The sequence below is a fragment of the Companilactobacillus keshanensis genome, assembly GCF_003946205.1.
Taxonomy (GTDB): domain Bacteria; phylum Bacillota; class Bacilli; order Lactobacillales; family Lactobacillaceae; genus Companilactobacillus; species Companilactobacillus keshanensis.
Map to the genome: position 1 here is coordinate 115,344 of NZ_RHOS01000002.1, position 57,671 is coordinate 173,014.

Annotated in this window: 52 protein-coding genes, 1 tRNA gene and 1 other annotated feature (2 of these 54 cut by a window edge); of the genes, 15 read left to right on the forward strand and 38 right to left on the reverse strand. The window is 35.9% G+C overall.

Annotation, left to right across the window (positions count from 1 at the left end):
• The 6 genes from EKM64_RS01870 to EKM64_RS01895 form a co-directional block, all read right to left on the reverse strand.
• A protein-coding gene (locus EKM64_RS01870; protein WP_125675006.1) for a Ppx/GppA phosphatase family protein crosses the window boundary here: on the reverse strand, positions 1 to 869 show its 5' portion. Its footprint begins 49 nt before the window's first position; only the first 869 of its 918 coding nucleotides appear in the window; it begins with the start codon at positions 867 to 869; its stop codon lies off the left edge, out of view.
• 81 nt (positions 870 to 950) lie between these two features.
• Complete coding sequence (locus EKM64_RS11700) at positions 951 to 1,937, reverse strand: glycoside hydrolase family 73 protein (RefSeq protein ID WP_125675008.1); 987 nt, start codon at positions 1,935 to 1,937, stop codon at positions 951 to 953.
• A gap of 145 nt (positions 1,938 to 2,082) precedes the next feature.
• Positions 2,083 to 2,859: an ABC transporter permease gene (locus tag EKM64_RS01880; protein ID WP_125675009.1), complete on the reverse strand. Its 777-nt coding sequence runs from the start codon at positions 2,857 to 2,859 to the stop codon at positions 2,083 to 2,085.
• Complete coding sequence (locus EKM64_RS01885) at positions 2,859 to 3,500, reverse strand: ABC transporter ATP-binding protein (RefSeq protein ID WP_125675011.1); 642 nt, start codon at positions 3,498 to 3,500, stop codon at positions 2,859 to 2,861. The genes EKM64_RS01880 and EKM64_RS01885 overlap by 1 nt, the downstream gene beginning before the upstream one ends.
• A 146-nt stretch (positions 3,501 to 3,646) precedes the next feature.
• Complete coding sequence (locus EKM64_RS01890; RefSeq protein ID WP_125675013.1) at positions 3,647 to 5,149, reverse strand: peptidoglycan-binding protein; 1,503 nt, start codon at positions 5,147 to 5,149, stop codon at positions 3,647 to 3,649.
• Positions 5,150 to 5,190: 41 nt separating this feature from the next.
• The gene (locus EKM64_RS01895; RefSeq protein WP_125675015.1) at positions 5,191 to 6,360 is read right to left on the reverse strand and encodes a C39 family peptidase; all 1,170 of its coding nucleotides are present in this window, start codon (positions 6,358 to 6,360) and stop codon (positions 5,191 to 5,193) included.
• A 592-nt stretch (positions 6,361 to 6,952) separates the two neighbouring features.
• Between EKM64_RS01895 and EKM64_RS01900 the strand changes: the two genes are divergently transcribed.
• Positions 6,953 to 7,780, forward strand: coding sequence for a 2-keto-4-pentenoate hydratase (locus EKM64_RS01900; RefSeq protein WP_125675017.1), 828 nt, complete (start codon positions 6,953 to 6,955; stop codon positions 7,778 to 7,780).
• A gap of 161 nt (positions 7,781 to 7,941) precedes the next feature.
• On the opposite strand, the gene EKM64_RS01905 is transcribed toward EKM64_RS01900, so the two are convergent.
• The 7 genes from EKM64_RS01905 to trpS form a co-directional block, all read right to left on the reverse strand.
• A complete protein-coding gene (locus tag EKM64_RS01905) occupies positions 7,942 to 8,670 on the reverse strand; it encodes a DUF4811 domain-containing protein (protein WP_125675019.1) in 729 nt (242 codons plus the stop codon).
• The gene (locus EKM64_RS01910; RefSeq protein ID WP_125675021.1) at positions 8,670 to 10,166 is read right to left on the reverse strand and encodes an MDR family MFS transporter; all 1,497 of its coding nucleotides are present in this window, start codon (positions 10,164 to 10,166) and stop codon (positions 8,670 to 8,672) included. Before EKM64_RS01910 ends, EKM64_RS01905 begins: the two co-directional genes overlap by 1 nt.
• A gap of 36 nt (positions 10,167 to 10,202) precedes the next feature.
• Entirely contained in the window at positions 10,203 to 10,598 is a 396-nt protein-coding gene (locus EKM64_RS01915) for a MarR family winged helix-turn-helix transcriptional regulator (RefSeq protein WP_225420927.1), read from the reverse strand.
• Between the two features lie 167 nt (positions 10,599 to 10,765).
• Positions 10,766 to 11,113 carry a cupin domain-containing protein gene (locus EKM64_RS01920; protein ID WP_125675025.1) on the reverse strand — a complete coding sequence of 116 codons (348 nt, stop codon included), beginning with the start codon at positions 11,111 to 11,113 and terminating at the stop codon, positions 10,766 to 10,768.
• Positions 11,114 to 11,155: 42 nt separating this feature from the next.
• Positions 11,156 to 12,406, reverse strand: a complete 1,251-nt coding sequence (locus tag EKM64_RS01925; protein WP_125675027.1) for a PTS ascorbate transporter subunit IIC — start codon at positions 12,404 to 12,406, stop codon at positions 11,156 to 11,158.
• Positions 12,407 to 12,612: 206 nt separating this feature from the next.
• Positions 12,613 to 13,629 carry a LacI family DNA-binding transcriptional regulator gene (locus EKM64_RS01930; RefSeq protein ID WP_125675029.1) on the reverse strand — a complete coding sequence of 339 codons (1,017 nt, stop codon included), beginning with the start codon at positions 13,627 to 13,629 and terminating at the stop codon, positions 12,613 to 12,615.
• Positions 13,630 to 13,715: 86 nt separating this feature from the next.
• Positions 13,716 to 14,732: a tryptophan--tRNA ligase gene (gene trpS, locus EKM64_RS01935; protein ID WP_125675031.1), complete on the reverse strand. Its 1,017-nt coding sequence runs from the start codon at positions 14,730 to 14,732 to the stop codon at positions 13,716 to 13,718.
• A gap of 284 nt (positions 14,733 to 15,016) precedes the next feature.
• On the opposite strand from trpS, the gene helD reads away from it, so the two are divergent.
• Together helD and EKM64_RS01945 are read left to right on the forward strand one after the other, a co-directional pair.
• Positions 15,017 to 17,281 (forward strand): RNA polymerase recycling motor HelD, encoded by a 2,265-nt coding sequence (gene helD / locus EKM64_RS01940; RefSeq protein ID WP_125675033.1) that lies wholly within the window; start codon positions 15,017 to 15,019, stop codon positions 17,279 to 17,281.
• An 88-nt stretch (positions 17,282 to 17,369) separates the two neighbouring features.
• Entirely contained in the window at positions 17,370 to 17,873 is a 504-nt protein-coding gene (locus EKM64_RS01945) for a GtrA family protein (protein WP_125675034.1), read from the forward strand.
• A gap of 218 nt (positions 17,874 to 18,091) precedes the next feature.
• On the opposite strand, the gene EKM64_RS01950 is transcribed toward EKM64_RS01945, so the two are convergent.
• Complete coding sequence (locus EKM64_RS01950; protein WP_125675036.1) at positions 18,092 to 18,757, reverse strand: CPBP family glutamic-type intramembrane protease; 666 nt, start codon at positions 18,755 to 18,757, stop codon at positions 18,092 to 18,094.
• Positions 18,758 to 18,876: 119 nt separating this feature from the next.
• Entirely contained in the window at positions 18,877 to 20,724 is a 1,848-nt protein-coding gene (locus tag EKM64_RS01955; protein WP_125675038.1) for a collagen-binding domain-containing protein, read from the reverse strand.
• A gap of 232 nt (positions 20,725 to 20,956) precedes the next feature.
• Here EKM64_RS01955 and EKM64_RS01960 point away from each other — a divergent pair, with 232 nt between their 5' ends.
• Entirely contained in the window at positions 20,957 to 21,676 is a 720-nt protein-coding gene (locus tag EKM64_RS01960) for a VIT1/CCC1 transporter family protein (RefSeq protein WP_225420928.1), read from the forward strand.
• A 189-nt stretch (positions 21,677 to 21,865) separates the two neighbouring features.
• Here EKM64_RS01960 and EKM64_RS01965 read toward each other — a convergent pair.
• A tRNA-Thr gene (locus EKM64_RS01965) sits at positions 21,866 to 21,939 on the reverse strand.
• Positions 21,940 to 21,990: 51 nt separating this feature from the next.
• Complete coding sequence (locus tag EKM64_RS01970; RefSeq protein ID WP_125675040.1) at positions 21,991 to 22,512, reverse strand: DUF308 domain-containing protein; 522 nt, start codon at positions 22,510 to 22,512, stop codon at positions 21,991 to 21,993.
• A 116-nt stretch (positions 22,513 to 22,628) separates the two neighbouring features.
• On the opposite strand from EKM64_RS01970, the gene EKM64_RS01975 reads away from it, so the two are divergent.
• Positions 22,629 to 23,282, forward strand: coding sequence for a metal-dependent transcriptional regulator (locus EKM64_RS01975; RefSeq protein ID WP_125675042.1), 654 nt, complete (start codon positions 22,629 to 22,631; stop codon positions 23,280 to 23,282).
• 121 nt (positions 23,283 to 23,403) lie between these two features.
• On the opposite strand, the gene EKM64_RS01980 is transcribed toward EKM64_RS01975, so the two are convergent.
• A complete protein-coding gene (locus EKM64_RS01980) occupies positions 23,404 to 23,742 on the reverse strand; it encodes a carboxymuconolactone decarboxylase family protein (RefSeq protein WP_125675044.1) in 339 nt (112 codons plus the stop codon).
• Positions 23,743 to 23,872: 130 nt separating this feature from the next.
• Here EKM64_RS01980 and EKM64_RS01985 point away from each other — a divergent pair, with 130 nt between their 5' ends.
• Positions 23,873 to 24,400: a GNAT family N-acetyltransferase gene (locus tag EKM64_RS01985; protein ID WP_125675046.1), complete on the forward strand. Its 528-nt coding sequence runs from the start codon at positions 23,873 to 23,875 to the stop codon at positions 24,398 to 24,400.
• Between the two features lie 764 nt (positions 24,401 to 25,164).
• Here EKM64_RS01985 and EKM64_RS01990 read toward each other — a convergent pair.
• From EKM64_RS01990 to EKM64_RS02005, 4 genes are read right to left on the reverse strand one after another with little or no spacing between them, the layout of a single operon-like run.
• Positions 25,165 to 25,953 carry a DUF975 family protein gene (locus EKM64_RS01990; protein WP_125675048.1) on the reverse strand — a complete coding sequence of 263 codons (789 nt, stop codon included), beginning with the start codon at positions 25,951 to 25,953 and terminating at the stop codon, positions 25,165 to 25,167.
• Between the two features lie 53 nt (positions 25,954 to 26,006).
• Positions 26,007 to 26,936, reverse strand: a complete 930-nt coding sequence (locus EKM64_RS01995; RefSeq protein WP_125675050.1) for a DUF4097 family beta strand repeat-containing protein — start codon at positions 26,934 to 26,936, stop codon at positions 26,007 to 26,009.
• The gene (locus EKM64_RS02000) at positions 26,936 to 27,592 is read right to left on the reverse strand and encodes a DUF1700 domain-containing protein (RefSeq protein ID WP_125675052.1); all 657 of its coding nucleotides are present in this window, start codon (positions 27,590 to 27,592) and stop codon (positions 26,936 to 26,938) included. The genes EKM64_RS01995 and EKM64_RS02000 overlap by 1 nt, the downstream gene beginning before the upstream one ends.
• Positions 27,582 to 27,899 carry a PadR family transcriptional regulator gene (locus tag EKM64_RS02005; protein WP_125675054.1) on the reverse strand — a complete coding sequence of 106 codons (318 nt, stop codon included), beginning with the start codon at positions 27,897 to 27,899 and terminating at the stop codon, positions 27,582 to 27,584. Before EKM64_RS02005 ends, EKM64_RS02000 begins: the two co-directional genes overlap by 11 nt.
• 150 nt (positions 27,900 to 28,049) lie before the next feature.
• Positions 28,050 to 28,272: a binding site (T-box leader), on the forward strand.
• Positions 28,273 to 28,417: 145 nt separating this feature from the next.
• Between EKM64_RS02005 and EKM64_RS02010 the strand changes: the two genes are divergently transcribed.
• The 4 genes from EKM64_RS02010 (at position 28,418) to arsB (ending at position 32,241) form a co-directional block, all read left to right on the forward strand.
• Positions 28,418 to 29,068: an amino acid ABC transporter permease gene (locus EKM64_RS02010; RefSeq protein ID WP_125675056.1), complete on the forward strand. Its 651-nt coding sequence runs from the start codon at positions 28,418 to 28,420 to the stop codon at positions 29,066 to 29,068.
• Between the two features lie 18 nt (positions 29,069 to 29,086).
• Positions 29,087 to 29,725: an amino acid ABC transporter ATP-binding protein gene (locus EKM64_RS02015; RefSeq protein ID WP_125675058.1), complete on the forward strand. Its 639-nt coding sequence runs from the start codon at positions 29,087 to 29,089 to the stop codon at positions 29,723 to 29,725.
• A 19-nt stretch (positions 29,726 to 29,744) separates the two neighbouring features.
• A complete protein-coding gene (locus tag EKM64_RS02020; RefSeq protein ID WP_125675060.1) occupies positions 29,745 to 30,605 on the forward strand; it encodes an amino acid ABC transporter substrate-binding protein in 861 nt (286 codons plus the stop codon).
• A 595-nt stretch (positions 30,606 to 31,200) separates the two neighbouring features.
• Positions 31,201 to 32,241: an ACR3 family arsenite efflux transporter gene (gene arsB / locus EKM64_RS02025; RefSeq protein WP_125675062.1), complete on the forward strand. Its 1,041-nt coding sequence runs from the start codon at positions 31,201 to 31,203 to the stop codon at positions 32,239 to 32,241.
• A gap of 54 nt (positions 32,242 to 32,295) precedes the next feature.
• On the opposite strand, the gene EKM64_RS02030 is transcribed toward arsB, so the two are convergent.
• Both EKM64_RS02030 and EKM64_RS02035 read right to left on the reverse strand, forming a co-directional pair.
• Positions 32,296 to 32,652, reverse strand: coding sequence for a hypothetical protein (locus EKM64_RS02030; RefSeq protein ID WP_125675064.1), 357 nt, complete (start codon positions 32,650 to 32,652; stop codon positions 32,296 to 32,298).
• A gap of 95 nt (positions 32,653 to 32,747) precedes the next feature.
• Positions 32,748 to 33,101 (reverse strand): hypothetical protein, encoded by a 354-nt coding sequence (locus tag EKM64_RS02035; protein ID WP_125675066.1) that lies wholly within the window; start codon positions 33,099 to 33,101, stop codon positions 32,748 to 32,750.
• 448 nt (positions 33,102 to 33,549) lie between these two features.
• Between EKM64_RS02035 and EKM64_RS02040 the strand changes: the two genes are divergently transcribed.
• The 3 genes from EKM64_RS02040 to EKM64_RS02050 all read left to right on the forward strand — a co-directional run bounded on the left by EKM64_RS02040 (position 33,550) and on the right by EKM64_RS02050 (position 37,415).
• Complete coding sequence (locus EKM64_RS02040; RefSeq protein WP_125675068.1) at positions 33,550 to 34,023, forward strand: nucleoside 2-deoxyribosyltransferase; 474 nt, start codon at positions 33,550 to 33,552, stop codon at positions 34,021 to 34,023.
• A gap of 10 nt (positions 34,024 to 34,033) precedes the next feature.
• Positions 34,034 to 34,588, forward strand: a complete 555-nt coding sequence (locus EKM64_RS02045; RefSeq protein ID WP_125675070.1) for a TetR/AcrR family transcriptional regulator — start codon at positions 34,034 to 34,036, stop codon at positions 34,586 to 34,588.
• 130 nt (positions 34,589 to 34,718) lie between these two features.
• Positions 34,719 to 37,415: an efflux RND transporter permease subunit gene (locus EKM64_RS02050; RefSeq protein WP_125675072.1), complete on the forward strand. Its 2,697-nt coding sequence runs from the start codon at positions 34,719 to 34,721 to the stop codon at positions 37,413 to 37,415.
• A gap of 88 nt (positions 37,416 to 37,503) precedes the next feature.
• Here EKM64_RS02050 and EKM64_RS02055 read toward each other — a convergent pair whose 3' ends face one another.
• Positions 37,504 to 38,388, reverse strand: coding sequence for an aldo/keto reductase (locus EKM64_RS02055; RefSeq protein WP_125675074.1), 885 nt, complete (start codon positions 38,386 to 38,388; stop codon positions 37,504 to 37,506).
• Between the two features lie 261 nt (positions 38,389 to 38,649).
• Here EKM64_RS02055 and EKM64_RS02060 point away from each other — a divergent pair, with 261 nt between their 5' ends.
• Together EKM64_RS02060 and EKM64_RS02065 are read left to right on the forward strand one after the other, a co-directional pair.
• Positions 38,650 to 39,837, forward strand: coding sequence for an MFS transporter (locus EKM64_RS02060; protein WP_225420929.1), 1,188 nt, complete (start codon positions 38,650 to 38,652; stop codon positions 39,835 to 39,837).
• Positions 39,838 to 39,982: 145 nt separating this feature from the next.
• Positions 39,983 to 41,197, forward strand: coding sequence for an MFS transporter (locus EKM64_RS02065; RefSeq protein WP_125675076.1), 1,215 nt, complete (start codon positions 39,983 to 39,985; stop codon positions 41,195 to 41,197).
• Between the two features lie 88 nt (positions 41,198 to 41,285).
• Here EKM64_RS02065 and EKM64_RS02070 read toward each other — a convergent pair whose 3' ends face one another.
• From EKM64_RS02070 to EKM64_RS02130, 13 genes are all read right to left on the reverse strand, one after another.
• Complete coding sequence (locus tag EKM64_RS02070; RefSeq protein ID WP_125675078.1) at positions 41,286 to 41,657, reverse strand: hypothetical protein; 372 nt, start codon at positions 41,655 to 41,657, stop codon at positions 41,286 to 41,288.
• Complete coding sequence (locus tag EKM64_RS02075; RefSeq protein WP_191988510.1) at positions 41,650 to 42,954, reverse strand: Y-family DNA polymerase; 1,305 nt, start codon at positions 42,952 to 42,954, stop codon at positions 41,650 to 41,652. The genes EKM64_RS02070 and EKM64_RS02075 overlap by 8 nt, the downstream gene beginning before the upstream one ends.
• Before the next feature lie 179 nt (positions 42,955 to 43,133).
• Positions 43,134 to 43,949 carry an SDR family oxidoreductase gene (locus tag EKM64_RS02080; protein WP_125675080.1) on the reverse strand — a complete coding sequence of 272 codons (816 nt, stop codon included), beginning with the start codon at positions 43,947 to 43,949 and terminating at the stop codon, positions 43,134 to 43,136.
• A 55-nt stretch (positions 43,950 to 44,004) separates the two neighbouring features.
• Positions 44,005 to 44,553, reverse strand: coding sequence for a TetR/AcrR family transcriptional regulator (locus EKM64_RS02085; protein WP_164505267.1), 549 nt, complete (start codon positions 44,551 to 44,553; stop codon positions 44,005 to 44,007).
• 87 nt (positions 44,554 to 44,640) lie between these two features.
• Entirely contained in the window at positions 44,641 to 45,063 is a 423-nt protein-coding gene (locus tag EKM64_RS02090) for a CopY/TcrY family copper transport repressor (protein ID WP_125675084.1), read from the reverse strand.
• 63 nt (positions 45,064 to 45,126) lie between these two features.
• Complete coding sequence (locus EKM64_RS02095) at positions 45,127 to 46,419, reverse strand: MFS transporter (protein WP_125675086.1); 1,293 nt, start codon at positions 46,417 to 46,419, stop codon at positions 45,127 to 45,129.
• Between the two features lie 17 nt (positions 46,420 to 46,436).
• Positions 46,437 to 47,021, reverse strand: coding sequence for a 3-isopropylmalate dehydratase small subunit (gene leuD / locus EKM64_RS02100; RefSeq protein ID WP_125675088.1), 585 nt, complete (start codon positions 47,019 to 47,021; stop codon positions 46,437 to 46,439).
• Positions 47,022 to 48,395, reverse strand: coding sequence for a 3-isopropylmalate dehydratase large subunit (gene leuC / locus EKM64_RS02105; RefSeq protein WP_125675090.1), 1,374 nt, complete (start codon positions 48,393 to 48,395; stop codon positions 47,022 to 47,024).
• A 1-nt stretch (position 48,396) separates the two neighbouring features.
• Positions 48,397 to 49,449, reverse strand: coding sequence for a 3-isopropylmalate dehydrogenase (gene leuB / locus EKM64_RS02110; RefSeq protein ID WP_125675092.1), 1,053 nt, complete (start codon positions 49,447 to 49,449; stop codon positions 48,397 to 48,399).
• 351 nt (positions 49,450 to 49,800) lie between these two features.
• Entirely contained in the window at positions 49,801 to 52,017 is a 2,217-nt protein-coding gene (locus EKM64_RS02115; protein ID WP_125675094.1) for a hypothetical protein, read from the reverse strand.
• A gap of 321 nt (positions 52,018 to 52,338) precedes the next feature.
• The gene (locus tag EKM64_RS02120) at positions 52,339 to 54,495 is read right to left on the reverse strand and encodes a hypothetical protein (RefSeq protein ID WP_125675096.1); all 2,157 of its coding nucleotides are present in this window, start codon (positions 54,493 to 54,495) and stop codon (positions 52,339 to 52,341) included.
• 366 nt (positions 54,496 to 54,861) lie between these two features.
• Positions 54,862 to 57,105: an ATP-binding cassette domain-containing protein gene (locus tag EKM64_RS02125; RefSeq protein WP_125675098.1), complete on the reverse strand. Its 2,244-nt coding sequence runs from the start codon at positions 57,103 to 57,105 to the stop codon at positions 54,862 to 54,864.
• Positions 57,106 to 57,271: 166 nt separating this feature from the next.
• Positions 57,272 to 57,671: the end of a helix-turn-helix domain-containing protein gene (locus EKM64_RS02130; RefSeq protein WP_125675100.1), read on the reverse strand. It continues 464 nt past the right edge of the window; 400 of the gene's 864 nt are visible here — the last part of the coding sequence; its start codon lies beyond the right edge, outside the window; its stop codon occupies positions 57,272 to 57,274.

Below are 57,671 nucleotides of genomic sequence, written 5' to 3' on the forward strand. Positions count from 1 at the left end.
CGCACACCGAAATTCGAAAAGCGAATTTCCTTAGCGGGGGTTTTTTTAATTATCTCAGAAATAATTAAGATACCACCTAAGATAACTTCATAACGTCCATCACTCAATTCTTTGATATGACTACGTTCCTCTACTGTCGCATGAGCTAATTTATCAAACAAATCATCTAATTGCTCACAAGTAATAACTGAATTGTGAAGATTCTTTTTCCGTTTACCTTCACGATTAAGAATACTTGTAACCGCTCTTAGTGTACCACCTAAGCCCACAAATGTGGCACTTGTGTTCATCCCCCTCAAGCTCTCTAAACGTCTGCTGATATCTTTACGAGCTGTTTCCAACTCATGTTCTTTGATCGGATTACTCTTTAAATGAACATCAGAAATAGAAATAGCACCGATCGGAATACTTAGACCATATTTTAGACGGCCTTTTTTAGCCAAACTGATCTCTGAACTTCCGCCACCAACGTCAACTATCAAAGCATCTTTGATTCTCATCGTGTTGCGAACGGCAACATAATCATAAAATGCTTCTTCCTTTTCGTCGATGATATCTAGTTGCAGACCAGTTTCCTTAAGTACAGCAAAGACCAACTGATTTTGGTTTTTTGCCAATCTGACAGCAGCTGTAGCTATCAGACTGATCCGATCTACATCATATCTTCTAATTCTATCTTGAAATTCTTTTAAAACATCAATGGTCTCTTCAATTTGATCATTAGTTAATAGTCGACTCTGGGCAATTGATTTACCTAGTCGTACTGGTTCACGCCAACGATCCAGCGTTTTGAAACGATTACGCTTTGATGAACGATACACCGATGTCCTAATGGAGTTAGATCCTATTTCGATTACTGCTAACTTCACATTGCATCACATCCCATTGAAACAATTATATAAAAAAAAAGGCCTACATAGTAGGTCTTTTCTTCACAAAGTTTTAATTTTCTAAATTACGTATGTATCTTCAACCCATTCGTTAGTTGAAACTCTGTAATAGACGTGTCCATTATAAGTTTTAACTTGGTCTGTTTGCCATGGAGTATTGTTTTGTAAACCACGTGTAGCTTTACCCATTGTATCACCATTGAAAGTTACCATTGGTACATAAATTGCATTAGGGTTTTTGACACTAATAACATTTACATCTCCAGGTGCTTGTGTTGATGAGTCATCACCTGAATTAGTATCATACTTAGTTAAACCGTATGTTTCGATAACATTATTTAAGCTGCTTGCATAAGTTGGGGCTGTTGCGTATCTACCTTGTAACCATGCAGTAGCGTCTTTATAAGAAGATGCATTTTCTTTCCATGTACCCTTATAGTAAGAAGAATCCCATGAAACACCATTACGAAGCTTATCACCATTATCAGCAAATGATTCGTAATAACTAGGATACTTACGGAAACTAGCGTAGATAGTATACCATCCCTGTGAAGCACTCCATTCAGAAGTCTTCATAGTAACTGATGAACCATTATAGTCACCTTTAATACCAAATAGATTATTACCTTGAGTAGCTAATGCTGATGCTCCCCACCCACTTTCAAGGATAGCTTGTGCCAACATAACAGATGCATAAACACCATATTCACTTGCAGCCTTTTGAGCCATTGGAACGGCCATGTCTAAGAATGCTTGTTGTTGTGATGAAGTAGTGCCTGAAGCTGCTTGTACTAAAGCACCTTGAGCCTTAGTCTTTGCGGCTGAAGGTTGTACTGTTTCAATATGAGCAATATCTGGGTCAGCCTCTTTTACAGGTGAACCAGAGATAACATTTGTATCTGTTGTTTTCTTTGAATTATCTGAACTAGTTTGTTCAGTATTTGTATCTGAATTTGAAGCGTCAGCAGCCAAAACTGAAGTAGGTGCGACTGCAGAAGCAAGTGTTCCTAAAACGATTGCACTAGTAAGTAGTGATTTTTTTAACATAAGGAAATCCCCCGAAAATTTGTAATAATTCTAATTTAATTTGGTCTTTTTCAAACCATTGATTTTTTCAACAGTGTAAATATAACATATTCTTAAGGAAAACTTTAGATTTGCCAGCAACTGTAAAGCAACTGTAATAAACAAATTATTGCAATAATTTTGAATTCAATTGCTTTTGTTGATTATAAAATTCACGATATCCTAAGTAACAGGAAATAATTGAACCAAGTCCAGTTGAAGCCAACAGCATAAAGGTAACCATGATCTGATATTTAATAGCCTTAACTGGATCTACTCCAGCAAAGATAAGTCCTGACATCATACCTGGCAAGCTTACTAACCCTAATGTCTTGATTGAATCAATCGTTGGTTGCATACCGCTTTTAATACTGTCACGCAAAATATCGATCGAAGCCAATTTAATATCGGCGCCTAAAGCTAATTTCTCTAAAACTTGCTGTTCACGATCGGTAAAAGTCTGCAGCATATTGCGGTAACACAGACCAATAGCGACCATGATATTACTGGCAATCATCCCTGTTACCGGGACGATCTGTTCTGGAACAAATTTAATTGAACCTGTTAAAACTAAAGTTCCTAAAGTGACTACTGTACCAACACTGATTGCTAAGAGAGAATTCTGAAAGGCTTTTGGGATTCCATTCCCGCGTTTTCCAGCATTCCAAGAAGCATTGATAACAATGATAACAAAACAGGCCATCGTCAGCCAGTTATCATCTGTTTTGATAACAAATTTTAATATATACCCAACAATTGACAATTGAATGATGGCACGAACAACCCCGACTAAGACATCTTTATTGATTCCTAATTTCTCACGATAACCAATAAACAATGCTACCAGAACAAGACCAAATCCCCATACTAAAGTAGTATTTGAAACTGTTAAATTATTAGACATTAGATTATTTCACCATCCTTGATAGTAATCTTTTTAGCCGCGCGTTCAATTTCTGATTCGTCATGTGTTACACGTAAAATTGTCATTTTATCTTCTTTATTAAATCGCTCCAACATTTGATGAACGATTTCTTTGTTCTCCGTATCAAGTCCTGTCGTAACTTCGTCAGTAATCAAAATTTCTGGTCTGAATAATAGATTACGCAACAATGCGATCCGTTGTTTTTCCCCACCGGAAATATCATTAACACTTTTATTAATATAGCTTTCGTCCAAGTTGACCATCTCTAATGCCGAGATGGCCTTTTTTTGATCATATTCTTGATTACGAACTAAGAACGGAAATTCCAAGTTGTCTTTTACCGTTTTTCCAAACAATGTTGGTTGCTGGAAAGCATACGAAACACGTTGTCGATACTTTATAGGTTCGTAATCTTTAATCGACATACCATCAAAAATCACATCCCCTGAAGTGGCCGTCAGCATTGAAGCTACAATTCGCATCAAGGTACTTTTACCACTACCAGATGGTCCCACAAAGGTAAGATACTCTCCAGATTCAACTTGCAAATTAATATGTTTGAGAATCTCTTTATCCTCTACTTTATAAGAAAGGTTCTTAATCTCTAAAATGTTCCCCACTTATGTCACCCCTTACATTTGCTTTTCTAATTATGACATTAACTTAGTTTTAACTAAAATATTTGCATATAAAAGTCTGCCCGAAAGCCACTAATGAAGTCAACAAAAAAGAGCAGATCTTCATCTACTCTTAAACAATCAAAAAATTATGAAAATACTCGTTTGACACTAACAATTGTACCTTTACCACTGTAAATACCTGAAGTACCAACGTAAGGACCCCATGAATCAATCATCGTATTAGCATCTAACAAAATACCTACGTGCCATACAATACCTGTTGAAGGATTTGCGAAGAAAATCAAATCTCCTCTTTGTCGGTCATTGAAGTTAACAGCGTGGATTCTATTGTCTGCAGCTAACATACGTGAATTCCATTCGTTACCAGGTTGTGCATGTTGAATTGATGTTACAGGTGATGGATTAACACCTGAAGCATACAAAGCTTGAACAACTAATCCAGAGCAATCAACACCATATTCTGGTGAACTTGCAGCACCTGAGATCCAAGGCTGTCCAACGTATTTGTAAGCTTGATTGATCATCGCTTCAATATGATCTGAACGTGCACTCAACGTGTTTGTTTGAAGTGGTGCAACATATGAATCAATACCATACCATGAATCTTCTGAGAATCCCATAGTTGTCCATGTTGCCAAATTTACAATTCCAGTCACTGGCAAACCATGATTCGATTGGAAGTTTCTGACATAGTATGCAGTATTTGCATCGTAGATAGTGTGCGCATTTGATTGACCGAAGTATCTTCTTACTAACCAAACTTTGACACCCTCAACGTCATTATATAATTCATAACCAACAGGACCTTCTGGTTGAAGTTGAGCATTCTCAATTTGTAACCAGCCGTCTGGATTCTGATAAGCAACATAAGGAGTAGCATCATAAGCATTTATCCAAACGTTACTTCCAATTTGATAATATGTTAATCCGTCTAAATCGTCTGTTTTATTATATTTCCACAATGATCCAGCTGCAAAATTACTATTTTGATCATTTTTGGTGAATCCTTGATCCTCACGAGAATAAGGAACTGCACCATTGCCTTTAACTTGGACGATCCCGTCAGCATCAGCACCGAATGTCAAAGTAATGTCGTTAGAATTGGCATATGCATCAGTACTTACACGATAATAATTTTGTGCATTTAAAGCTAACTTCTTATCTGTTCTCCAAGGTGAATTAGCTGATAATCCAAAATTATCGATCATAGTTCCATCTTCACGATATAAACGTGTGATTTTATCAAAAGTAGTTACAACACCACCATTAACAGGTGTAATAACACCTTGGTTGGTATTACTTTTTGTGGCGTCTTCATTTGTTGTAACATCAGCTTGGGTTGTTGCATTTTGAGCTGAAGTACCTTGTGTCGAAGTACCTGGAGTTGAATTTGTTTGAGTCGTTGTGGTTTGTTGGGGATTGGCTTGAATTGTTGTACCGGTTACATCTGTTTGAGGTGAATCGGCAACAGCTTGATCAATAGGCTGTTGCGCTTTTGCAGCTTGTCCTTGTACTTGAACTGATGCTGTGGCTGTATTTGTTGTATCAGCCTTTGCCGTTTCTTGGTTTGCCCCTAATGTCAGCAGTAAAACAAAACTACTCCACAAAAATACTTGATTCTTTTTCATTATTTTCCCCTTATATATATCTTTTTTACCAAAATAATTAACTAATAACTAATCGCCATACGATTCTGTGTATTCCAATTATTAATAAATTGGTCAATAGGCATCTGCATTGGTTCATCTAGCCAGCAATCGTTGTAATAAATATAATTACTATCATAACCAGTTACCACCAAGGCATGATATAAGAATCCATGTAATGTATTCCAAGTTACTACCGGATGACCAATACTGATTTGATATTTGATAGCATCCAGACCTTGTCCACTTAAATTCTTTGCTGAACCAGCATATTTTTCTACCAAGCGCATCAAAGCTGATGGAAAAATTGTGACACCCGTACTATCCCAAGGCTGACCCATATAACCATAATTAGGATCAGAACTTCTTGGCATTTCATATGCTAATTGCATCTTGTTAACATTTGCTCCAGCGTATTGCAGCATCATTGTTACAGCAGTGATCTCACAGCCATTAGGTAATTCTGGATTTTGCGCGATCATCGGCACACCCGCTACCCAGTCGGCTTCTGGATATGTGCCGTCATTAATGACAACAGATGATTGTGGTAGCCAAACGTTACTTCCAACTTCATACCAATACTGGCCTCCATTTGAGACACGTTTATCTACTTTCCAATCGGATTTTTGAGATACCGTATTACCTGTATCTAAGGCATTTTTCCCATAATCTTGATATAATTTAACGTCACTATCATAAGTTACACTGGCGGTTCCGCTATAATCCTCAACATTATTTTGAAAATTACCTGATGTTTGATTCACATACTCATTAGTAGAAACACGATAATAAACTGAACCGTCACCCCAAGTTCTCTTAGTATCTGTATACCAAGGTGTGTTGGCACCTAAAGCCCGATTATCAACTCTTGTACCATCTCCCTGATACAAGAAAGCAGTTGATCCGTTGACATGAAAAATACCGTCAGTTGCCTCATCACTATATTGGTTTTGATCACTTGTTGTCGTTGTTGTATCCGTAGCTGTCGTATTACCTGTTGAGCTAGGAGTCGTAAACACTGGTTGTGTTACTGAATTATTTGATTGCTCAGCATTTGTTGTACTGCTTACCGAATTATCATTAGGTGTAACAGTCTGTGCCTGATCGACTGCATCTGCTTGGACAATTTTCGGTGTCATAAATAACATCGAACTGGCCGCCACAGCTAAAATAAGTTTTCCTTTAATTCCCATAAAATCCCCCTCTCCAATAAATTTATTATCACTCTGATGTATATCCTATTCAACAAATATTTTTGTATTTAAAATAAAGTTTTAAAGATAATTTTTTGAAGAATAAATTGTAATCTTAAGACCTTTTTCTGAGTTTAATTCTTTTTAAATTAAAATATAGCTAATTTATTTTTAATATTTGATTGACATTCTGTAATAAAAGAACTAAATTAATATCAATCAAACGAATAAAAAAAACGTTCATCAGGAACTTGAAATACAGACTACTTCAGAAAGTTGCCGGCCGATGCGAGGCAATAATATATGTATCTTCAATATCACCTGACAGTTGTGCTTCAAAATGGGAAACCACAGTAGATGGCACTGGTTGCACTCATTATCGTGCCGACAAATTTATTATAGTTTGTTTAAGACAGCATTAGTAATAGTGTTGTGAATAAAGGTGGTAACGCGTTTTAAACGTCCTTTGATGATATTCAGTCGTCATGGGACGTTTTTTATTCAATAAAAATTTAAGTGAGGTGAGTCTCTATGGAATCCAATATTAGTAAAGATCAGATTAAAATTCAGATTAGAAATTTAAATAAATTTTATGGAGGCTCCACTTATGTCAGAAAATTCAGCAGTTAAAGAAAATACTTTATCGGAAACAGAAACAAAATTTGCAAAAGCACTATTTGATGCCTGGGAATCTCAGAAACCTTTAACTGAATCAGATTGGTCCGATAGCGTGCCAGATGAAAATTCTGCTTACCGTGTTCAAGCCCAATTGACTAAACTAAAGAATGGTCCAGTTGGCGGATACAAAGTCTCACTTACCAGCAAACAAACTCAAGATATGTTTGATTCCGATGAACCATTATACGGCGCACAGTTGGCGGATCACTTTCTAAAAGCACCCACAAGTCTTAATTTAAATAATTTAATGGAACCCTTAGTCGAAGTTGAATTGGCATTTAGAGCTAAAGAAGATCTTAGTGCCGATGACTCTTTAGAAGATTTGTTAAATAAGACTACCGTTGCTCCAGCACTAGAAGTTCCCGACTCTAGATTCCAGAACTGGTTCCCTAGCCTTTCAAAATATATGGTCATGTCTGATGCTGCAGTTGGTGGAGTTGTCGTATATGGAGAAGAATTTGATACTAAACTTTTCAAAGATGTTTCAGCACTAGAAAATGTCAATTGCACTTTATCTCACAACGGTAAAGAACTAAAATCAGGCAAGTCTTCAGAAGTATTAGGAAATCCTTTGAAATCTCTTAAATGGTTGGTAGACAAATTGGCTACACAAGGTAAAACACTTAAGAAAGATCAACGTGTATCATCAGGTACATTCGTTCTACCACCCTCACTTACTAAAGGAAACTGGCAAGCTAAGTTCGATAACGGATTAGGTGTCGTTTCATTAGATGTCAAATAGATCCGTGCGCCCAGATCAACTCTCCTGCATACACCTATTCTGGGCGCGCAAAAAACAACTCCTTATTAGATCAGAAAAAAAGCAGCTATTCGTAATCTCGGCGAATAACTGCTTTTTTTGTGTTTCTTCTATTATATATAATTTGGGAAAATGTTAATTAATTACTTTTCAGTAATCTCCTCAACTAATTTTTCCATAGCTTGAGCTTTAAATGCTTTAGTAGCCTGCTCTTGTACTTTCTTTTGTTGAGCTGAAGTCATAGTTGGATTCTCTTGCATGGCCTTCATCATTGCAGCCTTAACGTAAGTTGCTCCTTCTGACTTCATTTGATTTTTAAACGATTTACTTTGTGCTTTCTTACTCAATTCTTTAGCTTGATCAGTTGTTAGAACTAACCAATCTTTACCTACTTTGAAAGTATTTGTTTGCTTGATGAATTCTTTGTTATTATCTGAAATTCCAAACAAGAATGAGTAGAAATCATTTTTATATTCCCAACGAGTTGTTCTCTTAGTTAAAGTTGCGGCATCGTAATTTCCTTTTTTCACCTTATTTGTAACATGTAGATCAACTTTAGTTGTTTGAGGATTCTTAGACTTAGCAGTTTCAGGTGTGCGATAAATATACACATCTTCTTTGCCTTGAGTTCCAAGTTTCTTATAAAGTAATAACTTAGAACCTTTATTAACAGTTTGAATTTGTTCAGTTTTTGACGAGTCAACTTTCTCCATACCAAAATGATTACTTTCATTAAGTACCAATAAAACAATACTGATCAAAAATAATGCGATAAAGGTAAATGATATAGAATAACCAACTTTTTTATTTGGGATAAAAACTGCAAAATAATAAGCCAATGCTGCACAAATAATTATTGAGACAATTATCATTACTTATCACCTGCCACTTCATCAATATTGTTTATATTAAGTTCTTTTGATTTGGAACTGTTTTTAACCATGAATGTAATAGCCAAGGCAATCAAACAGAATAAAATGGCAACCATAAAGGCAGCATGATAACCACTTAAAGTAGCATCAAAGAAGTTGTTTTTATATTGTAATGGAGCCTTTACTAATAATGAATGTCCCGGTTTAGCGTTGTTTGTAACATTAGTCAAAACACTGACCAAAATAGCTGTACCCATTGAACTGAATACCTGACGAACGGTGTTATTAACAGCAGTACCGTGACTCATCAAATCAAATGGTAGAGAGTTCATACCATCTGTTGTAACAGGCATCAAGACCATTGAAATACCAAACATACGAATCATGTATAAGACAACGATATCAAGTACTGGTGTTGTCTTTGTTAAGAATAAGAAAGGAATTGTTCCAGCTGTCAATAAGAACATACCCATACGAGCTAAGTCCTTAGGGCCGAATCTATCAAAAGCACGACCAGTGATCGGACTCATGACACCAATCAAAAGAGCACCAGGTAGTAATGTTAATCCTGAATGGAAAGCACTCATACCTTTAACGATTTGAAGATACAATGGCAAGATCATTTCAACACCGACCATGGCCATGTTAGTTACAGATGACAAAGCAGCAGCAACTGAGAATTTCTTAACTTTAAAGACACGTAATTCCAAGAATGGTGTATCCATCTTCAATTGACGATAACCAAACAATAGAATAACAATGACTCCACCGATAATAGTTGAAAGCACAATTGGTGAACCCCAACCATCATCACCAACGGAACTGAATCCGTAAAGAACAGAACCAAATCCTAAGGTTGATAAAACAAGTGACAATACATCTAATTTTGTACGTTTTGTTTGAATAACTGGACGCATGAAGATAAAAGCCAAAATAAGAACGACTACGACAATGGGAATGATCATTCCGAAAAGATCTCTCCATGTGAAATTATCGATGATCCAACCTGATAAAGTAGGTCCAATAGCTGGAGCAAGTCCGATAACTAAACCAGCAAGCCCCATGGCGGTCCCACGTTGATTAGATGGGAAAATTGACAACATAACAACTTGCATAAGTGGCATAGTAATACCAACTCCGACGGCCTGAACCAAACGACCAGCTAGGATGGTACCAAAGTTTGGAGCAGTAAAACACATAATCGTTCCAATTAAGAATGTAGACATAGCAATAATATAAAGTACTTTTGTACTAAAGTTATTACTTAACCAAGCAGTGACGGGAATCATAATACCATTAACCATCAAAAATCCAGTTGTTAACCATTGCACAGCTGATGTGGTTACGTTAAATTCCTTCATCAATGTTGGAAAAGCAGTAGTTAAAATTGTACCGTTTAAAACGGTACAGAATGTACCGACCAAAAGAACCAAAACCAATAGATTACGATTAAATGGCTTTCCATTTATATCCAAGTGTTCATTACTTGAACTCATAAGGCGTTTCCTTCTTCCTATAAATATTGTTTTAAATTACTTATTAAGAGTTTTGACTCCATCGATATTTGCATAAACTTTAGTTAAAATGTGCTCCAATTGATTTTTTTCTTCATCCGTTAAGTTTGAATAAATCTCTTCATTAGAGTCTTTAAAGTCCACTTTAAGCTTTTTGATGAATGCCGTACCCGTTGTAGTAATTCGAACAATTTTCTTACGACGATTATCAGGATCAACTTGTCGAATAACAAAATCCATCAACTCTAACTTTTTTAAAGAACGAGCGATAATTGCGCCATCGAACAAAGTTATATCTCCAATTTCTTCTTGATTACAATCAGGATGTTGGTTAACAGACATCATAATCATGCTGTCAATCATCGTCAGATCTGTACCTTTCAAATATTCACGAACGATCCTTTTCTTTTGCATAAAGAACCGGAACGCAAAACCCATTAAATTATAATCATCCATTTTTTACCTCGATAAAATAAAAATTGTAAACAACGACAAAAAATATGCTATACCCAACTCTTGACAAAATCAAGAGTTAAATATCGCATATTTTAAGAAAACGTTTTTAATTTTTTAAACCAATCTTATAAAAAGTCCTCACGAATTGGTGTAAATGAGTCGATAAGTCTTGAATCATCTTCTAAAGGAATGCATCCATGTTCTAAATTACTTGGGAAATAAATTGTATCCCCAACATGAACTTCTTGTGTATCTGTGTGATCAGGGTATTTTATCGAAAATTTGAATGAACCCTTCAATACATATGTAGTTTGTACATGTACATGTTTGTGATAAGGGATAACTGCATCTGGTGCTAATCCCTTTTCAAAAATTACCAAAGTATTCATTAGGCCTTCGCCATATGAAAGTACCTTTCTCAATGTATTGTCGTCCACTCTACCTAATTCAATATCTTTATCATAAAAAAACATAATCCATTCTTCCCTTCTATTTTAAAAATCTCTATGAATCAATTAAAACCAACGGAATATTAACCAGAATAACCCTGCCAAACCGATCATATCAGGATCAGCGAAAGTTGTTCCGTGAACACCAAGTGTACTGAATAAAGCCAATGATACGGCTGGCATAATGGAAAGTAATAAACCATCAATTGCACTAGATATAACAGCACCTCTGATACCACCTTCAGCATTACCCAAGATTGCTGAAGCACCACCAGTAATGAAGCAAGCCATCAGGCCAGGTACGATTACTGGCATTCCAAGTAATGGCAAGATAACGATCATAACTACACCTACTAGAAACGAAACTAAGAATCCGATCAAAGCAGTGTTTGGTGATTTATCGAATAAGACCAAGACATCGACACCAGGAATTGAACCAGGAGCAAAGATCTTAGCAAATCCTTTAAATGCAGGTACGATCTCGTCGATAAACATCTTGATACCGGCTTTAACAATGTAAAGACCAGCAGCAAAAGTTGCGGCGTTTTCAAGTGAAAAGATAAATGAATTTTCACCAAGAGTAACTTTACTTAAAACGGCCTGTTGCGCAAAGATACAAGTAACAATGAATAGAATAAACATCGTCAATGTTGTGGCAACGATTGGGTCTTTCAAGAACATAACTTTATCATTCATCTTTACTTTTTCTGCATCGTGTTCTTTATTACCAAATCTCTTGGCAACAAATGAACCCAATAAGTAAGCCAATGTTCCAGAATGTGCAATCGTGTATTCCTCTGAATCCACAACATCCTTTGTATAATGCCCCAATAAACTAGGGGAAATTGCCATATAAAATCCTAAACCAATACCACCAAATACGATTGCCAAAACATTACTTAAACCAATCATTTCAAAAACGGCAGCAATGGCAAAAGAACTGAATAATGCCAAGTGTAGTGATAAATAAACAGCTTTAAAACGGGTGAATCTTGCTACCAAAATATTTGTTACCAAACCTACAACCAAGATCAATGAAGCAATACTTCCCAAATCCTTCATTGTCATAGCCATCATAGCTTCGTTACTAGGTACAATACCTTCGACATTGAATGCACTGTTGAAAAGTTTACTAAATGCAGTCAATACATCGGCCAAAATACTGCTACCCATTTTGATCATTGAAAAACCTACAAAAGAGATAATGGTTCCCGTAATAACTTTTGAAGGTTTATTCTTCATTGCAATCAAACCGATCAACGTAACCAAAGCAATGATTATGGCCGGCTTTTTAATGATTTCAATAAAAATACCCATCAGAATACCCCCATTAAGACTTATTTATGGTCCTCTGCGCAAAGAAATCCATTTTTAAATAAACCGGTTTAGTAAATCTCCAAAAAAAAATTCAGCCTCACTCGATTACATGAATTTATATTGCTAATCAAAATTCACTAAATCGGTTTATCTGAATTTAATATAACACTTGTGAATATCTTTGCAAGCGTTTTCTTTTTTATTTTCTAATTATTTTCTTTAACTGAGGAACGTAAATGTATCTCTGGGCGATATCTAGTAACCTTTATTTCACTCTTAGGGTCATATTTATCTTTGATAATTTCTAGTAATAATTTCGAAGCCTTTTCTCCAATATCTGTAATTGGTTGAGCCAGTGTAGTGATCTCTGGATCAAATAAGCGAGCAAAACTAACATTATCAATACCGACTAAAGACAACTCATCAGGAACAGATATATTATGTTCCTTGACCCACATCAAAACAGTCTCCAAAAGAATATCATTAGTGATAACCAGTGCCGTTGGTCGATTGCCAAGGTTCATTAATTCGTTCAGTCTTTCATTGACTTCTTCCAATTGACAATTGATGATATATTTTGGATTTTCAGTAATATCATTTTCTTTCAAAGCCTGACTATAACCCTCCAAACGTTCAACACGAGTAGTAATGTCATCGCCTAATGGAAAAGTTAATATAGCAATTTTCTTATGATCTTTATCAAGCATAATTTTAGTCGCATCATATCCGGCCGCCTTATTATCAAGCAAAACACTTGGTATATCAACACCCTTTAGCAAACGGTCAACAAATACTATCGGAATTTTTTGTTTATGAAGAGCTTCATAGAAATCTTTATTTTCGTATGTTGGAAAGACAATTATTCCATCGATTTGACGAGCAATAAAGGATTCGATCAATTCTCGTTCTTTTTTAGGATCATCATCGGTTTTTGCAATAATAACCGAATATCCCACTTTTTGAAAATAGTTTTCAATGGTAGCAAGCAATTCTAGTGAAAATCTGGATGATAAATTGGCACAAATAAAGGCAACTACATTAGTATTTTTTTGCTTCAAACTTTTAGCAATTTGGTTAGGGTGGTATTCTAACTTTTCAATTGCTTCGGCTATTCTTTGACGCGTGGTAGTGCTCATATATTGATAGCGTTTATTCAAAAATTGCGAGACGGTACTCTTTGATACTCCTGCTTCAAAAGCGACGTCATTAATTGTGGGCTTCATTTTTTCTCCTCAAATTTAAAACACATCTTTTAAAAAAACATCCCTATTACTCAATTTGAATAAGGATGTTTTTTGATAGATTTTGCTTATTTAAAATAATCGACTCCGATAGCACTTCTAACTTCTGAAAGGGTTTGGTTAGCCACTTCGTTAGCTCTTTCACTACCCTTTTTAAGGATATCATAAACTGCTGGTAAATCCTTTTCGTATTCAGCACGACGTTGACGAATTGGCTCTAGCAATTCTTGCAAGACATCATTTAGGTAACGTTTTACTTTAACATCTCCCAAACCACCAGCTTGATATTGTTCCTTCAATTCAGCAACTTTAGCTTGATCAGTGGCAAAGGCATCTAGATACGTGAAGACTGTGTTTCCTTCAATTTTGCCGGGATCTTCAACATGAATATGTTCTGGATCAGTATACATTGACATAACTTTCTTAGTTACCTCGTCAGCGGAATCTGACAAATAGATACAATTACCCAATGATTTACTCATTTTGGCATTACCATCGATACCAGGTAATCTCCCTTGTCCCTTAGGTGGAAAGACACCATCTGGTTCAACAAGAACATCTTTTTTGTAAGTACTGTTAAAAGTACGAACAATTTCTCTAGTTTGTTCCAACATTGGTTCTTGATCATCACCAACTGGTACAGTATCAGCCTTAAAAGCAGTGATATCAGCAGCTTGACTGACAGGATACGTTAGGAATCCTGCAGGGATGCTCTGTCCAAAATTCTTTTGTTTTATTTCTGATTTAACAGTTGGATTTCTTTCCAAACGTGAAACTGAAACAAGATCCAAATAATACATTGTCAATTCGTTTAAAGCTGAAATTTGTGATTGTACTAAAATATTTGTTTTGGCAGGATCGATCCCAACCGATAAGTAGTCAAGTGCAACTTGAATCAAACTGTTACGAACTTTTTCAGGATTTCTAGCATTATCAGTGAATGCTTGCATATCAGCAATCATGATAAACATTTTGTATTTACCTTCGTTTTGTAATTTAACACGGTTCTTCAATGAACCTAGGTAGTGTCCGATGTGAAGTTTTCCTGTGGGACGATCCCCAGTTAGAATTGTATTTGTTTTCATAATTTCCTCCTAAAATTAGCATAAAAAAAGCGCTCTATTGAAATTATCAATAGGACGCTTGCACGTGGTGCCACCTGTTTTGTAGAATTATCTCTACCACTCTACGGCTGTAAGGTGACCACCCATTCCATTTCCTAATTCAAGGTCGATGACTCTTGCAGACTAGAAGTCATTCTCTGATTCAACTTACTTGAAATAGTACTTAAAAATGCTTATGCTTTAGTATACTCTAATTGCTTATAGCATAGTGAAAAACAGACAAATTGTCAATGTGAGGGACGTTAATGACAGTTAATGAAACAAAAGAAGAAGAACAACAACGAGTTTATCAAATCGCTGATAAAATCGCTGATAAAATTGAACGCGCCACCGAAGGTCTAGCGAAGGCTCATACAGAAACTAGTAAGATCGAGCGTAACTATGGCGAAAATACTAAGGTCAATACTTTTGAAGTCGATGACCAAATGGAAACCAATGCTTCTGTTCAACAGCAAAAGCAGTTGGTCTCTCTAGCAGTTGAAAATGAAAATATTCTCGAATCAAACAAATTAAAATTAGAAAACCTACAAGGTTCACCATACTTTGGACGAATCGATATCGTTGAGGATGGTGAAAAAGATACACTCTACATTGGTACTTCAACCTTGCAAGACGACGATGGGGAATTTCTGATTTACGATTGGCGTGCACCAGTATCAGGAATATATTATAACGGTACACTTGGAAATGTCAGTTACCCTACGCCAACTGGAACAGCTCAAGTTGACCTTAAAAAGAAACGTCAATTCCAAATCGTTCATAATAAAATCAGAAATATGTTCGATACCAATGAAACAGTTGGCGACGAAATTCTACAATCTGTCCTTAGTGAATACAACGACGAATATCTTCAAAGCATTGTAGCAACGATCCAACGTGAACAAAATACTATCATTAGAGATACCAAATCAGATGTTCTCTTAGTTCAAGGAGTTGCTGGAAGTGGTAAAACATCTGCTATTTTGCAGCGTGTTGCTTATCTACTTTATCACAGTCGTTCAACTTTAGACGCTGATAAAATAATTTTATTCTCACCTAACAGACTCTTCAGCAGCTACATATCTGAAGTTTTGCCAAGTTTAGGTGAACGCAATATGCGTCAGGTCACTCTCAATGAATTTATTGCCTTGCGACTAACTGGTATTCAAGTGGAAACACTGTTCGAACGTTATGAAAAAGATGAACACAATCTACCTGAAACCACTATCAAGATCCGCTTATTCAAAGAAAGTTCCGAATTCTTAGATAAACTGGAACAGATCGAACAGTCTAATGAAGATCATACTTTGTATTTTGAAGATGTCATATTTGAAGGAAAACCTTTTTTTACTAAAGAAGAAATTGCTGACATCTATAACTCTAAAAACAAAGCCTACAGTATCCCCGACCGTTTTCTCAAAACTAAAAACACTTTGATAAAACGGTTAAAGGAACGAATTCATGAGGATCGTGATGAGGATTGGGTTCAAGATGAAATTGATAATCTTTCGGATGAAGATTTCCAACAGATCATTACTGATAATAATATTGAAGAATCAACTAATCAACGTTCTATCATCGCTGAAGAATTCTTACGTGACCGTTACGCTCCGATTTATAATGCTTTGATCAATAATTATTTCTTTGATCCCTATAAAGAATATGTCTTCATTCTAAATAATCTGAAACAAGATCTAGTTTCGGATAGTGTCTGGAACACTATGGTTGAGGCAATTGATCACAGTGTCGAAGTACATAAACTAGGATTAAGTGATGCCGTAGCAGTTCTTTATCTGCGTAATTTTATTACCGAAAGCGGCATTAATCGTAATATTCAACATATCTTTATTGATGAGATCCAAGATTACACAATGGCCCAACTAAAGTATATTTCCAAATCATTCCCTAACGCTAAATTGACCCTTTTAGGTGATAAAGCACAGGACATTTTGACAAGTTCATATCGTAATAAGGATTTGATAACTGGTATCCATGAATTATTTGAGGATAAAAAAGTTACAACGATAACCTTGAATCAAAGTTATCGTTCAACAGCTGAAATAACTAATTTTGCTAAAACTCTTTTACCTAATGGTGACGAAGTTAAATCATTCTCTAGAAAAGGTGAAGATCCAGTTGTGAAAGTCTTCGATAATGAAAATAGTTATTATGAAGGTCTGAAACAGGCCGCTCGTAAACTCAACCAAAAATACGGAACAGTTGCGATATTAACTAGAAATCAAGCCCAGGCCGAACAAGTCTACGCCCACTTTAGTGACGAATCATTGATCACTCTAGTTACCGCTGACTTCCGTTCTATTCCTAAGGGGATTCTTGTATTACCGATCTATCTCGCTAAAGGATTAGAGTTTGATGCCGTCATTGGTCACAATATCTCCGGCCAAAATTATCCTGATGCTAGAAGTCGTGATACTCTTTATACAATTTGTACTAGAGCGATGCACAGCTTGACATTATGTGCAGAAAAAGATTTATCTCCACTATTGGGTAAAGCAAAAGTAACTAATTAATCCGTTTCAGACAACTAAAATTTATACTAAACTCGATAAAAAGGTTTAATATAATGTATAGGCTCTAAACTTAGGAGAGATGAATATCATGAATAAAAAAACAGATCTTGAAGAAAGTTCACTAACAAAAGTTATTGATGACATTTCAGAAGGTCTTAACGATGCTGGAACTGTTTTTAATTCGGAAGAAACACCAGTTATTGAAGAAAGCACCGGTAAAGAAGCCGTTAGATATCTACTTTGGGGATTACTTTCAGTTATTGTAAACTTCGGAGCATTCTTCATTTTCTATCGAGTAGTACATCTTAATTATCAGTTTGCTAATGTTATTGCCTGGTTTTTAGGGGTTCAATCCGGTTTCTGGGTTGATCGTATCATTGTTTTCCGTCACAAATCAAATACTGCTTTTAGAGAAATGTTGGCTTTTTATGGAACTAGAGTTTTAACTTTCTTGATTGAATCAGCAACCCTTTGGATCGGAATTTCTCTTCTTAGTGCAAATGGTACTGGTGCCAAAATTGTCGGTCAGTTGTTAGCAATTATCGGTAATTATGTTCTATCAAAATTCTTTATATTTAAAAACAAAAACTAACTAAAAAAAACTCCTGAGAATTTTTCTCAGAAGTTTTTTCTATTTGACCATCTTTATAAAAATAAAGGTGGTCTTTTTTGTTGAATCATACCAACAAGGTACTCAGGTAATAATGTCGTATTATAACTTGAAACGATTGATCTGATAATCATTCTATCACCTCATTAGCTTTTGAGTACAGACTAACAGGTGAATGTAAATTTTTAGTATAGCAAGTCCTAAATTAAAATTGTACCGACAATAGCACTGATAATAGCAACTAACATAGCCATTTTTTCATCCTTTGTGTACAGATATGTCAGCGCCATACACCAACCCAAAGCCATATTCATGAAGAATTGAGTCACTGAACCAGGTAAAGTAATTGCTCCCGCGATCACACCACTAAGGACGATACCGGCAACGGCATTCCCTGATGTACTATTTCTAAAGAAGTAGTTAAAAAAGAATCCTGTTTGAACCATCTGTTGCTGGACAGTAATGATCAGCACATTTGCTACCAAATTGAATAAGAATACTTTCTGATCAGAGCTTGCAACATCGTCATTAACAAACTGTGGTAATTTACCAGTGACTTGCAAGTAACTAACTGCTAGTCTCATTGCACAAACTAGAATAACCATTAAGGCAACAAATCCGATATTAGCAGTTAATGACTCCACGAATCCATCGGGATTATCGACAAATGATCTTCTCTCTCGCAGATATCTCCGCACCATCAAAAAAGTTAAAAATAATCCAACAATAAAAAAAACAGCAGCAAGAGTATTATTCAACCCTTTTTCAGTTGCAACAATATTCTTTAAGGCAAGTGTTCCGACAGCAAAAACGATCCAGATCAAATATCTGATAAAGTCGGTACTTCGAGATTCTCCTACGCGCATAATATATCTTCCAATCAATGAATTTTCTTAGTAATTATATCACACGCCGATTGGCTATCAGTTAGAGCTTAAGATTTAACAAAAAAAGTTGATAAATTTAATTATCAACTTTTCATAGCTTAGTTACCTTTACGTTTCTTATATCCAAACATTCCGACAATTGCTGCCAGAGCAATTCCTAGAATACTGATTAACCCAGTTGACTTCATCCCGGTTTGTGGGAACGTAGGACCAGTTGTCTTATTTGAATTTGAAGTGGCCGCATTAGTTTTACCAGTTATCAAATTCTGATTATTTTCAGATGATTCATTTGTGATTGAACCACCTGGAAGTAAGCCGTTTGAATCTTCTTCATTGGCCTCTTCATCTTTATCTCCATCATTCTCACCTGGATCTGTTGGTTCCTCAGGGTCTGTTGGTTCCTCAGGGTCTGTTGGCTCTTCAGGATCCGTTGGTTCCTCGGGATCTGTTGGCTCTTCAGGGTTTGTTGGTTTCTCGGGGTCTGTTGGTTCTTCGGGATCTGTTGGATCAACACCAATACCAGGTAAATCTATATCCCATTCACCAGGTAAAGTCACTGGTGTTTCATATTCGGTTTCTTCATCAGAGTTATCTTGAAGATCCCATCTGTGCGTTTCGGCATTAACATTAACTTTATCAGCAACTATATTACCATCAAGATTTTGATTAGCATTGATCGTTGCTTCCGGAGCTAAAATACTACCTTGAAATGGGCGATCTACATTAATCGTTCCACCATAAATTTTGTTACTGGCTTCACTGTTATAGAAATTCCACAACAAATGATTATCACCAAAATATTCAGTCTCTTGGTTAGGACGCTCTTCATCTGAATCATCACTTGGATCAGGACGATCAGTATTATTATTATAAATGACTTTGATCTGTGAACTTATATCAAAATCGTCATCACCTTCAGTATCAACATTGATGATAATTGTTGTACCGGTTTCTTCATGTGACAATCCAACAATTGTCAAAGGTGTTCCTGAAGTTAAAACATCTTTCGATAAATTGATAACAATTTGATTTTGACTATTAGGTTGCATTTCTCGTAAATTGATCACACGATTATTTTGATCAGGAAAATCAGATGCTTTAACCTCAACATTAGGATCCATCAAGGCATATTGTTCTGATTTTATATCCAAATTAGCAAATATTTTAGCAAAATCGATATATGTATTACCATCTTTATCTTCATATTTCTCTGCATCGGTTAGATGATCAATATCAGTCCCGTCAACATTGGTACGATTAGCGTTAGAAACATCTACTTCAACATTGTCACCAAAGACAACCTTATTAGTTCTGGTATCTCCACCAGAAACAAATGAACTATTGGCTATTTTATTAATATTTTGAATATATGAAATATCTTTATCCAAAAGTTCTTCTTTAATATTAGTACCGAAGTTAACATTACCGTTTAAAGTTCCAACCGCAATATTACCGTTAGTATGGGCATTTAGGGTTGCCTCATTAGCAAAAATATGGAAATAAGCTGCATAATCTAGCAAATTATTAACAGTTGGATGATCGTCTTCAACATTTCCACCGTTTTGTACTGCATCATTAGAAGCATAGGTTACTGGTGCTTGGGTTGATTGCGTTGCCGGTGCAGGTGTTGTACTACTATTGGTTGGTGCTTGTGCAATAGCTTGAGTTTTTGTTCTATAATTTCTCAATTGAACGTTTTGATTATTAGTAGGTTGTGCTGGTTTGATTTGTGACTGTTGTGTTTGAACCGGTTGATTTTGAGAACCAGCATTAGCACCATTATCCGTATTACTTTGATCAGCATTATTGGTAGAAACAGTTACATTTGCAGCTGGCTGTGTTGAATTAACATCAGCATAAGTATTATTAGAAACTGTAATAAACGAAAGAACCGCAGCACTTGTTGCCACACACGATAGTGCCCATTTACTTCCTTTTTTAGTCATTGGATTTGCCCCCCTAGACAAAAAAACATTTATAAAATTTAATAATCGAATAAATTATCACTCTACAAGCAATGACTGTCAAACCGGCATTTTTGATAATTAATTTTTAGAATTAATGAATGGAATACAAATTTATTCAACTACTTTATATAGTAATTATTCCAATACTATTTGAAAACGCTTCTAAAGACTCTATAATGAGAGTAATTAATAGTTTTTAGGAGATTGGGTTATGAAAAATGGAATATCCTTGGGCACATTAAAAATGCAAAAATTGACCAGTAATTATCGGCTATCGGAAAAATTGAATATTATTAGAGCCGGTGTTTTGGGAGCAAATGATGGTATCATCTCAGTTGCCGGAATCGTACTCGGTGTTGCTGGAGCTAACCAAGGACAGATGGCTTTACTTATTGCCGGACTGTCAGGTATGTTTGCTGGAGCCTTTTCAATGGCTGGTGGTGAATACGTTTCAGTTAGTACTCAACGGGATACCCAAAAAACAATGACTAAATTACAAGAAATGACATTAAATGAGCATCGTGATGAGGAAACTGACCTTTTAACACAAAAATATATCAACGAAGGGCTTTCCCCAGAATTAGCCTCACAATGCTCTAAAGAATTGATGAGATCTCATGGATTAGAAACAACATTGCGTAGCAAATATAATATTGAATTGCACCACTACTTTAATCCTTGGCATGCCGCGATCTGCTCTTTCTTTTCATTTATCTGCGGAGCCGTTTTGCCACTGATTTCAATAACGCTTATCCCTGACCCTTATAAAATAGTTGGAACCATGTTTGCTATGATCTTAGCATTGATGGGAACTGGCTATATTAGTTCTAAATTAGGTCATAATAATTCCTTAAAATTTATTATCCGAAATGTTATTACGGGTAGTTTAACAATGTTAATAACTTATTTGATCGGTGGAACTTTGGGTTAATGGTTTTTATTACTGTGTATTGTTTCAAACTTGGTCCGCGGTTAGACCGTTCTTATCGTTATTAACTAAGTAAATATTACAACTAAAAAATACTCCTTAATTTACACATTATTAAAATGCATAAAATTAAGGAGTATTTAATATACTAAACATATTCCAGTTGGAACATTTGAGTAATCGAACCGCAAAAGCCGTCTATCGGATTTGAACCGACGACCCCCACCTTACCATGGTGATGCTCTACCTATCTGAGCTAAGACGGCATATCTACCTCTTATTTTATCAGATAAGATATTTTTGCAAAATACTTTTTACTAAAATGCCTCAATAATTTCAGCAATACCAGTAGCAAAGAAAAAGAATGCCAACATAAAGACAATAACTCCTCCAGCTAGAACCGGATTAAACAATAACACTATGGCAAAAATAAGGTTCAAAGTACCCACGATAACAATTAACCAATAATATTTTTTCCCGAAGAAATGATAAAATTTAGCGGTAAATAATTGAAACCCTGCGTCTAGTAAGAACCAAATAGCAAACATGTATACCGTTATCACCACACCCACGTTAATATGGGCAATAAAGATAATACCAATAATAATATTAGCAATCGCCGAGAGAACAGTCCAACCACTATCTGATCCTAAATAGCGGCCCATCTGTGAACCGAACCAAAGTTGATAAACACCTCTCAAAACGGCCGCAAAGCCAATGATATAAGCAATTGTTGAAAGACTATTCAATGGATACCAAGTTACTAAATAACCAACATACAGTGACAAGAATCCAAATATAAGCCCCAACCAATCTATTTTACGTTTTGGTATGTTCATTGATCCTCCCCCTTCCTATATCAATTATTTTAACATTATTGATCGACCAAAAATTTCAATCTGCGTTATAATTAATTAACTAATATAGAATTTAGTTCACACGAAAGGTAAAAAAATTGTCACCTAACAAAGAGAATTATCTTAAAACTATTTACGAGTTGAATTTTGATTTTACAAAAATTACCAACAAGCGTATCTCAGAAATTATGAATGTCTCTGCACCTTCAGTTACGGAAATGCTCAATTCATTAGCTAGCGAGGGTTATTTGACACACTCACCATATAATAAGATCACTTTGACGCCTAAGGGAAATAAAGTCTCAGAAAAATTGGTCAAAACTCATCGTTTATGGGAAGTATTTTTACACGACTGCCTAAAATACCCAGTTGATAACGTTCATAATCACGCTGACGCCTTGGAGCACTCATCAGATGATGATTTAATGACACAGTTGAACGACTTTCTTGGTCACCCTCAACGTTGCCCTCACGGTGGTATTATCCCGGGTAATGGTCAAGGGGAAACTGACGCTGACGATAAACTATTGAGCATGGTTAAAGATGGCGTCCATGTCCAAATCGTTCGTATTTCTGATAATTATGACTTTCTACAATATTTTGGTAGTCTAAGTTTAGAAATTGACGATACGATCAGAATTATTAAACATGAAAAATTTGACGATTCTTTAGTTGTCGAAAAAGACGACGGTACCATGTTGACTATTGGTGCTAAAGCAATCGACTACATTTTTGTTGAAGAAAGAAAATAAACAAAAAAGCACATCCATTCATCTGCCAACGACAGCAAATTAATGGATGTGTTTTTGTTTTAAAATTACTTTAAATAAGTTTCAAGAGCTTCCTCGTTCCCTTTGCTTATTTATTTGGAGTCTATTTAAGAAGTTCGTCCATAGCTTCAAGTGCCGTTCCACCATAAACATAGGCTGGACCACCGCTCATAAGGATCGCAGTATTGACGGCTTCAACAATTTCTTCTCTTGTTGCACCAGCTTCAATAGCGTTGTTCAAATGATCTAAAATACAGCCCTCACAACGAATCGAAATTGCCACACATAGGCACATCAATTCCTTGTTTTTATGTGAAATTGCACCATCTTCCAAAGCAGCGGAGTGCATAGCTAAAAAATCCTTGCCGACTTCACCGGATGCTTTAGTCAAAGTTCCATAGTTCTTCTTGATTGAATCCAAACGATCTTGATACTTTGCCATTCCCCTTGCCTCCAAGTAGTTTTAAATTTCAAATATATGTTACCGCTTTCAAATTAAGAAAACAAAAACGTGAAAAATATAACTTGTCAGTTATACTAGAAGTAAGAGAAACTTTTATTGGAGATAGATCATGTTAATTTTAGATGAAAATAAAACAAAAGCTGATATGAAACAAATTGAACGTGTTTATAAGGAGAATTTTTCCCAAGATGAACGTATTCCCCTCTGGCTTTTTAAATCCAGATCAAAAAAAGAATTTGTCAGATTGTTCAGTATATACAATGAATCACAATGGATTGGCTTCACATATGTTATCAGAAACAAAGATACCGCTCTAGTTCGTTACTTGGCCATTGATCAAAAATTTCAAGGACAAGGATTCGGCGGAAAGGCTCTAGAGCAGCTAACTAGAACCTTCCACAAGAAGCATATTTGTTTGATGGTGGGACCTTTAAAAGAAAAACAGTCACAATATCGTCAATTCTATTTGGATCATAAATTCGAAAAATCTAATTTTATGTTGAAGAAATCCAATGCTCTTTACGAGGTGGTTCAGTTCGGCGACAAATTGACTGGTATGGAATTAACGCAAGCATTAGACAAGTTTAACGGCCCTCTACTAAAGTTACGTTCACGGACACAAGTTATTAAGATGTAATATTCCTCCTACGGTGAAGAGGAAAGTCCACACGCTGTGGAACCGGCCTCAGCCAAGGTCTGATGCCTCGATTTGGAGCTTTGCTTTCGCAAATCTCTAAATCGTTCATTCCGTAAGAACGACATAAACCATCGTCCTAACGGAATTATCACCGCTGGCAAACTTTCCTCTCCACCTTCGGCTAGATCTGTTTAGTACATTTAGACAACAATACAATTTTTAATCCAATATAAATTCCAAATAAATATCTCGCAAATATACGATATTGCCGTGTATCCAAAAAGTTAAAACTTTTATTTAGGCTATTGAAGCCGTTAGAATTCGAACGATGAAAGATAGCCTAATTTTTTTGTATTCTTTCTTCATTATAATATTGAATCAATTATTTCAATCTTTTTATCGATTGTAATTTTAGTTACAAAAATACCCTCAAAGTTGTTCTAACTTCGGGGATATAGGTCATTATGTATACTACGGGATTTTTTTTATTATCACTTACATAACTTAGCCAGATAGTTAAAATAATGGAATCCGTTGTGAAAGTGGAGTTCTACTCCACTAACGATTTTGAAATTTGCGTAGCAAAGCTCAAAATCGAGATGAGAGACCTTGGCTCGAATCGGTCGCACAACAGATGGAATTATTTTAACTAGCTGACGGAAATTCAACAAATTACACACCAAAATACCCCGCAAATATACACTATGTATACTTACGGGATATTATTTTTTTTATGATTACTTACATAACTAGTTGACTGAATATTATTCCTTACTCTCAGTTATCTTCTGATAAAATGCAGCCAATGTAAGTTGTTCATACGGATGCAACCAGATCGATAATAGCTCGGAAGTCATAAGGTTCAAAATTTCCCATAAGAAAAACTCAATACCTAACAACAACAGCGAGAATTTATAGCCTCTCATCAATCGAGAACTGCCATTAAAACTACTAAAGGCAGAACGAAGTGACCACTTATCGGTGGTATTAAGATTATCCTTAAAGACTAAAAAAATTTGAGAAAACATCAACATAAACCAAATTCCTGGAATAATGTAGATCGCTAATCCCGCTTCAACGAAAAATCCTAAAATAACTAATAGCATTACTACGGGGAAGAAGTATTGAGAACTGAATACTTGCAAGCTTCCCTTCAAGGCATTGATCTGTAGATCCGGGTTTCTCATATAGTCAACTAATGCATATGAAACCCCAATACAGATCATTAAAAAAAACAGTGTAAACGCATAAATTGCTAAGCTTGTCGCTGGCGTCAATGTCAGGACGTATTTGGACGCGGCTTCTGGGCTGGAAGACATTTTTTGCATTATTTTGGTCAATTGTTCAGTGGCCTGTTGAGTATTACTGATATTTATACCTAGGTTTGAAAACCATTGTGTATAAATTTTAACCATAAAATACATCCCAATAAAGCGCATGATAATTGGGAAAATATTCAAAGCAATATTTTCTTTAATATCCTTACGAAACGTTTGTCTTGCTTGTTTTCTAACTTCTAAAAGTGAAACTTTCCTATAATTGGTGTTATTCATTAATATCCCTCACAATAACGCCATTATATCAAAACTTATCTTATGACACTAATTTACTGAACATGGATCGTACCATCAGTGGCGTTGACTTTTAATAAATTCTCAGAATTTGGGTTGGATTGATAAGTTCCGTCTTTTCTTTCACCGAAGTAATCAATAACTTTAGCATTCAAATCGACACCATCCATCTTACCTGATTCAGTCTTCAAAGTACTCTCATCAGTCAATGTATAGTCATTTGTTCCCTTGATATCATCGTAATGAAGATGAACATGTCCGTCATCCATATGAACTGATCCACCATTTAACGTTGAGTTAGCGACTTTTAATTTAGAGTCACTCATATTAAATTTATAATTATTTAAAGTAGAATTTTTGATATCAACGATCGTATCATTATCGGCGACAAAATTTAAATTATTAATAGTCGAGTCCTTAATTTGAATGTATCCATAATCAAGGAAGAACTTGCTATCATTTTTTTCAGTAACCGTCACATTATCGAGATAAATTGCAGCATCGCTATTCCAATGCTTATCAGACTTAGTTAACTTATCGATTTTTAAGTTCCTTAACCTGACATTACCATCGGCCAAGTCGAAATGCATTTTCTTCAGACTTGCCTTTTTAGGAACCGTTATAACGACGTTTTCGCCTCTTCCGTTCCAATCAACGGCCGCTCTTCTCTTATGACCTGTCACAACTAAAGTATCATTTTTAACTTCATATGTTGGTGCTTGTAATTTATCACCCACTACATGAATTGAATAGTTGCTACCTTTTTGAACTCTGACTTCAACATTTTTACCTTTTACTTTAACTTTAGAAAATTTCTTTAAACTAGTGGTTTCGTTAACTTTTTCAGAAATCTTAAATCCATGATCCCAGGCGACCATTTTCATACCGCCGCCCAAAAATCCGCCGACACAGAGGATGGCTCCTAAAACTAATAGATAGAAACCAGTTACAAAATACTTACGCATTATTTATTTTCCCCCTTCATTGGTGTATTGCGTCCATAAAGTAATTTCTTCCCTAACCATCTAAAGAAGATAACTACAAGATCAAAGATCCAACGGACAACCGCTATAACGATTGGAATAATGAAGAAATTGATCCCCAGGATCATCAATCCGGCTCCGATATAAAAGACCGAGGTCGCAATTGATTCAAAGATCACTGATATACCAATAAAAATGGCTCCAATTCCAATGAGCACGGACAACGCCAATAAGAACAAGAATAAAAGTACAAAGAATATTCCTAAACTAAAGAATAAAACTAATCCAAGTACCAAGACAATTGCGGCAGGAATGGCAATCGGTGAGGCCATTAAAGCCAAAATAATCAAACCGATCATACCAAGATTTTTTTTAAAACGTTCGTTGTCACTAATACGTCCGTTATCCACATGTTGATAATTATCTTCAGACATCTTGATTGAATAATCAGCTAGTACTTTTCTAGCTAATTTCTTCGGTAAACCAAGTTCATTTATAATTGCATCAGTTGTGACCAAATTTGCATCAATTAAATACTCACGATAAAATTCCAAAACATCGTTTCGTTCTGATTCGCTTAGTGGATGTAAATAAACTTTTAATTCATCAATATATTCATTTACAGCTTTATTCTCCATCTTTATCCTCCAAAATTTTGTCCGTAGCTTCCTTTAAATCTGACCAATCATTTTTGATCGAAGCTAATTGTGATTCACCTAATGCGGTTATTTTATAGTATCGACGATTTCTGCCCTCATAGGCCTGATCATAGGTTTCTAACCAGCCTTCTTTTTTTAGACGGCGAAGGATCGGATACATTGTTGATTCTGAAATTGGAAATACCTTTTGAACTTCTTTGGTTATCATATAACCGTAGTAGTCCTCTCTTGTGAGCAAAGCTAAGACACTTCCCTCCAGAATCTCGGTCGAGGCTTGAATTGCCATATTATCTCACCTTTCTATAATACTATACGTCGTATAATATTGATTAGTTACTAATATAGTATATTCTTATAATACTGTCAATCGAATATATAATAATATTCTTGACTTTCGATTTAGAAGGACGTACGATAGTTTCAACATTTAAACAGTACAAAAACGATGACAGAAGAGTAATTGCTTTATTTGGTCCAGAGAGTCGACGGTGGTGGGAGTCGATCCGGTAAGTGATGAAACACATCTGTAAGTTAAATGACTGAACCCTAGTAGGTTATTTCGGTAGCGCCGTTATCGCTGAAGTTATTGTAACTTCGTGAGCTTGATATCGTGAGATATTAAGAAGCCAGAGGTGGTACCGCGTTAAATCGCCCTCTTAGTCATACGACTAAGAGGGCTTTTTGTTTACAATAACTTCCTGAGGTTAATGCTGTGAAGCACTAACAAATTGAGGTGGAACCACGTCGCGACGTCCTCTAGCATTTTGCTGGAGGACTTTTTTTGTACAGTCAGGGGGAAAAAACATGCACTATATTTTAGAAATACTACCATCACTACTAAGTGGTACGGTTATGACATTAAAAATTTTCTTTTGGACTTTGGTTTGTTCATTACCATTGGGTGTCTTAGTATCATTAGGACGAAGTTCAAGGTTTAAACCATTGAGTTGGTTGGTTTCATTTTATATCTGGGTCATGCGTGGAACACCATTATTACTACAATTGATCTTCGTATTTTATGGCTTACCAAACATGCCCTTCTTCCATATCGTATTTGAAAGATATGACGCCGCATTATTTGCCTTCATATTAAATTACACAGCTTACTTCGCCGAAATTTTTCGTGGTGGATTTGGTGCTATTAGTAAAGGACAATTTGAGGGAGCTAAAGTTCTTGGTTTAAATTACTGGCAAACTATCAGAAGGATCATCGTACCGCAAGTTTTAAAAATCGTCCTACCATCAATTGGTAACGAAGTTATCAACTTGGTTAAGGATTCATCATTAGTATACGTAATTGGATTAGGTGATCTTCTTCGAGCTGGGAATATTGCCAGTTCTCGTGACGTTACACTTGTTCCATTGCTATTAGTCGGCGTTATCTATCTATTATTAACGCTCGTCTGTACTTGGGTTTTACGTATTTTAGAGAAACACTTCAGCTACTATCGTTAGGATTTGGGAGGAATTTTTATGCTAAAGCTAGAAAATATTACAAAAGGTTTTGAAGGAACCACTATTTTAAATAACTTAAATCTTGAAGTTAAGGACAATGCAATTCTTAGTGTCGTCGGACCTTCAGGTGCTGGTAAAACTACCTTACTTCGTTGCATTGCCGGGCTTGAAAAAGTTGATTCAGGTAAATTCATGCTTAATGGAGAATCATTTGACCCAACTGATGAATCTGCCAAAGAACGTATTGTCGGCGTAGTCTTCCAAGATTTTAATCTTTTCCCTCATCTGACAGTTCTTCAAAATGTCGCTTTAGCACCAGAAATGGTTCTAAAAAAAGATAAAAAAACTTCCATAAAAGCAGCTAAAGATCTACTAGCCCAATTGGAGTTATCTAGTCACGCTGACCAATATCCTTTTGAGTTATCCGGCGGTCAAAAACAGCGTGTTGCTATTGCCCGTGCTTTAGCAATGCAACCAAAAATTCTCTGTTATGACGAACCTACATCAGCACTTGATCCAAGTTTGCGTGATGCGGTAGCCCAGTTGATCCTTGATTTAAAGAAAACCGGAATAACGCAAATAGTTGTTACCCATGATCCTGAATTCGCTAAAAAGATTGCCGACCAATTACTCGAAGTTAAACCTATTAACAAATAACTATCAGGGGGATTAAATTATGAAAAAGAAAATATTTGCAATGATTGCCCTCTTGGCTTGCTTCGTAACCATTTTGAGCGGTTGTCAAAGCAGCACTAGTTCAAAATCAGTTGCCCAACAAGCCAACACCGTTGACACATGGTCAACTATCAAAAAACGTGGCCGCGTAATCATTGGTTTAGATGATACCTTTGTTCCAATGGGGTTCCGCCAAAAGAATGGTAACTTGGTCGGTTATGATATCGACCTTGCTAAAGCAGTTTTCAAACAATACGGTATCAAGGCCGACTTTCAACCGATCGATTGGAATATGAAAGAAACAGAATTACGTAATCGTACAATCGACCTCATCTGGAACGGTTATACGATCACACCTGCACGTCAAAAACAATTAGCCTTCTCACGTCCCTATATGGCTAATCGTCAAATCTTAGTCACAAAAAAGGACCAAAACATCAATAGTTTTGCCGGTATGAAAAATAAAACTTTAGGAGTCCAAACCAGTTCATCTGGTGCCAGTTTGTTGGATGAACACCCTAAGATGCTAAAAGATTACATCAAAAATCAATCACCTGTTATGTATGATTCTTTCAACAATGCTTTGATGGATCTAGACGCTAACAGAATTCAAGGTCTCTTGATCGATAGTGTTTATGCTGGATATTATATCAAGCACGAAAAAGATCCTGATTCATATCAAATGACAACTGGTGGCTTCGATGGTGAAGACTTTGCCGTGGGTATGAGAAAAGGTGACAAAACTATGAAGAGAAAAATTGACACTGCTTTTCAGAAGTTGGCTAATGATGGTCAACTGCAAAAAATAAACGAGAAGTGGTTTGGTACTAATGACAATTCGTTAGTTAAGCCTGAAAAATAGAACGTTAGGTGTCGCTTTAGACTTTGAGTAATTCCACCTGTTACGCGACCGATTCGAGGCAAGGTCTCTCATCTCGATTTTGAGCTTTGCTTTGCAAATCTCAGAATCGTCGGTGAAGTACGAACGGAAAACCACCGTTCTACTCCACTTGCGCAACTGGTTACATTACTCAAAATCTCCAGATTTTATCGAATTGATATATATATAATAGTAAATAAAAGAGGAAACTAAATTACTTGGATTTTCTCTTTTTATTTTGTTCCGTAATCTAAAAAATTTGAATCCACTATATACATCACTAATCCAATTAAGCCCACGATAGTGAGGGTGGTGGTCAGCAGTGAAAATTCCGTTACGTCGGCGGCTTTCCGTCGTTACGGAATCGACGATTTCGAGATTTGCGTCAGCAAAGCTCAAAATCGAGTTCTCCGACCTTGGCGGAGAACGGTCGCACAACAGACCAGCCACACTCACTACCGTGGGCGATAATCTCTCACCACCCCCAAAAGAGTTTTTGATTTCACAATTCATTTAAGTTATCATGAAAATGGTTACATAGATATTTATCTATGTATATGGATTGGGGGGATTTATTTTGGAAAAAACTAGTCAGAAACTATCTATTTTTGATCGTTATATGACTTGGTGGATTATTTTAGCAATGATAATTGGTGTTGCTGTCGGCTTCTTCTGGCCTAATACAGCTAACGTTATTAACAGCATGTCAGTTGGTACGACTTCAATTCCGATCGCGATTGGATTGATCTTGATGATGTATCCACCACTAACTAAAGTTAAATATGAAGAGATGGGACATGTCTTCAAGGATTGGAAAACACTTCTAATTTCATTATTCCAAAACTGGGTCGTTGGTCCAATTGTCATGTTTGCTTTAGCGGTTATCTTTTTACACAATTATCCAGCCTACATGACTGGACTTATTATGATTGGCCTAGCAAGATGTATTGCCATGGTTATCGTCTGGAGTGAACTCGCTCAAGCAGATGGTGAATATACTGCTGGATTAGTTGCTTTTAACGCTATTTTTCAAATTATTTTCTATTCTTTCTTTGCCTACCTGTTTATTACAATAATTCCTGGCTGGCTTGGATTACAGACACACACTGTCAGTGTTCCTATGGCATCAATTGCCAAAAGTGTAGCTATTTATCTAGGAATACCTTTCTTAGCAGGTATCGGTTCTCATTATTTATTGATCCATTTTAAGGGTAAGAATTGGTTTGAGAATGTCTACGTTCCAAAAATCAGTCGAATAACCTTCTGGGCTCTGATTTTTACTATCATCGTTATGTTCTCTGTTAAAGGTGAAAAAGTCGTTGAGTTACCTTTAGATGTTGTCAGAATTGCTGTTCCTCTACTATTATATTTCTTGATCATGTTCTTTATTTCATTTGGCATGGCTCATCATCGTGGTACCAGTTATCCAATTGCTGCATCCCTTTCATTAACTGCAGCAAGTAACAACTTTGAGTTAGCAATTGCCGTAGCTGTCAGCGTCTTTGGTATCAGTTCTGGTGAAGCTTTCACTGCTGTTATTGGACCTCTGGTTGAAGTTCCAGTATTACTTAGTTTGGTAAACGTTGCTTTGAAGTATCGCAATCGTTTTAAAAAATAATTGTAAAAAAAGAACTCTCGATTTGCTTTTGGGCAAGTTGAGAGTTCTTTGAATTTAAGCATTTATTAGTTCGTAACTTGGTACGTATTCAGAATTTACCCATTCATTTGTTGATACTCGATAATACCATCCACCATCTGTGGCTCTTTTCTGTATATCAGATCTCCAAGGAGTATCATTCTGTAAAGCTCGATTTGTTACCGGCGAAACACTATTATCTGCATTAAATGAAACCATTGGTACAAAGTTTCCTTGAGTAACAATATCAGCAACATGAACAACGCCCAATACGTATACCGTTGAACCTGGTTCCTCATAGTCAGCGTTAACAGTGGTAGCAGAACTCATTACTGCTGGAGTACCTAAAGATACTAATAATAATACTGATAGAATCATTTTTCTAAATTTCATTTCATATTTCCCCTAATCTCGTAATTTTAATCTTCTAACCCTTTTATAGTTACAATATGTCAAATCATAATTAGTAAGTTCAGATCAAAGAATTATTAATTATCAAGAAAAAGTATTTTGTCGTCGTTAACATATCTATATGCTACCCATTCATTTGTCGACACACGGTAATATGTATCATTTCCATAAAATACCATTTTGTCTACTTGCCAAGGAGTATCATTTTGTAAAGCCCTGTTTGTTACTGGTTGTGCCACATCATTTTCATCGAACCAAACCATTGGTACATATGAACCCTGCTCATTGTATACTCCCATTGTTCCAGTCACTATACCAGGAATAGTATTCAGCTTACTTACATCTGCATTAACTGTTGTCGCATTAGTTACAAATGGAGCCACAGAAAAGAACAATAATAAAGCCGTTAATCCAATTTTACCTAGTTTCATAATTTTTATTTCCCCCTATTTTATCATTATAATGAATTCAGTATAGCAGAATAATTCGGAGATTTTATCCTTATTACACAAATAATTCTATAAAATAAAAAACTAGTAGAGATAACTTCTCCACTAGTTTTATTTATAATTTTAAAAAGATATTCTAAAATATTAATAGAATGAAGGCCATTATGATTCCAAATAATGCTAAGTAACTTACATTGCGTCTATTTTTTTTAAGATCTTTTCTACTTTCCATGCTCGTCATCCTCCGTGCTATGTTCTTTATACCATCTAAATTTGAACTTTTAAAGAATTTTCAACCTATTACAAGAAAAAATAATATCAGGTTTAAAAATATTTATAATATTGAGAAAATAGCAGCTGTTTAAAGGAAATTAGAAGGATTTTTTAAACTCTTCCAGTATAATAAATACATATCAAAAAGGAGAGTTCTATGAACAAAAAAAATCGTATCTATTTAGCCGGACCTTTTTTCGATGAACAACAGGTAAAACGACTCGATGAAATTCAAGCACTGTTAGAGCAAAATGAAACTATCGGTGATATATTCCGCCCCGCTAGTGCTGAATACACTGATGCAAAAGTTGGCTCCTTTGAATGGCAATCAGCTGTTTTCAAACATGACATCAACAATATCAACGTTTCCGATGTTGTAGTGGCAATGTTAGACTATAAGATAGAAGGAAATGAACCAGAACCTGATTCAGGAACGGTCTGGGAATGTGGTTATGCCTTTGCGAATAATATTCCTGTCGTCGCCGTTAGAAATGTTTCCGACCTACCGTTAAACCTTATGTTAGCTGGAAGTTTAACAGCCTTCTTTAACGGCTCAGATAGTGTACAAAAATTAAAAGATTATGATTTTAATCAATTAATGACTCGTTATGAAGATGTAAAAGTATTTTAGGGGGAAAAGTATGTCACAGGTAACACAACGAACAAAGAAAAACATTATCGATGCTATGATCTCTTTATTAGAGAAAAAATCTTTTGAAAAGATCACTGTCGCCGATATTTGTACGGAGGCCATGATCAATCACAGTACCTTCTACCGTTACTTCACTGACAAATTCGTTTTATTGCGATCCGTCTTTGCCTACCTATTAGATGATTTGATAAGCAACACTGGTAATGCTGAAACGATCGTTGCCCAAATTGCCGACTTCATTGAAACCAATAATAACTTCATGCGCCATATATCACCGCAATATCAAACTAAGGCCAATCTCTATCCAGAGTTTCGCAGTATTCTAAAAGATTTGGTTGAAAATAAATACAAAGAACCTGAGAGTCAAGATGATCCTCTTATTCAGACAATAGTTCATTCAGATACACCCGAGTTAATGATCAGTTTCATTGTTGGTGGACTAGTTGGACTTGTTGAATACCTTGAAGATCATGATTTTCAGGTCCCCATGAAAGAGTTCACCGTCTTTGCCGAGAGCTTCTTTAGAAAATTGGCTAAATTATAGAAATTTTTTTGGTACAGAATCGTCACTTTGTCTCATTTTGAGACTAGTGGCTTTTTTTGTTTCTTAATTTTTTTCTCCGAATAGCTATAATCGTCATTATGAGGAAAACTCTGAAAGGGATGAGATTATTATGGAGAAATTTTTCAATACACTCAGCAATAGTGTTCACAAGCACGCCAAAATGTGGATCACTATTGTTGCAGCTATTACCGTAATTCTTGCCATAGGTTTGCCTAGAATTGAAATGAAATTCAGTAATGACGTTTTCGTTAATTCCAATTCTAAACCTTATAAAGATACGCAAACTTATCAAAAGAACTTCGGTGGTGATGCTGTTTATGTCATGGTAAGTGGCAAGCAGGATCAGATACTATCACAAAAAAATATGAAGAAGCTAAATACGCTGGACAAGAAGATCAGCAAGTTGGATAACGTTCGTGGAACTACTAATGTAGTAGCTTTAATGAATGATGAATTATCACAATTAGCTGATAATCCAACTCAAGCTTCTAATATGAAGGGATTAAATCTTACTTTAACTCCTAAGATTCAAAAGGATGTTATGAACTCATTATCTGATAAGCAAAAAGCTGCTTTGATGACTAAGATTCAAGGTTCATTAACAACCGAGCAAACAGCTCAGGTTACACAATTTGTACCAACAATTTTAACAGATACTCAAAAAGCTCAAGTCGCTGCTGCACAGCAACAAGCTACTGCTAAAATTGCTCAATTACCCGCAGCACAACAACAAGCTGCTGCTGCACAAGTTCAAGCATCTGCACAAACTCAACTTATGGGAATGTTGACAGCTACTCAGACTAAACAAGTTCAAGCTTATACAATGACGATCTTAAATGATCAACAAAAACAAGCGCTTGAACAAAGTATCTTACCAATGATCCCTAAGGTGCAAAACATGTCTAATGCACTCTTAAGAGACATTCTTCTTAGTGATAACGGTAAAGTTCCATCTGCCATTTCGCAATTATTACCTAAGAACGCTAAACATACTGTATTAATGGTTAACACTAAGAACACAACTGACATGGACGCTAACGTTAAATTAATGAAAGACGTTCATAAGGCTGTTAAAGATACTAACTTTAAAGGCAACGTTAAAGTCAGAACAGCAGGTACTCCTGTAGTTATCGGACAAGTTAAGAATGTTGTTATCCAAAACATGGCCGTTATGGTTGTTATTGCCGTAATTATCATGTTGATCATCTTGGCCTTGATCTTCCCTGTTAGAAGAAGATTATCACCATTGCTATTTGTTCTAATTGGTTTGATCTGGACATTTGGCTTGATGGGTTGGTTCAATCTTCCTATCACACTTGCTACAATGGCCACTCTACCAATTATTATTGGACTTGGTACTGACTTTGGGGTTCAGTTCCAAAATCGTTATGAAGACGAGTATCGCAGTTCTGAAGATTCAGAAGGTTCAATCAAACTTTCCATTACTAAGATGGGACCTGCCGTCGGAATTGCCTTAGTAGTTATGATGTTTAGTTTTCTAACTATGTTCTTCTCTAAAGCTCCAATGATGAAACAATTCGGTGTAACCTTGGCACTTGGTGTTCTATGTGTCTACATCGTTGAGTTCTTCATGATGTTTAGTACTTTCACACTCTTAGATGGTTCAGAAAAAGCTCATGCTAAATTTGTGGCTAAGAATAAGATAAGAAAAGAAAAACACAAAAACGGCACAACTCGTTTATCCGGCTGGTTGGCTAACTATGCCAAATTTGTTACTAAACATGCTGCATGGGTATTTATCATTGCCCTAGTTCTTGGTGGCTTCGGATTCTTCGTTGAAAGAAATATCGGTACTGAAACAGATATTTTGAAGATGATCCCTCAAGACATGTCAGAATTACAAAATACAAAATATCTACAAAAACAAGTTGGTTCAACTGTTTATATCAACTACCTAGTCAAAGGCGATGACGTTCGTGATAAATCTACTATGAAACGTATCGACAAGATGGGTAAGAAAGAAAATAATAAGTATAAGGATATTACTGGTGTAACCAGTCTTTCTTCAACTTATAAACAATTAGGTGGTTCTCTAGATTCTAGTCAATCAACTATGAACACTGGGATCAAAAATATCCCTGATTCACTCAAAAAGACGGTTATTAGCAATAATGAACAATATGCAACAATTCAATTTAAGGTCAATCAACATCTTTCATCTAAAGATCAACAAAACTTAATGGATAAAATTACTAAAGACATTGGTGGTAATCACAATGGCCTGAAGATTTCTCCTGCTGGTCCACAAGTTATGATGTTGATCGGTGTAAGTAATGTAACTTCAAACCATAATTTGATCATGTTTGCTGGTTTGATCATTATCTTCATCGTCTTACTATTGGTTTACCATGAGTTCAGATTGGCTGTTTATCCAGTGCTTCCTATCTTGGTAGTACTTGGACTTTCACCACTAACTCTATGGTTAATGCATACAACATATAACCCAGTTACAATTGCGCTTAGTTCATTAGTTCTAGGTATTGGTACCGAATTTACGATCCTTATCCTAGAGAGATATCGTGAGGAGCGACTCAATAAGGTCACGCGCAGACAGGCTATTATTGATGCTGTTTCCCATGTTGGACAAGCTATCACTGTTTCAGGACTAACTGTTATGGGTGGTTTCTCAGCCATCATGTTCTCAAGTTTCCCAGTTCTTAGATCATTTGGTCTAATTACCGTACTTGATACCGGTTATTCACTGATCAGTGCTTTGACAGTCTTACCTGCCATTATCTACTTGTTCAGAAAACGTGCTGATAAGAAAGAAAAATCTACCAAATAAATGGTAGTTAAATAGGGATGTGCAAATTGCACATCCCTATTTTTTATACACATAATCTTTTTAAGTTTTAACTACAATAAATTTTTCATCACTTATTCCGTCTAACGCCATCTAGCGCATGAACATCAAATGATGATAATAGCATTTCTTGAACACCTGAAGCATCCGGATCATGCATTCCTTTATTCTTATCTAGTGATTTGATTTGTGACATTTCATCATTGGTTAATTCGAAGTCAAAAATATCCAAATTGCTCTTGATTCGACTGGAATGAACTGACTTGGGAAAGACAATAACACCATCTTGATTTTCAAAGCGCAGGATGATTTGCCCAACATCTTTGTTATACTTTTCAGACAATTTAGTAATTACCGGATCATTTAATAATTTTTGATCCCCTTGGCCTAGTGGTGCCCAGGCCTCCATCTTAACGTTATTTTTATCTAATATTTCTCGTAATGTTCTTTGTTGGAAATAAGGATTAAACTCAACCTGATTTACAGAAGGCATAGTTGAGAATTGTGGCACAAAATTATCCCAAATTTTAGGAGTCATATTTGATACACCAATTGACCGGATTTTACCTTCCTTTTTGGCTTCCTCCATAGCACGCCAAGCACCAGGAACATCACCATATGGTTGATGTATTAAGTATAAATCAATATAATCCAAGTTTAGTTTCTTCAATGACACATCAATGGCCTTTTTTGCAGAGTCATAGCCAAAATCTTGTAACCAAAGCTTACTTGTTATCCATATTTGGTCGCGGGAAATTCCGCTATCATTAACAGCATTACCTACTTCAGCTTCATTAAAGTAGGCAACTGCTGTATCAATATGACGATAGCCAAACTCTAATGCCTGTTTAACCGCCTTATATGTGGAACCATCATTAGGAATTTGAAAAGTTCCAAACCCAATAGTTGGTATTTCGTTTCCATCGTTTAATTTAATTGTAGGAATATTACTCATTATTTTTTACCACCTTTTGTTTGCTAAAGTTACTATAAGGCCAAATGGGATAATTGAAAATTACTAGTTAATTATGCTAGTATACGTAGCACGAATGCTGATAGTTAAAAATATCGTTAAACGAACGACCTCTGTTTATCCGAATAACTTTATTGATTAACTTAAAGAACGAAACAAAACTGTTAATTAGATAATCTGATTTGTTCAAACCTCTCTTATGTCCTAGAATAGTTAGGTAACTAATATTGAGGGGGCTTAATTTTGAATTCATCATCCGAAACAAATACACCCAAAACATCAAACAACTATTTTCTATTCAGTATGATGTTGATTGCGGCCAATCTGCGTTTACCGATCACCATCATGCCGCCATTACTCAAAAGCATCGAACGTGATCTCAATATTCCCAGTTCTATGGCGGGATTATTGACCTCTATTCCTTTGATCGCTTTTGCCATATTCTCACCAATTATTGTTAAGATCGCCAAAAGTAAGGGGAATGAATTAACAATCTTTCTATTTTTTATTCTATTATTAGCAGGCAGTTATCTACGTGTCATACCCACTGTTTGGGCACTGTTCTTGGGAACGGCTCTCGTTGGGATCGGAATTGATAGTGGTAACGTCCTAGTCCCAGCCATCATCAAGGACCATATGCCTCAAAAGATACCTTTAGGGACAGCATTATATACGCTATCTATGTTGCTGATCGGTGCTATTGGAACAGCATTTTCTGGTTATTTGATAACTAGAATCACTCTTGGAAAAACACTCGCCATTTTATCAACTATGGGTATAATTGCCTTTATTTTTTGGATTCCAAATGTTAGAAATAATCAAAAAGATACTGCTGAAAAAGAAGATGAAATCCCTAATTATCAAAGTGTCTGGCACCAATCCTTAGGTTGGCTAATAACGTTATACTTCGGCTTTCAATCACTGATCTACTACTCACTATTAACCTGGTTACCAACGGTTCTAGCTGATCATGGCGTTACAACCATCTTCTCCAGTAATTTATTGACCGTCTTACAAATTGCTGGATTACCATTGTCATTTATCGTTCCAATGTTGGCACCAAAAAAAGTCGGTATGGGATTTTTAACATGTTGTGTAGTCCTAGGTTATTTTGTAGCCCCATTAGCATTTTTAGTAAACACGACTTCCGGTATCTATCTTATTATCTGGGCAATCATTGCCGGAATTGCACAAGGGATCGCATTTAACACGGCCATTTTTTTCTTCACTAATAAAACAACTAATCCATATCAAACCGCCGAAGTTTCTGGTATGGCACAATCAGCTGGTTATCTACTAGCTGCCTTTGGCCCAGTTGTCTTTGGTATCTTCAAACAAAGTTCTTATATCATGATCGTAGTAGCAGTATTTGCTGCTTTATTATCAATTACCGGTGTGATAATTTATCGTGCACACCTCATCAAAGAATAAATATTAATTTTTTCAAGCCTTGTCACAACTGTGATTGGTCAAATTTTGAAAGTCATACACACTTGTGCATATTATTTTCGCATGCTACTATGTTTCCAAGCAAAATAAAAGACGCCCGTGAGCGTCAATTTTGGAGGAAAATAGAATGAAAATAGTATCTACACAGTCAAACCATCCAGATAACTACCAAGCAAAAGTGGTCGCTTCCACAACTGCAGGTTTCGGATTGGAGAACATGGACGTAATGTTTTTATCGTTCGCCCTATCTTCTATCATTGCCGAATTGCATTTGAGCGGAACCCAAGCGGGATTAATTTCCACGATCACTAATGTTGGTATGTTATTGGGTGGTATTTTTTTTGGAATTTTAGCCGATAAATTCGGCAGGATCAAAACCTTCACCTACACAATTTTCATCTTTGCAATTGCCACTGGAGCAATGTTCTTTGCCCACGACCTTACGACTATCTATATCTGCAGATTTCTAGCCGGAATTGGTGGCGGTGGTGAATATGGAATCGGTATGACGGTTCTTGCTGAAAGTTTCTCCAAGAAAAAACTTGGACGAATATCATCTTGGGTCGGTATGGCTGGTCAAGTTGGTGCCATCTTTGCTGCTCTACTAGCAACATTAGTTATCCCAACCTTAGGCTGGAATGCACTCTTCTTATTCGGTATCATTCCAGTTATCATTACATTCTTTATCAGACATCACTTACGCGAAAGTGACACTTTCATTAAATCCTCCAAGAAGAACCATGGTAGTGTTAAGGAATTATTTGCTACACCAAAAATTGCCTATCAGACTGTTGCCTTAATGATCATGGCCATCGTACAAATTGCCGGTTACTTTGGACTTATGAACTGGTTACCAACAATCATGCAAAAACAACTCAACCTAACCGTTGCTAGTTCAACTTGGATGATTGCCACTATCCTCGGTATGTGTGCCGGAATGCTGACCTTCGGATGGATTTTAGATAACTTAGGACCTCGCCTAGCATTTGGATTGTTCTTAACAGCTTCAGCTATCGGCGTCTTCATTCTAACTTTACCAACTAATATGATCTCATTGATAATTGTTGGTGCTATCGTCGGATACTTCTCAAATGGAATGTTTGCAGGATACGGAGCAGTAGTTAGTCGCCTTTATCCAACGGAGATCCGTGCCACGGCAAACAATGTCATTATGAATACCGGTCGCTGTATAGGTGGTTTCTCAAGTTTAGCCATCGGATGGATTTTGGACAATTACAATATTATGGCCGTTATGACATTTATCTCTACTCTCTATGTCATCAGTCTTATCTTCATGTTGACCATTAGTAACTTAAAAGCTAAAAATTATCAAAATGCCTAAACTTGATTGAAATCATCTTTATTTATAAATATCCCTTCTATAATAAGGACATCCCCTATGAATCAAGCAGTGAAGAAAATCCCCCTCTTCATTGCTTTTTTATTTTGATCGAATAAATTTCCGTTAGAACAACTTCAGAATTTCCAACAAATAATTTATTATCTATAAAACCAATTATTTTGCCTTCAATGAATTCAGGTATATCATCATTTAAATTTCGAATGTTCAATTCAACTATGATAGTTTGTTTCTTAATCACGGCCTGGTTAATAATTTTGTCTATTTCATAATTAGACATCTGTTCAGAATGTTTGCGTTCACGTTTTACTTGATCACTTTTAGCCATTTTATTGAATTTCGAAGTATGATCACTCAAATAAAATCCATTCCACTTCATCATTCCCCGATCCTGATATTCATGTAAAAATCTCGTCACTAAATCCGGATCATACTCAGTCATAAGCATTACCTCCATTGTGACCGCCAACTAATTTAGAACGGTTAATAGCGGTAGCACCTTTACATAAGCTAGAAGTTTTGACGATCGATTTAAATCCAAATCTTCTTCTGATCGAATCAATTGTTTCATCGACCTTTTTTTCCTTTACTCTATTTTTCCCTTCATTCAATAAATCCAACTGCAAGACGTCATCATTTGATAATTTATCACCAGAGAAATATAAATGCCTAATCGGTTGTCCCTGCCAATATTTACGAAACATTTGAATTGCTAAATCAGCTAGTTCTTTATTCAAATTGGTTGGCTCTATCTTCATTGAGTGTGCAAACCCACTACTGTTTGTTAGTCGCTTAGCATTATATGAAAAACCCACACCTAGATTGATACAAGCACTTAGCTTATGTTGAGCACGTAATCTAGATGCTACTTGCTCGGCCAACTCTCTTATAACTACTTCTATTTCCGACTGTTTTTCATAATTATTCGGCAAAACTTGCGAATTACCACATGATTTTTCTTTAATATGATATTTTTTTTTGATAATCGATCGATCAATTCCCCAAGATAGGGCAAATAATTGACTACCCATGATGCCAAATCTTTGTTTTAAGACATATGGATTATGGTGTGCTAAATCATAGACCGAATAAATGTTAATTTGTTCAAGTTTCAGGGCCGTACGCTTGCCGATCGACCACAATTCATTCAAATTTTTGATTGGCCATAATTTGTCGGGAACATCTTCATAATGCCATTCACCGATCAAACTATAATCATGCTTGGCCTCAATATCCAAGGCAAATTTTGCCAACAAAGGATTATCTCCAATACCCACAGTAACGTACAATCCTAGTTCTTTTTTAATCTCAACTTGAATTTTACGCGCTACTTCAAAGGGACTATTGCCAAATAATTGCCAGCTGTGTGTCATATCCAACAAAGATTCATCGATTGAATAAGGCTGAATATCTTCTTCAGCTGTAAAAGTTTGAAAAATCTCATTAATTTGCAAATTACGTTTAATATAAAGATTCATTCTTGGAGCTGCAATGACCAAGCGTGGATCATCAATTGGAACCTCGCTACAACGTGTGACATTAGAAATATTAAAAAGCTTTTTTGCCATTGGCGAAGAAGCCAACACCAATCCGTCACCAGCATTATCAGCCTGCGACATGACAACTAAAACTGATTCTAATGGGTTTAGCCCACGTTCAACGGATTCTACTGAAGCATAAAAAGATTTGTTATCTATCATAAAAATCACATGTCTGGGCTCGTAACTATAGTCATACATACTCTGCTCACCCCCCAAAATTATATCTATACTCATTATACAAACATATGTTCGTATTGACAATATAAGTTCTCAAAATTTATGGAGAAGAATAAAAAATAGCGTAACAAAGCACATTTAACTTCTGAACAGAAATCAATTGTATTTTGTTACGCACTTGTATATAAAAACTCAAATCTTTATTTATAGAAATTTTCTGCCATTCTATTAACCACAAGCTTCATAATTTGTGGATGATTTCTAGTAAAGTAAACCGTCAAATGATCCATCAAAGTATTATAATAACGCATATTTGGATGAATATCCGTGGAGGCTTTATAGAATACTTCAGCTAGATCTTCAGATGTAGCATTGAAGTTATAATTCATAGACATCTTTTCTACATTGGCTATCATTTTATTGTATGGAGAATTTTCTTTAGAGTTATTTTCAATCGATCTTTTCAAAGATTCGCCAAATCCAGATTTAGTAGCACCCGGTTGTACGACAACTACATTGATCCCAAAATGACTTACTTCTGCATTTAAGGTATCGCTCCATTTTTGTAATGCCGATTTGACAGCACTGTAATATCCACCTGTGGGTAAAAATGAATCTCCCATTGCTGATGAAACATTAACTATTCGACCCAAATTTTGTTTCCTCATGATAGGCAAGATCAATTGCGTTAATTCAACAACTCCAAAAAAGTTTGTAGAGAATTGTCTCTTAACATTCTCAATTGAAACCTCCTCAACTGCACCATATTCACCATAACCTGCAGCATTGATCAAAACGCTGATATATTCTTGCTTTTTTAATACATCGTTTACAAAGTGCTTGATCGATTCTGAATCCGTTAAATCCAATTTCAAAGCATGAATCTTCTCCCCTGATGGGATTCTCTCTACGTGACGTGCTCCACCGAATACTTCCCAACCTCTACTGGCAAATAAATTAACTGCTGCCCTACCCATACCACTTGATGCTCCTGTAATTACAACTATTTTTTTCATATTTTTCTCCTTTAATAACTGATTAGTTAGTTATGATTGATTCAAAAAATAAAGACTATTTTTTTATAGCCTTTATGGTCATTTCAATTACTTTATTCAATTTATCTCCACTGAGCTCTGAATCTCTAGTCAACAACAACGATGGTACGCTCAAAAACAATCCTATTGCATCGGAAGGACCATCGACATATTCTTCTGATTCTTCAATTCTCTTATATAAAGACTTGAGTGGACTCTCAGTTTTATTGCCAAAATCAATTGCGGTGGCATCTAATAGTTCCTGATTACCCCATAGACTATCTACAAACAAAGCCTCTTTAGGATTATTTCTAAATTGTTCCACTGAAAATTTTAACATTCGACTTATTTGAATATCGACGCTGACACTGTCGTTACCAATTGCATTGGCCAAACCATCGTGCAGCTCTGTTTTTACCTCCTCGTATAATCGACTCAGCATATCAGTCTTGTCTTGATAATTAAGATAAATTGTTGCTGGGCTTACTCCTGCTAATTTAGCCACTTTGGCCGTTGTTAGATTGGTCAGTCCTTCACTTTGGTTTAAATCTAGGACCGCTTGTTTAATAGAATTTACTTTGTTCATATCTTTTTTTCGCATGAATCAATAATAACTGAATAGTTAGTTATTATCAAGTGAAAAAATAAAATCATTAATATTCAATGATTTTATTTAACAATCACAGTCACCAGGAATACAATTACATTCCACTTCTTTGACCGGTTCTTTGGCATTTAGAGATTCTTGAATTTTATCCACATCCGTCTGTGTTAATTCAGAATTATCGATCAAATAAGCAATTGCTGATCCAACTTTTTTTGCACAAACTTGGTTAAAGAACTTCTTAGAAGCCAAATCAATTGTATCGCCTTCATCCATTGTGGCGGTATAAATAAATTTATTGCCATCCTTTATAGTTTCCACGATACCCTTATCAGACAGACGTCTTAACAAGGTTTTAATAGTGGCGGGTTTCCAATCCATGGATTTTCCTAAAATATCGATCAATTCTCTAGATGTGGCCGAATCTAACGTCCAAATAACTCGCATTATTCGCCATTCAGCATCAGTTATATTAATATCTTTATCCAACATATAATTACCTCAAATTTTCTACTATAACTAGTCTAGCTGATTGACGGTAAAAGGCAAGATATGTTAACTGATATCCTTCTGATTAGTTTCGTCGCCTAAAAACCAAACAACGGCTCCAGCAAAAACAGCAATTAGGCTAATGATCCAAAAAATCACGTTAGCATTAGTGAAGGACAATAGCCAGGCTACTACGATAGGCATGGCAACAGTAAATAGTTTGGCAATTCCATTAGCAATGCCGGAGCCTCTAAATCTAAACTTAGTTGGAAACAGTTCGGCTACGTATACGGCCACAACACTGGCCATCAAAATGTAGAAGCAAGTAGTTAACAAGAATCCTATTATTACAACGGCGACTACTTGGGATTGCTGTGCATAAATTATTCCAAAAATGGCTGTGAAAAAAAATGCTGGTACAATCGTCATCTTTCGACCGATCCTATCCACAAAATAAGCACCGATAGCACATCCAACTGGTGCGCCAAGCATCATCAAGGTAGATAATCCCAAAGAATTTCCAATATTTATATTTCTTTGAACAAGTAGTGTTGGTACCCAAGACGTGAAGGTATATTGACAAATAATAGTGGCCGAAACGGCAACTGTAGCAACAAACAAACTAACAATAAATGAGTGATGAACTTGGTCATGTGGTTTAACATTGATCACTTCGACATTACTACCGTTGACTTCCAAACGCTCAATTATTTCCTGAGCCTCAGACTCACGTCCGTGGGCAATTAACCAACGTGGGGATTCAGGAATATCACGACGCAAATACCAAAGAATCGCCGCAATGATTCCAATCACAGCAAACATTGGTCTCCAACCAAATCTAGGAATGATCAATGTACATAACAACATCGTGATCGGTGCTCCACAGTTGGCAACTAGTGACGTCGTTGCACACCATTTACCACGACTATGAACTGGTGAAAATTCATTTACCATTGAATAACCTGTTACAATTTCCGAGCCCAACCCTATACTGGACATCAATCGACAAAATATTAAAAAATTCATCCTTGGTGCGAAAGATCCTAAAAATGTAAAGGCCCCGAATAATATCAAATTTATCTGATAAGCAACTCTCCTACCTTTTAAATCACCAATAAATCCAGCAATCAATGAACCAATAAATAATCCCAAGAATCCACTCGACAAGAAATATGAATTCTGTTGGATCGTTGACCAGTTATCTTTCAATGTTGTACTAGCAACAGCGCTAGCCATATAGACATCCGCTGCATCAAGAATCATCCCCCCTGACACTAGTGCAAAAACCTTATAAAATAGTGGCGACTCCTGTGTTCTATCAAGTCGTCTCTGCAATTGTAACTTTCCCTGAATTTCCACAAAACATCCCTTCAATCCTAATTAAAATTTGGTATCGTAACTTCGTATTGACTGATCTCTTTGTCATATTCCATCGTTATAGCGATGTCATCTAAACCGTTCACAAATTTGTGTTTCCACAATGGATCAATTTCAAAATTAAATTTGTAATTTATACATCTAACTTCTTGATTAGGTAAATCGACAGTAATATTCTCGTCTGACGATATACGAGCTAAAATTTCTCGCTGTGACTTTGGTAAAGTGATAGCTAATAAACCGTTTTTGGTGCTATTCATATAAAAAATATCACTATAGCTCCCTGCAATGATCACTTCAAATCCATAATCCTTCAAAGCCCAAACAGCATGCTCTCTAGATGATCCACAACCAAAATTATCTCCTGTAATTAAAATACTGGCATTTTTATATTTGGGATCATTTAAAATGAAATCCGTATTTAATCTTCCATTACCTAAGTAACGCCAATCATAAAATAGATTCCTTCCATAACCAGTTTTTAAAATATTTTTCAAAAATTGTTTTGGTATTAATTGATCAGTATCGATATTGTCTTTCATTAAAGGGATCGTTGTATTAGTGATAGTCGTAATAGGTTTCATTTAAATAACTTCCTTTCTGATATCAACAAAATGACCGTAAATGGCCGCCGCTACGACCATAGCTGGACTAGCTAAGTGGGTCCTAGCGTTAGCCCCCTGACGTCCTTCAAAATTGCGATTTGATGTCGACGCACAGTGAACTCCTGCTGGAACCTGATCAGGATTCATGCCTAAACATGCTGAACATCCTGGTTCTCGCCAATCACATCCTGCAGATTTAAATATTTGATCGATACCCAACTTCTCTGCTTGAATTCTAACCTCTCGAGATCCCGGAACCACTAACGCTGTGACACCCTTTGCTATGTGGTGACCTTTCAAAATTTGAGCTGCAATTTTTAAATCTGATAAACGACCGTTAGTGCATGATCCAAAAAAGACATAACCAATCGGTATTTGTTTTGCCGTCTGACCTGGCTGTAAACCGATATAGTCATAAGCCTTTTTATCATCGGCATTCCTGATTTCTGGGAACGGTTTATCTACTGGAACTGACATCCCCGGATTAGTTCCCCATGAAACAAATGGGGCTAGGTTATTAACATCAAAGTCGATAACCTTGTCAAAGGCTGACTCATCGTCTGTTTTAAATTGTTTCCAATATTCAATTGCTTCGTCGATTTTTTTAGGAGCATATTTACGTCCTTTAACGTAGTCAAAAGTCGTCTGATCCGGTTGAATACTTCCCATCTTGGCGCCACCTTCGATCGACATGTTACAAATCGTCATTCGTTCTTCCATACTCATGTTGGAAATAGTATCGCCATAGTATTCAACTGCGTATCCGGTTCCAAAGGCGACTCCTTCATGAGCAATGATCCCCATGATGATATCTTTGGCAAAAATACCTTTGGGAAGTTTGCCATGAATATGAATCCCCATTGTCTTTGGCTTAGTCTGCCAAATAGTCTGTGTAGCTAAAACATGTTCGACCTCACTTGTTCCAATTCCAAAGGCAATTGATCCAAAAGCCCCATGAGTTGCAGTATGTGAATCACCACATACGATGATCATCCCAGGCTGGGTCAATCCTAATTGCGGTCCAATAACATGGACGATCCCTTGATCATCACTACCCATACCAGCCAATCTGACACCAAATTCTTTGGTATTTTTATCTAACGTTTCGATCTGTTTGCGAGAAATTTCATCTTTTATATTAAAGATATCAACGGTTGGAACATTGTGATCCATCGTGGCAAAATTTCTCTCAGGACATCTGACTTTTCGGCTATTTTCTCTTAATCCTTCAAAGGCTTGTGGTGAAGTGACCTCGTGTAATAATTGCAGATCAACGTATATAAGCTGTGGATCACCAACTTTTCCAGTAATTACATGTTTATCCCAAATCTTATCGAACATTGTTTGTGACATATTATTTCCTGCTTTCTTTAATTGCTCTAACGATTTCAGCGGTGACTTGTTCCGTTTTACTAGTGCCACCAAGATCTGGTGTAGTAATTTCTTCGTTTATCGATCGATCAATAGCAAGATAAATTTCCTGTGCTAAATCGCTTCTATTAAAGGAATTCTCTAACATCATAGCGACCGATTTGATCATTGAAATTGGATCAGTGATTCCAAGTCCGGCTATATCTGGTGCTGACCCATGAATCGGTTCGTATAGTGCCGGACCCATCTGTCCTTTGCTCATTGAAGGAATAGTACCTAGAGAACCAGTGATTTGGGCCGCTTCATCACTCAAAATATCGCCAAAGAGGTTTTCTGTTAAAATTACATCGAATTGTGATGGATCGTGGATGATCTTCATAGCGGCCGCATCAACATAACTAGTATCATATTTTATTTCTGGATAATCTTTAGCCATCTTACCTACTATCTGGCGCCATAACTTACTTGTGGCTAGAACATTGGCCTTATCAACTAAAGTAACGTGTTTCTTTCGTTCCATTGCCATTTCAAAGGCGATTTTTGCGACTCTCCTAATCTCATCGGCGTTATAACGCATAGTGTCAATCGCTTCATAGTCTGTCTGAGATCTCGGATGCCCAAAATAAATCCCACTGGTAAGTTCTCTAACGATAACAAAGTCGATTGGATCATTAATTTTAATTGGTGAGTAAGCTGCCATGACTGAACTAATATTAGTTGGACGAACATTGGCAAACAATCCCAATGATTTTCTGATTGTTAGTAACCCTGTCTCTGGTCTCACAGGTGCATGATCCCATTTAGGTCCGCCAATGGCCGCCAATAAAATTGCGTCACTGTTTTTACAAACATCTAATGTTTCCTGCGGTAGCGGCTCACCAATCTTGTCAATTGCGTCACCACCAAACGGTAATTTCTTTATATCGTAATTAAAATTTTTATTTTCACTAACAATCTTCAAAACCTTTAATCCGGCTTTCATAATTTCTGGACCAATATAATCTCCAGATAACACAGCAATTTGATATTTTCCCATTCGATACAACCTCCAATATTTTAACTACAAAAAAACACCTCATCGATTAGATGGGGTGTTAGTTACACGTCCAGCCCCATCCAATAACGCAAATAGGGCTCGACATAAATTGTCAGAGTCCTGCGTCAGAGTAATAAGACTAATAAAGAGGCTACAGCCGTGTTAATTTTCACTTGCGATTTATTGTTAAACATATGCAATAGCCTCCTTTTGTTTTGAATGTTTGTATATTAACGCTAAAAATTAGAAGTTTCAACATTAATTTAGATTTTTTCACATAAAAATGTAAAAAAGAATCCTTGCCACTTACTGCAGCAAGGATTTCACTAAAATTAAATTTTATTAAATAAATTAGACACTATCGGTGGCTTCCCAAGCTATTGTAGATTTATACGTTCCAAGATAACTACCGACACCACTACCGTATGGAACTAATTTTATTCCCGTATCTTCAGTCCATTGTGAAGCTATGTCCGTAGTTATAATATTCCCATTAGTAAGTGATCCTTCATAACTAGCTAAAGTTACCTGTTGATTCTCCATACTCGTAGAGTCCGTCGTCCCTCCATCCGTAGGTTTGATATATACCATATATCCATTTAACTTAACTGCTGCTCTACCATCACTAAATGTCTGATAAAAAGGTGTTGCTGAAGCTCTTAGTGTCCAACTGGATCTATAACTCTCAACCTTTACCCCCCATTTTCCATCTCTATCAATGTTATGCTGATTATCATAGTTTTTATAACTTTTAAACTTATAGTTGTCATCCGTCTTAATATCAACATAGTGCGAACGAAAAGTTACATTATAATCGACTGTATTGGATTCTCTACCATAGGCATCATAATAGCGTAATAAACCTGGATATGGTTGATCGGGAATAACTGGATCATCTGGATTACTGAATCCATAATAGGATTTCGGTACAAAATCATACATAGGAACATCTGTACTGCCATTATACTCAGTTACCAAATCATTTACACCTGAAATTACAGTTCTGGACTCTTTGTTATTTAATGTATTTTGTGAAAAAACCCCGTTTAAACTAAATTGATAGTCTGATTTAGAATAAGATAAACTAACTGGAATACTATATTGACCTCCTAATAGATTAGGAGAATTAAAACTAAAAATATTTTGGGAACCTATGGATAAATTAAACTTAATGTCTGGTACATTAATTACAAACTGTGTTGGATCTGATTCATGACCTTGGGCATCCTTTAAAGTAACTGTAACAATATTCTTACCAACTTCTAATCCTTGAAAACCATGTTTTGCAATATACTGATCATAAGTTAGGCTTTGATCCGAAACCGGTCCACCATTCCCCATCTTATAAACAACCGGATCAACTGAAAAGTTAAATGTACCATCATCATTATATTTAGTTCCAGTAGCCCCGGGTGCATAAACTTGGTATTCATCTTGAACATTAGGCTTATCCGTATCTGCCTTAGATGTGACCTGGGCCATTATCGTTAACCCTTTTTTCGTACCATGAGCCGGACTACCATCAGCATGCTCATAAGTACCCTTAATATCAACAGGGTTATTATTATTGACCGTATATCCACCATCAAATGACTTATCCTTAGTAATGATCAATGAGTTGGCAGAGATATTGACGTCATAATTTAAAACATTTGAAACAATCGTTTCACCACCGCCATTATAATTTGGTTGAATAACTTGAACGGTTATTTTATGGTCCCCGATTGCTAATGCATTCATGATAAGTTTGAATTGTTTATCGGCACTAGCCGTGTCTTGAAATGGCAATTGGGCCACACCATCAATGGTTGTATAGATATACATATTTTCATTTTTGAATGTTACGCCATCGTCTTTTTTGTAATCCATAGTACCAGTTAAATTAAATGTGTCCCCATCATAAGCGTTCACTGAAGTATTGTCAGCGGTTGCTACAATAGAGTTACTGGCATCCTTTATATCGAATGAAGGTGTGTCGGCAACGTCATCAAAGTTGTCAGCTTCATAGTCAATATGTGATTGATCGACAGTTTTCCCGGAGTCACCCGCTTTAGCACTTAATACAATGCGTGCAGATGCATAATCTTTACCGGTACCAATATCATCGATCGGAACTGTTAGAGTCTTATTATCAAGATCTGTATCAGGGATATCGACACTAGTAGTAGTTTTGCCATCAGTCGACAAATAAACCACCTTACCAATTGTCCCGGTCGCAAATGTTACGTTATCTGGCAGTTCGATTGTTGCTGTCATGTTGGCCGTTGCTTCACCACTGACAAAATTCATCAGATAATTGAATTCCAAACTGTCACCCGGATTAACTGATGTTGTATCAACATATGATGCCGCTTGACTATCTAAAACATCTTTATTAGTACTTATTTTTGATTTGGTTGTCTGATCGACAACATATGCGTTAGTATCAGCTTTTAAAACAGCATCTTGTACACTAACAGACATCTCACTATCTGCAGCCTTAACCTGAGAACCACTTGACAATAAAAAAAAGACTAATCCAACTAAAGAAAACATAAGAGAATAGATGAATTTTCCCTTGTCCTTCATATTTTTCACCCCACCTGTAACAAAAAACTCTAACATTTATTATTTAAATTCAATTTATAAAGTATTTTATACTATCATATTACAGTAATTTAGCTACTTTTGTGCTTCATATTAGTTAAGAATTTCTTGCTAAAATTGGCATAGACAAAGTAAAAATACAAAAACTTGAAAAATAATGGTTAACTTTCTAATATTCAATCAAAAAAGCTGTATTTCACCTGATTATTCAAGTGTGATACAACTTTTTTTGCTATATAAATTATTTGAAATACAAACTAGACACGAGCCACAGATCAATCTTCTGAATAGAGAACAAAATGTTTAGACACTATCTGCAGCTTCCCAAGTTATCGTTGATGTATAAGTTCCAATATAGCTAGAAAGACCTCCAGGCCTGGTCAACAATATCCCGGTATCGTCAGCCCACTTAGATGCAACATCAGTCGTAATGACATTATCAGACCCGCCAGAATTAGTATATGTATCAACTACTACTGGTTGACCTTCCATCGAAGAAGTTGATCCACTCGAATCATCAGGAGTGACAAATACCATCTGACTATTTAATTTGATTGGATCCTTCCCATCGGGATATTGGTAAAACGGTGTAGATGTAGCTTTCAAAGTCCAACTAGACTTGAAACTTTCAACCGTGACTCCCCAATCACCGTCACGTTTGTTGTTACCACCAGTAAGTTCAAAGTTTTTGAAATTTTTGAATTTATAACTATCATCAGTTTTGATATTTACATATTTCGAGCGGAAGGTAATCGTGTAATCAACAGTGTTAGATTTTCTGCCATACGCATCACGATAGTAATAAGAAGCTGGATAAGGTTTATCAGATATTAATGGATCATCAGTCGAAAATCCGTAGTACGATTCTTTACTAACAAGGTTTATCATCAATACACCACTGCTGATACTTTTTTCAGTTTGGAGACTATCATCTGAAGAAACTGAAGTTCTAACTGTTACGTCATTCAAAGTATTCATGGTATAGATAGTCGACATAGAAAATTGATATTCTTTACCAACGTACAATACATTAATAGGAATATAATAATTAGCTCCTAGTCCAGCGGAGGGACTATTTGAAAACAACTCCGTCGAATCCAAGCTCAATTCAGGTTGTACATCAGGTACATTAATGACAAACTGTGTTTCATCTGATTCGTGTTCTTTAGCATCATTTAATTTGATAGTTACAATATTTTTCCCAACTTCCAAACCAACGTACCCATACTTTTCAATATAATCTTCGTAACTTAACGATTGATCAATTAACATCCCATGGTTTCCCATCTTGTAGGCAACCGGTACCACTTGAAAGTTAAATGTTCCGTCATCATCATATTGAGTTTCATTAGGCCCGGCTGCATAAACTTTGTATTCATCTTGGACATTAGGATCATCTGTATCGGCCTTAGATGTGACCTGGGCTGTTATCGTTAATGCTTTTTTCGTACCATGAGCAGGACTTCCATCGGCATGTTCATACGTACCCTTGATATCAACTGGATTATTATCATTGACCGTCAAACCGTTTCCAGCAAAGGACTTGTCTTTAGTTATGATCAATGAATTTTTGGAAACATTAATATCATAGGTCAAAACATTTGAAACCACTGTTTCATTAGTATCATTGTAATTATTTTGAACTACTTGAACCGTGATCGTATGACTACCGAGCGTTAAAGGCTGCATTATAAGTGAAAAATTTTTATCATTACTGGCCGTATCTTGAACTGGTAGTTGTATCACACCATCGATCGTATAGTAGATATACATATTTTCATTTTTAAAAACTACACCATCATTATTCTTATAATCCATTGTTCCAATCAAATTAAAAGTATCACCTTCAAATGCTTGAACAGAATTATTAGTCGTTGCGGCTACGATACTATTAGCTGAATCTTTAATTGAGAATTCAGGTGTGTCCGAAGCGTCATCATAGTTATCGGCCTCATAATCAATATGAGATTTATCAACCGTTTTTCCTACCACACCAGCTTTAGCGCTCAAAACGATCCGAGCAGAAGCATAGTCTTTACCCGTACCAATATCATCTATCGAGATAGTCAAAGTCTTTCCATCAGCATTTATATCGTCAGAAGAAATGTCCACACTGGTCGAGCTTGTTCCATCACTAGATAAATAAACAATTTGACCCAACGCACCCGTGGTAAAAGTGACATTATCCGGTAATTTGATAGTTGCAAGCATATTTGAGATGGCTTCACCATTATCAAATATCATTAAATAATTGAATTCTAAATCATCACCAGGATTGACCGAATCAGTATCAACATAGGATTGAGATTGACTGTCCATGATCGTATTATCAGTACTGATTTTTGATTTCAAGGTTTGGTCGACAACATAGGCATTAGTCTTGGCTTCCAAAACTGGTGTTTCTACACTGACGGACGCTTCACTATTAGTGTCGGCTTTAACATGTAAACTACTTAACATTAATAAACTCATGATGCTCATTAATGAAAATATAAATGGGTATAAAAAATTACGTACTCTATTCATATTCTTCACCTCGTGTGTTTATATAACTTAGACAATTGTTCGAAAAAACAATTGTAATTTGCTGAAAGGTTCCTTGTAGTAATAGCTTACATAAATTTATTTATCGATGCCCCTCATATTCTGAAATATTTTTTTACTGAAGTTGATTGGGTTATTGTACTTGTAAATTTGACTAATTCCATCTGTTATGCAAACTGATCCCATTTTATATACTTATTCACAAAAAAGGATTTGACCTCAGAATTATTCTGAGATCAAATCCTTCTATATTTTAAAAGTAAAATACTGGTCTAAAAGGTCTTAAATATACTTAGCGGTTACAGATCTCTTATTAGTAATCAGGCCATTAACTGGGCCCTGATAAATAATTTCACCACCACGAGAGCCTCCATCAGGACCAATATCGATAATCCAGTCAGCACTGCGCATAACATCAACATTGTGCTCGATCACAACAACTGTGTTACCTTTAGTAACTAAATCATTAATGATCCTGATCATATTTTCTGTATCTGAAACATGTAAACCAGTCGTTGGCTCGTCTAATATGAAAATATTTCCCTTTTTACTTAATTCTTTAGCAATCTTCAGACGTTGACTTTCACCACCGGAGATCGTACTCAAAGACTGACCAAGTGTTAAATAATCTAAACCAACATTTTGAATTTTCTTTAATTTAGATTTAATTTTTACATCATCGAAAAATTCAACGGCCTCCTCTATTGTCAGGTCCATAACTTCAACGATATTTTTATTTTTATATTTAAATTGCAATACTTCCGGATCAAAGCGACCTCCAAGACAAACCGGACATTCTATCTCGGAATTATCCATGAATGACATATTGAGTTCAATCACACCTTTACCATTACAGTTGGGGCAAGCACCTTTAGAATTATAGCTGAACAAACTATCTTCAACATTATTTTCTAGAGCGAATAATTTTCTAATGTCATTCATTGCTCCAGTATAAGTTGCTGAATTAGAGCGACTATTAGCGTGCAAGGGACTTTGATCGATCACTATTGCATCGGGATTTTCTTTCGCAAAAACCTGCTCGACTAGCGTACTCTTACCCGATCCGGCTACACCCGTTATAACGGTAAATAATCCTGTTGGAATATTGAGCTGAATATTTTTTAAATTATGTAAAGAACTCTTCGAACTGCTTATAAATTTGTCGGCTGCTCTAGGTTTCTTGTTCATTGGTAACTCATTTAATAAGCATTCACCAGTTAAAGTCTTTGATTTGAGCAGATCTTCATAGTTTCCAGTAAATTGAATTTGTCCACCATGAATACCTGCCCTTGGACCAACATCAACGATGAAATCAGCAATCTTTATAACATCTGGATCATGTTCAACCACTAAAACCGTATTACCATTATTACGTAACTTTAATAATAATTCATTTAGACGATGAACATCCCTTGGATGAAGTCCAGTACTAGGCTCATCCAAAATATAAATCAGATCTGTCAAACTATTTGAAAGATATTTAACAGTTTTGACACGTTGACTCTCACCACCGGAAAGGGTCGAAGTTTCTCTAGTCAAACTAAGATAATCTAATCCAATATTTATCAGACTATCGATTCGTTCTTTCAAATTGCTTATCAAAGAACTCATTCGCTCGTCAGTAAATTCATCTAGTGTTTTCAGTAAAACATCTAACTGCATATTAGTTAAATCAAAAATATTATAGCCGTTGATCCTAGATTCTAAGACATTGGAATTAAAACGCGTTCCGCGACACATTGTGCAAGTTGACATTTTTGCAAACTTCTCAATTTTTTTACGAGCACCGTCACTCATAGTTTTGTTCTCTTGAATGTTAGTGCGATAAAATTTCTTGATGATACCTTCATAATTTGTCTGCATCGAACTGCCCTTATAATCAACGGTTATCTTACCTTCACCATACAAGAGACTCTCCATCTCATCATCAGTGAAATCTTTTACTGGTTTATCATTATCAAACGATCCAAACTTCAATAAGGTATTTAAGTAAAAAGAATTATTTGAATAGCCTGGCAATAAAACTGCTCCATCTTTTATAGATTTTTCATAATCTAATGCCGCGTCTAGTTTGACAACATAACTTCTACCAATGCCCTCACATTGCGGACACATACCTTCTGGATCATTGAAAGAAAAAGAATTGCTGGCATTACCATATTTAGGTCGACCAAATCTAGAAAATAAAATTCTAAATAAGGGGCTGATATCACTGATCGTACCCAAGGTAGAGCGAGCATTCCCACCCAGTGGCTTTTGGTCAATAATAATCGCCGTTGATAAATTATGGATCTCATCAACATCTGGTCGTTTATATTTGGGGAGATACAATCTTGTAAAACTATTATAGGTACTGTTAAGTTGACGTCCGGCTTCTTGAGCAATCGTATCAAAAACGATCGATGATTTACCTGATCCCGAAACACCAGTAAAAACAGTCAGTTTATTCTTTGGAATCTTTAAACTAATATTTTTTAGATTATTCTCTCGGTCATTCACTATCTCGATAAATTGCGTGTCTGTCATGTCAAACCCCCAATAATTTTAATTTTGTTCAAAAGGATATTAATCGTATCATACCGTGGTTAATATTTCGAGTAATTGAAGAATTGATTGACTATATTTAGAATAAAAAAAGAGTATCCAAAATTGGATACTCAAAAATTTACTTCATTGAATCTATAAGATAGTACTAATTACATTCCTTTATCATCCTATCGATCTCAATTAATTCATTATGATTGCGATTAAACTCCGAGAAAACCTTGGCGCGATTTAATAACCCACGTAACTCTTCATTTTTACCATTCGTATCGCAGACATTAACTGCCAATTGCAGATACAATCTAGCAATGTAGTAAGTGACATGGTTATCCGCACAAACTTTTACACCGTAGTTCAACAATGTATTTGCCGTCTCGTAATCTTTTTGATTAGAGTAATAAACCCCGCAATAGAATATTATACTGATATAGCGCCAAATTTTACTAACATCATCGATCGGCATCCCATAAATATCATTAAAGACCTTGCTAAAATAATATTCACTTTTGTCGGAATCCTTTTGTCTAGCATAAACCATTCCCATTCCG

Coding starts and splice junctions, on each gene's coding strand:
- EKM64_RS11700 (WP_125675008.1), bottom strand. CDS start 1,937: ATGTTAAAAAAATCACTACTTACTAGTGCAATCGTTTTAGGAACACTT.
- EKM64_RS01880 (WP_125675009.1), bottom strand. CDS start 2,859: ATGTCTAATAATTTAACAGTTTCAAATACTACTTTAGTATGGGGATTT.
- EKM64_RS01890 (WP_125675013.1), bottom strand. CDS start 5,149: ATGAAAAAGAATCAAGTATTTTTGTGGAGTAGTTTTGTTTTACTGCTG.
- EKM64_RS01895 (WP_125675015.1), bottom strand. CDS start 6,360: ATGGGAATTAAAGGAAAACTTATTTTAGCTGTGGCGGCCAGTTCGATG.
- EKM64_RS01900 (WP_125675017.1), top strand. CDS start 6,953: ATGGAGGCTCCACTTATGTCAGAAAATTCAGCAGTTAAAGAAAATACT.
- EKM64_RS01905 (WP_125675019.1), bottom strand. CDS start 8,670: ATGATAATTGTCTCAATAATTATTTGTGCAGCATTGGCTTATTATTTT.
- EKM64_RS01910 (WP_125675021.1), bottom strand. CDS start 10,166: ATGAGTTCAAGTAATGAACACTTGGATATAAATGGAAAGCCATTTAAT.
- EKM64_RS01915 (WP_225420927.1), bottom strand. CDS start 10,598: ATGCAAAAGAAAAGGATCGTTCGTGAATATTTGAAAGGTACAGATCTG.
- EKM64_RS01920 (WP_125675025.1), bottom strand. CDS start 11,113: ATGTTTTTTTATGATAAAGATATTGAATTAGGTAGAGTGGACGACAAT.
- EKM64_RS01925 (WP_125675027.1), bottom strand. CDS start 12,406: ATGGGTATTTTTATTGAAATCATTAAAAAGCCGGCCATAATCATTGCT.
- EKM64_RS01930 (WP_125675029.1), bottom strand. CDS start 13,629: ATGAAGCCCACAATTAATGACGTCGCTTTTGAAGCAGGAGTATCAAAG.
- trpS (WP_125675031.1), bottom strand. CDS start 14,732: ATGAAAACAAATACAATTCTAACTGGGGATCGTCCCACAGGAAAACTT.
- helD (WP_125675033.1), top strand. CDS start 15,017: ATGACAGTTAATGAAACAAAAGAAGAAGAACAACAACGAGTTTATCAA.
- EKM64_RS01945 (WP_125675034.1), top strand. CDS start 17,370: ATGAATAAAAAAACAGATCTTGAAGAAAGTTCACTAACAAAAGTTATT.
- EKM64_RS01950 (WP_125675036.1), bottom strand. CDS start 18,757: ATGCGCGTAGGAGAATCTCGAAGTACCGACTTTATCAGATATTTGATC.
- EKM64_RS01955 (WP_125675038.1), bottom strand. CDS start 20,724: ATGACTAAAAAAGGAAGTAAATGGGCACTATCGTGTGTGGCAACAAGT.
- EKM64_RS01960 (WP_225420928.1), top strand. CDS start 20,957: ATGAAAAATGGAATATCCTTGGGCACATTAAAAATGCAAAAATTGACC.
- EKM64_RS01970 (WP_125675040.1), bottom strand. CDS start 22,512: ATGAACATACCAAAACGTAAAATAGATTGGTTGGGGCTTATATTTGGA.
- EKM64_RS01980 (WP_125675044.1), bottom strand. CDS start 23,742: ATGGCAAAGTATCAAGATCGTTTGGATTCAATCAAGAAGAACTATGGA.
- EKM64_RS01985 (WP_125675046.1), top strand. CDS start 23,873: ATGTTAATTTTAGATGAAAATAAAACAAAAGCTGATATGAAACAAATT.
- EKM64_RS01990 (WP_125675048.1), bottom strand. CDS start 25,953: ATGAATAACACCAATTATAGGAAAGTTTCACTTTTAGAAGTTAGAAAA.
- EKM64_RS01995 (WP_125675050.1), bottom strand. CDS start 26,936: ATGCGTAAGTATTTTGTAACTGGTTTCTATCTATTAGTTTTAGGAGCC.
- EKM64_RS02000 (WP_125675052.1), bottom strand. CDS start 27,592: ATGGAGAATAAAGCTGTAAATGAATATATTGATGAATTAAAAGTTTAT.
- EKM64_RS02005 (WP_125675054.1), bottom strand. CDS start 27,899: ATGGCAATTCAAGCCTCGACCGAGATTCTGGAGGGAAGTGTCTTAGCT.
- EKM64_RS02010 (WP_125675056.1), top strand. CDS start 28,418: ATGCACTATATTTTAGAAATACTACCATCACTACTAAGTGGTACGGTT.
- EKM64_RS02015 (WP_125675058.1), top strand. CDS start 29,087: ATGCTAAAGCTAGAAAATATTACAAAAGGTTTTGAAGGAACCACTATT.
- EKM64_RS02020 (WP_125675060.1), top strand. CDS start 29,745: ATGAAAAAGAAAATATTTGCAATGATTGCCCTCTTGGCTTGCTTCGTA.
- EKM64_RS02030 (WP_125675064.1), bottom strand. CDS start 32,652: ATGAAATTTAGAAAAATGATTCTATCAGTATTATTATTAGTATCTTTA.
- EKM64_RS02035 (WP_125675066.1), bottom strand. CDS start 33,101: ATGAAACTAGGTAAAATTGGATTAACGGCTTTATTATTGTTCTTTTCT.
- EKM64_RS02040 (WP_125675068.1), top strand. CDS start 33,550: ATGAACAAAAAAAATCGTATCTATTTAGCCGGACCTTTTTTCGATGAA.
- EKM64_RS02045 (WP_125675070.1), top strand. CDS start 34,034: ATGTCACAGGTAACACAACGAACAAAGAAAAACATTATCGATGCTATG.
- EKM64_RS02050 (WP_125675072.1), top strand. CDS start 34,719: ATGGAGAAATTTTTCAATACACTCAGCAATAGTGTTCACAAGCACGCC.
- EKM64_RS02055 (WP_125675074.1), bottom strand. CDS start 38,388: ATGAGTAATATTCCTACAATTAAATTAAACGATGGAAACGAAATACCA.
- EKM64_RS02065 (WP_125675076.1), top strand. CDS start 39,983: ATGAAAATAGTATCTACACAGTCAAACCATCCAGATAACTACCAAGCA.
- EKM64_RS02070 (WP_125675078.1), bottom strand. CDS start 41,657: ATGACTGAGTATGATCCGGATTTAGTGACGAGATTTTTACATGAATAT.
- EKM64_RS02075 (WP_191988510.1), bottom strand. CDS start 42,954: ATGTATGACTATAGTTACGAGCCCAGACATGTGATTTTTATGATAGAT.
- EKM64_RS02080 (WP_125675080.1), bottom strand. CDS start 43,949: ATGAAAAAAATAGTTGTAATTACAGGAGCATCAAGTGGTATGGGTAGG.
- EKM64_RS02085 (WP_164505267.1), bottom strand. CDS start 44,553: ATGAACAAAGTAAATTCTATTAAACAAGCGGTCCTAGATTTAAACCAA.
- EKM64_RS02090 (WP_125675084.1), bottom strand. CDS start 45,063: ATGTTGGATAAAGATATTAATATAACTGATGCTGAATGGCGAATAATG.
- leuD (WP_125675088.1), bottom strand. CDS start 47,021: ATGAAACCTATTACGACTATCACTAATACAACGATCCCTTTAATGAAA.
- leuC (WP_125675090.1), bottom strand. CDS start 48,395: ATGTCACAAACAATGTTCGATAAGATTTGGGATAAACATGTAATTACT.
- leuB (WP_125675092.1), bottom strand. CDS start 49,449: ATGGGAAAATATCAAATTGCTGTGTTATCTGGAGATTATATTGGTCCA.
- EKM64_RS02115 (WP_125675094.1), bottom strand. CDS start 52,017: ATGAAGGACAAGGGAAAATTCATCTATTCTCTTATGTTTTCTTTAGTT.
- EKM64_RS02120 (WP_125675096.1), bottom strand. CDS start 54,495: ATGTTAAGTAGTTTACATGTTAAAGCCGACACTAATAGTGAAGCGTCC.
- EKM64_RS02125 (WP_125675098.1), bottom strand. CDS start 57,105: ATGACAGACACGCAATTTATCGAGATAGTGAATGACCGAGAGAATAAT.